Here is a 57,671-nt window from a genome sequence, read left to right on the forward strand (position 1 = left end):
ATCATCGGTCTTGGCAGCAGCGGTAGCACCGCAGCAGTTCCAGTCCTCGATCTCTTTCAATTCGATACCGAGATTCTTGAAGACCATCTTGCACTGTATATCATAAAGCTGCGATGATGCATGCAGAGAACATCCGGGATAATAGGCCATTTCCATGGTCATGCCCCCTTCCCCTGCTTAGCCTTACGGTACAGGGCTTTAACCTCTGCCACGTTCTTCACCTTGTCCACCTTGAAATGCATCCTCTTCTTCTTCACCATCTTCAGGCCGAGTTTTGCCTGGCCCATCATCTCTTCAATGACCGCCTGCAGATCGCCCTTCTTCAGTTCCTTGATCGCAGTCTTTGTCTCATAGATGCCCATACCCTCGATCTCATTGAAACGGCCCACATGTTCCGTAGCCGCCATAAAGGAGGTATGGAAATCTGCAACACGCGGCTTCAGAGGTTTGAGATGGGCCTCTTTTGACATCTGCTTGAGTGTCTCGGTGATACGGGCGGTCTGAATATTGTTGGGGCAGCGCGTTCCGCAGGTATAGCAGGCAACGCATTGCCAGACGAGCAGATTATTGAGCGCATCTTCCCTCTCTCCGAGGAGGACCATTCTGATAAGCCGGTCAGGGGTGACCCCCGTCTCCTCGCCCACAGGACAGCCTGCTGCACATCTGCGGCACTGATAGCAGGAAGTCAGGTTCTGGGATGATCTTTCCGAGACCTCCCTGAGAAGGGATTTAGCGTTTGTCGTATCATACTTCAACGTCTTCGTTGACATGGCCTGCTCCTTTAACCTCCATCGGTAATTCTTCAGAAAAAAAGAGAACTGCCCGCAATATCTTATTCAGAGGAACTACATTCAATTATAAATGCTGGATTTTCTTTTTTTCAATTAACGTTTCTTTATATATTTATAAGCGCCCGAAAGACTGAGGCGGGGCTTCGAAGAACCCCGCCCGACAAACACTATATCCCTGCTGCCAGTTTCGCAGATTTCACCGTGTTCTTCATAAGCATCGTGATTGTCATCGGTCCTACGCCGCCCGGCACAGGAGTGATGGCCCCGGCAATCTCCTTTGCCGCATCAAAATCAACGTCGCCCTTGAGGATAGGGATCATCTTGCCGGTCTTCTCGCTCATCTTCTCACCAACGCGGTTCACACCGACATCGATAACACATGCTCCGGGCTTGATCCACTCGGGCTTCACAAGACCAGGAACGCCAGCTGCAACGATAAGGATATCAGCACGTTTGCAATGCGCATCGAGGTTCTTGGTGCCGGTATGGACGATCGTGACGGTCGAGTTTGCGCCTCTGCCCTTCTGAAGCATAATGTTTGCAATCGGCTTGCCGACGATATTGGAACGTCCGACAACAACCACCTCGGCGCCTGATGTCTCAAAGCCTGAGCGAACGATCAGTTCCTGTATGCCTGCAGGTGTGCAGGGCAGGAATTTCACTTCGCTGCCGCCGATCATAAGGCGGCCGACATTGACCGGGTGGAAGGCATCGACATCCTTATCAGGATCTATGGCATTTAAGACCTTCTTCTCGTCAACCTGCTTTGGCAGCGGAAGCTGGACAAGGATGCCGTGGATCTTGGGATCGTTATTATATTTTGCGATCAGGTTCAGAAGGTCTGCTTCAGAGATGTCTTCAGGCTGGCTGTCCTGAATCGAATGAAAGCCGATCTCATGTGCAGCCTTCTGCTTTGCCGTAACATAGCTTACCGAGGCCGGATTGTGACCAACCAGTATTGTTACCAGGCCGGGGACCACTCCTGTCTTTGCCTGCATCTCAGCAACTTCTTTCTTCAGTTCTTCCCGTATCTGTGCGGCGACTTCAGTGCCGCTGATGATCTTTGCACTCATTTCAATTCCTCCTATGTAATGGGTTTAGGGATTAGGGTTTTGGGGTTAATCCCTTTTCTTGATGAGTTCAAGCAGTTCCTGCCGCGTGGATTCCTTTGATCTGAAAATGCCTCTTACTGCTGAAGTGACAGTCCGCGCCCCTGATTTCTTCAGCCCGCGCATCGAAAGACAGAGGTGCTCTGCATCAATAATGACCATCGCGCCCTTTGGCTTCAGCCGTTCCATGAGCAGATCAGCGAGCTGGGCAGTAAGCCGCTCCTGAACCGTGGGGCGTTTTGCAAAGACTTCAAGGGCTTTTGCAAGCTCTCCGATGCCGGCAATTCTTCCTGCACCGGGGATGTAGGCAATATGCGCCTTGCCGATAAAGGGAAGAAGATGGTGCTCGCAGACGGAGTAGAACGGGATATCTTTCAGAAGGACAAGCTCCTCATGACTTTCGCCCTCGATGGGAAGAAGGATCTCTTCGGTAGGCGTGGAAAGGCCGGAAAAGATCTCTTCGTACATTTTGGCAACCCTGCCGGGTGTGCCCTTCATGCCAGGCCTGTCAGGGTCTTCGCCGATACCTTCAATAATAAGTCTGACGCCCTTTTCTATTTTTTTGATATCCATTGAATTACACCCCTGTATCAATAAGCCTGAAGGCAGATGATTGTATCATTTGAGAGAAAAAGAAGTCAAAAGGTTTTCTTATAAGTTTATTTTATTATCTTATACGCTACTGCTTGTTCCCGAAGACCGGTCAGTGCTATCTTATTGCATGAAAGCCTCCTTTTTCCAGTTCAATCCGGTGTTCGGCAGAAAAAGCGATAATCTGATGAAAGTCAGGGCTGCGGTAAGCACCGCATCCGCAGACCTTCTTGTGCTTCCGGAGTTCTTTGCAACCGGTTATCAGTTCACCTCAAAGGAAGAGGTCTCTGAAGTTGCCGAGTCTGTTCCTTATGGTGAAACAACCGAATTTCTTATGACCCTCTCGCAGGAAAAGGGCATATATATTGTGGCAGGTCTGCCTGAAAGAGACGGCAGCAAAGTCTACAATTCAGCAGTACTGACCGGCCCTGAGGGTTTTATCGGCAGATACCGTAAGACCCATCTCTTTTACGAAGAGAACCTTTTCTTTACGCCGGGGGATACCGGCTTCCGGGTTTGGGATACCCCCATAGGCAAGATCGGCATCATGATCTGCTTTGACTGGTTCTTTCCGGAATCTGCACGGACTCTTGCCCTCAAAGGGGCAGAGGTGATCGCGCATCCGTCAAACCTTGTCCTGCCCTATTGCCCGCAGTCCATGCCAATCAGATGCCTTGAGAACAGGGTTTATGCGGTAACAGCCAACCGTATCGGCACTGAACAGAGAAAACAGGGCGAGGCGCTCACATTCATCGGCCAGAGCCAGATCACATCACCCAAGGCTGAAATCCTGTTACGTGCGGGTAATGATGAAGAAATCCTTATGACTGCAGATATTGACCTGTCCCTGAGCAGGGACAAGAAACTGAATCAGTTCAACGACCTATTCAAAGACAGAAGACCGGAATTTTATAATTCATAACTTCGACTCTAATCATTAGCACCGGTCCCTGTAAACAGATACCTGCCCTCTATTTTCTCAAATAGAAGAATTTCCTCACCGCAGAAAACGCTGTAGCTGCCTCTGTCCTGCTGCGGCTCGGGCAATGGCGCAGAGTGTTTCTTTGTGAGTTTGACTGCATCCAAATACCCCTGATAATCATTAACTGGTTTTTCTTTCGCAAGGCATCTCTGTAGCTTTCGGTCAAAGATCTTATTATATTTCCTGATAAAGGCATCTCTCGTCAGTTCTTCGCCCCGAAGAAATGGGAACTTCGTCATTGCAACGACCGCTTCTTTATCATTGTTCGCCACAGCAGTTTTGAACTGGGCCCAGAATGTGGCAAACGCTTGATTAGTTTGATCCTGTTGGCCTTGCACAGGAGAGGTAAAAGCACTCAGCATCAGGACCGTCGATAGTAATAGATATAACTTTTTCATGGTTTATTCTCCGCTTGAACGTCCTGTTATGCGATAGTTGTTATGAATGCTCCACCGCTTACCGTTGCTGCTTGCATTTTTTCTTGCCCGCGGCTTTTTTGCCAACCTCCTTCACCCTAAATGCAACTATTTTGCGAATCAGACTGTAAGGTATCGGCTGGTCGAGCGGAAATTGGACAGAGCCTTTTGCGCTTTTATAGACAGACAACTCGTCCTTGAATTCTTCAATTCCGGAGGGCGTCGGATAAAAGCCAATATGCTTCTGAAACCCGCCGAAGTGCACCAGATTGCCGTTAAGCACGAATGTCGGAATTCCATACTTAACCGCCTCTTCCGCGTCAGGAGCGGCACTCCTGATCGTGCTTTGTGTTTTCCGGAGAATCCCCTGGACATCTTCCGGAAAACCGGCTATGTATTCGTCAATGCTCTTGGGTGGTCCTTTGGGGCTTTTCATAATTGAATCTCCTGCGTCTGTTCGAAATGTTGGACAAACGGGACGGGAGTTGACCCGCCATCTTTTGGGCGTGCCTGACTTCCTGATTGGAACTCGTCCTTTTCATTTGTCATTGCTCTTTTGTCCCGTGTTAAAACTGACCGTTTGAGGCACGATCAGAAACTCCGCTGATATACGATAACCACGTGCGTAACGTGAAAGATGAGAAAAATAAACGCCGGCGCAAGATAAAAAACTGGGCGATAGCGCAAGCGCTCCGGGAAATAGAATCTTTCACCGAGCAAGCCAAGCCCGATAATCCAAAACAAATTGGTATAAGCTGTCGCCACGAAACCGGCCATACTGGTACTCCAGGCGCTGTTAGGGAATACAATCAGAGCGAGATAGGACAGGTAGTAAAGCGCTACTCCAGCCAGATACAAAGCCAACCCTCGCTTTTGAGTTTTTGTAGATATTCCAATGGAGAAAAACATCGGCAACGCAAACACCAATAACCGCCCAATATTTTCGCCATTTACCAATACATTCGGAATACCTTTGTTGAATAGGGCCTGCGTCAATGCAGCCGGCAGGTGGTTCATCAGGAGCAGGCTAAAGACCAGCGGTGGAAACGTCAGCCAAACACCGTTCTTTGTGATGTCAGTTATCGTAATCTTCATTATCTGTTTCCCCTCTTAAGCGTTTACCTGGAGAGGCTGAAGCAATCGATTCAGACCGTGTTTTACTTTTCTGGCATCCATTCCTTTATCCATTTTTCTGCAATCAACCCATGAACGATAAAAGGGTCTTTTTCAATTATCGCCGCAGCCTCTGCATTACCCGGAGCTTCAAAAGTTATTAAGCCACCACTTCTGTCTGCAAATGGCCCGCCGACGTAGTTTTGAAAGTTGCTGTTTTTCCAATATGCGATATGAGCGGGGACAACTTCTCGAATTTTGTCAGGATCATTTTTCATGAAATAAAAAAAGACAATGCGAATCGCCATGTTTTCCTCCTTATTGATATTACTTGCGCATAAAGCTACACAGTCAGTCAGGCCTGACATCACATAGAGAAGTGAGTCACCTGCACAACAGCTAAAAAGAGAAGAGCTTTTTCAGATCCTTAATAATTTCTTCTTAAATTTCATTCTCTTGTAAGGGTCTATTACTATTATCTCTTTTGTATGAGTGTCCCTCGTCACGAGTAGTGTTCTCGTTTCATCAAACTGTTTTTGTCAGGCATACGGTAGAACGTAATATAAAATGTGTAATATACATCAAAATTCTCGTCATTCTAGTGCAAAGAATAATCTTTTTGGGTGATTGCATTCTCCATGTATGCAGTAATAGGGATCGTATATGCTTCACCAGGCTCCATTTTCTTATTCTTTTCCAAATCTTTGACTGATCCGCCTACCTGCATTGGCATTGTGCCATTGCTGAGATTCACCAAACGAGTAAATGTCTCAATATTCAGATCATATATGGCATTTGGTCCTTCATTAATCAGCGTTAGAGAGTATATTCTCTTATCATTATCTATCTTAAACTCTGAACCTATAATGGGCTGAAGGTTTATTTGGAAAGCCTTATCTGCGGTGTTCCAGCTTATGTATGAAATCCATAGGCTAACACCTAAAATGAGAATTGCAATTACACTGAGCCAGATACTGACTATATTTTTGGTTTTCACTTTCATTTTAGGTTGTTATACATGTCTTTTTATTGTCATTGATTTTAATGAAAATGGGAACTGAATCCTGAACCGGATTTGATCTGCCTTTAACCGCCTTCGCAGTCTCATCGAACTCCCCAGCTGCTTCATGGCCATTACCAACTCCCTGAGGCTCCGCCGCCGCCCGACGACCCTCCTCCTCCGGAAAAACCGGAACTGCCGGAGCTGCCTGAGCTCCAGGAACCTCCCGAACTCCCCGATGAAAGCGAGAAGCCGCCGATGGTGGCATGGCCTTTGGTGCGCATATCCGCAGCGGCTTTCGCGTACCATGCGGTCTTGCTGAGCAGCAGTTTGGCAAGGGGATATACGATCAGATAGGTTATGAGCATATAGAGCGCGCCAGAAGTTCCGACAATGACGATCGGAAACATGGCCCAAAAAGGGATGAGAAAGAAGTAGAGAAACCATCCCATGCCAGGTGTCATGATACCGATAACAGTGAAAAGACCGATGATGCCGAAGATGAATGCGCCGAACAGTATTCTTTGGGTAAGCGGCATAGGGGGCGCTTCAAGGCCAGAGGTGGTTGATGTTTTCGTTTCACCTCCGAGGGAGCTTTCCAACTCAGGCGTCTTGCCGTTTTCGAGAAGCGTAATGATCGCCCCTACCCCAGCTTCCACGCCGCCGTCATAGTCCCCGGTCTTGAACTTAGGAGTAATAATGTTTTGAATGATCCTTCCTGCCATGAGATCAGTGAGCGTACCTTCGAGGCCGTATCCGACCTCGATCCGCATGCGACGGTCCTTCAGGGCCACGACGACCAGGATGCCGTTGTCTTTGCCCTTCTGCCCGAGCTTCCATTCCCTGAAAACCGCTTCTGCATATTCCTCGATGCTCTGACCTTCGAGCGACGATACCGTAAGGACCGCGATCTGGTTGCCGGTGCTCTCTTCGTGGGCCTTGAGCCGCTCGGTCAGCGATTTTCGCATGGGCTCAGACAGGGTTTCTGCATTGTCGGTTATACGACCGGTAAGAAAAGGGACGTTCGTTGCAGCTGCGATATTCGCTACGAGGATTATCGAGGCAAGGAGTGTCAGCAGATTGAGTATATTTCTAAAAGTCCTTGTCGTCTCCCCATTCATTTCGGCCCCTTCCAAAAAAAGTGAGAATGATCTATCAAGCGGATAATTTCTGTTTCAATGCAAACGCGAAAACGAATTAATATCGGGCTTATATTTTGCCCCCAAGCCCTGCCAAAACTTCCTTCACCGACTCTGACAGCGCAGCGCTCAAGCCCTTTGCAAGCCCTGCAGAATCCTTTGTATCGAGCTGCACTTTCTTCCGCTCTTCAAAACGCAGCATCTCTTTTCCCTCGGCCGACAATAACACTGCATCTAAAGCCAGTTCAGCATATGAGTCATCCACTCTTTCAAATCGTTTCAGATTGATGTTCAGAACATAAGAGCCTTCAGCCACAGAATTCGATGTCCTTACATCCTCGTACACGGCTGACAGTGAATCCCTGAATATTTCCCTGACCATCTCAACAGGGGCTGAATCCCATTTTGCATAACGGGATATGTCAAGCTGATACGCAGACAGTCTGTGTGCAATATAGGGTTGTGCCAGATACCTCGGCGACTGGACTCTGAGGATAATCGTTGCCTGCTTTCTGACCTGGGCCCTGTTATTGTCAGCAGGCATATGCAGGCTGTAAATCCTTGTCTCGGGCATGGAGCATGCAGCCACTAAGAGAATACCAAGCAGAACAATACCTTTCCGTAGCATATTACTCACCCTTGCCCTCCTTATAGATCACGCTCCAGGGCTTACTCTTTACGTCATGAATCAGCTCCTGGAGTTCATCGGTCGTCCTGGTCATGGTATTAAGCAGCGCATCAAGATTCTGGGACTGAAGGTCAACTGCCCGATCCACGGTCTTTGCAGTCTTTTCAATACCCTTGAGCATCACCTCTGCCTTGTCAAGAGCCTCACGCGCCTTTTTCAGGACCTGCGTAAACTCACCCTTATTGTTGCTCACCAGGCCTTCAAGCTCATCAAGCACCCTTGAAAGTTTGTCGGCCGTCATCCTGATGTCAGCGGTCATTTTGTCGATATTAGAGGTTGCCGAAACAATCGCCTTATTGGTATTGCCTAATAGGGATTCGACCTGCTTAATATTTTGGGGGCTGAAAACCTTGTTCACATCCTGAATGAGGGAATCAAGTGACTTTGACAGACCTTCGACCTTTGACATGATGACCCCAAAATCAACGACCTCTTCGGAAGGTATCACATCGCCTACCTTGATCCGCTCATTCACCGTTTCGTTGACAGACAGGAGCAGGTAAATGTCACCCACAAATCCTACCTGCGTGACAGACGCCTTGGTACCCTTATAGATCGGCTTGCCCCTCTTGATACCGATCTCGACAACGACCGATTCCCCGGCCTGCTGCGGCTCTTTTACGCTGACCACGCGTCCGACTCTTACGCCGCCCAGTTTGACCTGAGCACCCGGTTCAAGACCGGCAGCATTTTTCACCTTGATATAATAAGGGTCGAATTTATCGAGAAACTGCGCACCGCCGATAAGAATTATCAGCGCCGTAAGCAGGACCATGGACACGCCAATTATCAGACCAGCCTTAATCTCTTCTCTCAAAGCGCCTCCTCACCTATTCTCATGAGATATCAATCCCCGGCAATCATCTTAAAGTAATCGTCCGGCGAGTATTGCTCCTCTTCCCATCTTCTCTCAAGAAACTGCCTGATGCGGGGATGGTCCGACGCCTTCAGCCCCTCAAGAGGGCCAAAAAACAGGACCTGTCCCTTGTCGAGCATGATAACATAATCGGCAATTGCAAAAACACTGGGCAGTTCATGGGTCACCACAACGATTGTCATCCTGAAGGCCTTCTGCAGTTTCAAGATCAGATCGTCAAGTCCGGCAGCAGTGACCGGGTCGAGTCCTGCAGAGGGCTCGTCAAAAAAGAGCATCTCCGGGTCGAGCGCCAGGGCCCGTGCGAGGCCAGCCCTCTTCTTCATGCCGCCCGAGAGCTGGGACGGATAAAAATGATCAAATCCTGAAAGCCCGACCAGGTCAAGCTTCATGCGTACCATGATCTGGACCGTAGCGTCATTTATCTTGGTATGCTCCTTAATCGGCAGGGCGACATTTTCGGCGATGGTGAGTGAATTAAGCAGGGCAGATCCCTGAAACAGCACTCCCATCTTCCTCCTCACATCGTCCATCTCAGGGTCTGTCAAGGCCGTAATCTCCCTATTGCCGATGCTGATGGTTCCTTCAGAAGGCTTAAGCAGGCCGATGAGATGTTTCAGGAGTGTGCTCTTGCCGCAGCCGCTGCCGCCTAAAATGACCGTAGTCTTTCCCTTCGGGATGGCAAAGGTGAGGCCTTTCAGCACTTCCCGGTCGCCGTACCGCGTCCTGAGCCCGGTTACTTCAATAGCAGCTTCATTCATTGGCAGAATTATACCTTATAACGAATTTGCGAAGATAGATAGCCTGACTGCTGCCATCTGAAGGAGAACGCACGCAGACCTGACTGCAATGGCTGCTTACGAATACATCAGCTTGCGCTCCAGATCAGTAGATCGGGAAATGCGCTTGGCCTCTTCAAGAGAGATAACATCATCCTTGCAGAGCTGAACAAGATGCTGGTCCAGGCTCTGCATGTGATACTCATCCCTTCCCTTTTCAATATGATGCTCGATCTCATCAAGATGGTTATCCCGTATGCATGCCTTGATGGTATTGGTGGCAGACATTATCTCAAGAACCGGTATGAGACCTTCATCATTCTTGCCCCTTACAAGACGTAGTGATATGGTGGCAACAAGGATTTCAGCAAGCCGGTGGCGGACATTCTCCTGCATATCGGAGGGGAAATACCCGACGATCCGGTTGATAGTTGAGGCTGCGTTAAGGGTATGAAGCGTTGAAAAGACAAGATGACCGGTCTCTGCCGCCTTGATGCAGGAGTCGATGGTGTCCAGATCGCGCATCTCTCCCACCATGATTACATCGGGGTTCATGCGCATTGCCGCCCGCACCGCACCGCTGAAGGTGTCGGTATCGATGCCGACCTCCCTCTGAATAATACAGCTCCTGCTTGAGGTAAACAGGAACTCAATGGGGTCCTCAATGGTGATGATATTGTATTGAAAATTGTCATTGATGAATTTGATCATGGAGGCCAGGGTCGTTGATTTACCGTTACCCGTCGGCCCTGTCACCAGGACCAGCCCGTTTGGAGACTGCGATATCCTGCCGAGCACAGGAGGGAGTCTCAGCTCTTCAAACGAGGCGATACTATGCGGAATCGTTCTCATGACAACGCCGATATTGCCGCGCTGGCGGAAGATGCTGACCCTGAACCTTCCGACATTGGCAAGAGTATAGGAGGTATCAAATTCCTTCATATCCTCCGGAAGCTTTCTGTTGTGCTGCTCCATGACGGCGGATGCCACAAACTCGGTGTCTGCGGCTGCAAGATTATTGAGCTTTGACCGTATCAGGTGTCCGCGGGCCCTGAACATCGGCGGGTCGCCTACCTCGAAATGGATATCCGACACCTTCTTGTCAAAAGCAATCTGCAGTATCTGCGCAAATGTTGAACTGTCCATTCTTCATCCCTCACTGAATTCTGCCGGCATGCGACGGCAGATCTGATTTATATTGTCGTCTTTAAAATCTGCCTGCGATAAAGTGCATTTTCCAAAACCGTGCCGGCCTCGATGGCAAGCAGTTCAAAAACATCCGTATATACCGAAGACAGATCTTTCTGCCCGAAATCGGCATAGACCAAAGCCTTGACCTGGCCGCTGACCTTCAGCGGCAGGATAAAGACCGTCGGCTTGAGGGGCTCTCCGATTTTTTGGAAGAGATGGCCATGCAGCACTTCATCGTCAGTTTCACCATAAAAGATCTGACCGGATTCGACGACATCGTCAAAAACGGAGTATTTGCCCAAAGGCACGGCAAGGAACTGATCCAGGTTCTGTTGCGATGTTTTTTCGAGTGCCGGGAGCAGGGCTTTTTTCACAACAAGACCAGGACCTTCAACCGAATACAGGATAGAACGCTCAAATGAAGATGAAATCGCCGCCAAAAGAAAAGAAGAGACCTCATCGGGATCCTCCAGCAGCCGAAGAGCAGCAGTCTTCGCTTTCAGCTCGCTCAGTATTTCTGCGGCTGAAGAACCACTGGGCTCGATGAGAATACATCTCGCTGCATTACGGAAGGATTCGAGAAAGATAATCATATCCCCCACAAAGGTATCTCTGGAAGCAGTACAATCCGGCTTGGGAAATACTGTCCTCACCCCTTCGTTCAGACACTGCAGGGAATACCGGTACGAGCAGGGCAATATGAATTGAATAAATGGAATAAGTGGATGCATCGTTTTTATATGAAGTCTGAGTGCTGTCGTGTCCTTTTCAGACAGCCCGGCACCTGACTCATCAGGGGTGTCAAATACCAGAACCGGCTGAATGCTCATCTTGTGGCATTGATCGATAACACGCTCAATCTCCGCCTTCTGGCTTACCCCAAATATGCTGATACCGTCATTCTTGCAGACCGTCATCAACGCATGCGTAAGCAGCTCATCTCCGCTAAACAGTATTATGGCCATGGCATGACGCTTTTGCCGGCCTGTCTCCTCAAAAAAGGAGCCGCTGTCCATGGCATCTTTCAGAAAGGAAACAAGATCTTCCTGCTCCTGCGCAGGGAAATCGGCCAAAACCCTTTGAATAATCTTTCGATGAATCGTGACCGGATCGAACCCTTCCGAAACAACCTTGACCGGGGTCCTGTTTTCCAGCTGTTCAAGATCGGCAAGGCCGAGGATATCTGCCGTGATCACCTTTCCTTTTGGAGCAGACTCGGAAGAATTAGCAGGAAGCGCCTCTGCATAAAGATCCTCATCAGACAGGACCGCCTTGCCGGACAAGCGGTCTCTCTCCTTCTCATCGTAGACACGCAGGGCGTCCATCAATACCATCTGGGCGTCAAATCTCTGTTCCTGCTCCATTTCACCCGGGTGATAGGTGCATTCAGAGGAAACCGCAATGGCGTCGGCATCAAAGGTAAATCTTCCTTCCTTCCAGCTGATCAGTTCGACCACGGTAATCTCGATCAGTTTCTTGAGCGCACGGAAAGCAGCCTCGTCCTTCAGTCTTCCAATCTGTTTCAGCGTAATTACCAGGGGTTGACGGTTACTGCCTGACTTCTTTTGTGTTTCAAGGGCGAATTTCAGGTCTTCGGTAGTAATATATTTCATGGCCACAAGAACCGAGCCAATGCGAACGCGGCTGCTCAGGTGATTTGCACTGACAATATATCCGTTGCTGAATATGATCCGGCTTTCCCCCTTGCTTCCTTCAACGGAAAGAGTGCCGGACTGTCTTGTCGTGTGAATCAGCTGAATGATGTCCGTGATATGTAACTGTGACAGATCTCCCGTCAGTGCCATACAAGTCTCTCATTCATGTTCATAGAATATCAGATTTATGCTCCTTTAAGAATAGCATATGAGCGATTCAACGGCCAATTCCCGGGACAGGTCTGACCCGGGGCCGGACCGGATACGGCAGCAGGATAAAGCCGCTTGCGCCCAAGCCCTCATATCGTTTCTGCTTAATTTTCAGGTAAAGTAGTAAAAGAGTGTGGTAAAGAAGAGGTCGAAGATAATTACCAGAAAGATGGAGACAACGACTGAAGAGGTTGTACGCCGGCCTACTTCTTCCGCACCGCCCTCAACCTTGAAGCCCTGGTATGCGCCCACAATGGTTATGACAATGCCAAACGCCCAGGCCTTGATCAGACCGGTAAAGACATCCTTTACCAGAAGGGCATTAAGGGTCTGCTGATAGTAGTTATACGCATTGATTTCCAAAACAGAGACCGACAGAAGGAACCCGCCCAGGATACCGATAACATCGGACAGGATGGTCAGTGCCGGGACCATGACCATAAGAGCAAGAAGCTTCGGGCTTACCAGGAACCGCACAGGGTTTATGCCCATCGTAACGAGGGCGTCCACCTCTTCCGCTGCCTTCATCGAGCCAATCTCGGCAGCAAAGGCGGAACCGCTCCTGCCCGAAACAATGATCGCCGTAAGGATTGGGCTCAGTTCCCTCGTAAGAGAGACTCCGACAAGATTGGCAACATAGATCAGGGCGCCGACACGCTTCAGCTGGTACGCTGCCTGGAGGGCAAGGATGATCCCGACAAAAAAGGAGATGACTGCAACGATCGGCACGGAGTTGTACCCCGCCTTGACCATCTCGGAGATTGTGGCCCTGACGCGGACAGGCTTACCCCGAAGCGGTGAGACAAAGGTCCAGTAGAAGGATTTATTGATAATGCGCGAGGCATCAGTGATATCTTTCAGGAGCGTAAAGGCCATTTAGGCTGTCATGGCAATCATGGTATCAGCGGCTGACCGCATCATCCAGATTTCCGCAGATCTCAAAGACCTTGTCGAGCTTTGAAAAACTGAATATATCCATGATGGATTGAGGGAGTTCAGAGAACTGCAGCCTCCCCTTATATGCCTTCACATGCTTGAGGCCTTCGACAAAGGTGGCTATGCCTGAGCTGTCAATATAGGATACGCCCCTGAAATTGACGATAAGACGCGGAGGCTTGTTCTTGATGACGCCGAGCAGTTTGTCCCTCAGAGCCGGCGATGAATGCATATCGACATCACCGCTCAGCGAGATGACCATATTCCCTTTGTAGTCGCCAATATCACAATGCATCGTTCCCCCCTGCCTGCTTCACAAGAAGCAGCCTGTTTCCCTTCACCTTTTTGGCATCGAACTCTACCCGGTCAAATACCCTTCTGATAAAATGCATGCCGAGACCGCCGGGCCTCACGTCATCAAGATCCCTTCCGCGGATCTTTTCGGGGTCAGCCTTTTCCCCGCTGTCTTCAATAATGATAGAGATCTGCTTTTGCGAAGAGCCGTATTTTACAACAATTCTCCTGGACGTGTCTCCATGATAGGCATATTTGATCACATTGGAGCAGGCTTCATCCACAGCAAGCTTGATCTTGCCGGTCAGGTCCTCGTCAAGACCGCAGGACTGGCAGAAGCGGTTGGTCACCTCGCGGATCAGGCTGAGATAGCGCGGATGAGACAGGACATTTATGGTCGCAACAGTCTTCATGTCATGCGCCTCAGTTCTACAATAGTAAGATCATCTGCCCTGTCTGCATCTCCCGTAAAGCTGCCCACAAAATCGACGATACGTTCAGTCAATCGGTCATCCTGCCGGTTGCGGATTGCAAACGCCACGATCTCTTCAAAACCGAGCCGTTTGCCCTCGCTGTTTTTCGCATCGAAAACGCCGTCAGTCACCATGATAAGCCTGTCTCCCGGAGCAAGGGTCAACTGACTGGTCGGATAGTCGATCTCCATAATGCCGACCGGTGGTCCACCTTCAAGGTCCATAACCTTCACCTCAGTTGCGGTTATCCAGAGAAAAGGAGGGTGACCCGCAACAGAGACTTTCACACTCCCTGTCTGCATATCGGCAACAGCGTACATGGCGGTCAGGAACATGCCTCTTGGCGTATCGGACATCTGCCGGTTCAGACTGCTCATAACCACACCGGGGTCATCAACACCATGCATCTGATATCGGAAATCGCTGATCACCTTTGCCATAAAAAGCGCGGCCGAAACACCCTTGCCCGAGATATCACCGATCAAAACGCCGATCTTGCCCGGGACTGGCTCAGCAAAGTCATAGAGATCGCCGCCCACATGCTTGGCGGGAAGGGTAAATCCTGAAACCCTCATTATCCCTTTTTCGTATACAGGCAGCGGGGGCAGGAAGCTCCTCTGAATCGTGGCTGCAAGTTCGAGTTCCTGTTTGAGCCTCTCTTTTTCGAGCGACTCCAGATGGAAAACTGCATTTTCCATCGCAACCGCTATCTGCCTGCAGAGGGCCTGGAATATCTCAAGGTCATAGACAGAAAACGTATCCCTGCCGATGGGATTCAGTATCTCGGCAACACCGATCAGCCCTGATCTGCCTACAAGAGGCACCGCGATCATACTTTTCGTCGTGAACCCTGTCATGGTATCTGCATGATTGGAGTGCCGGTCGTCCTTTGCTGCCTGTCCGACAACAATCGGTTCAAGGGTCTGGGCAACCCAGCCGGCAATGCCTTCTCCAAGCCCGAGGGTTACATGCTTTTTAAGCAGCTCACCGCTCGATTCATCACTGCTGAGCGCAACCTCGAACTCAAGACGCCCGGTCTTTTTATTATAGACAAGGATCGAGCAGGCATCGGCATGCATAACTTCCTTCGCCTTTTCCATCACGAGGCCGATCAATTCATTAAAATCAAGCGTAGAGGAGATGAGAGAGGAGACATCCATAAGCAGCCGCAGGTCTTCGACCTTTTTCTCCAGGCTTTGCAGATGCTCCTCTGCCGCGTTCAAAGGGGGCTTTTCTTCCATAGTTCCTATTGAATACCAGTTCACCTCAGGTTTTCAAGGGAAAAACGTCTCTAACCTGTTGTAAACAGCAACGGAGAGGTTGTAAAATCCCTGTACCACATAGGGGGCATTAATGATAAAGCTGTTCGGATGGGCACTAGACAAGGAAAAAGAACGCAGGGTCGCGATCCTGCAGAAGGTCCACCTCTTCAAAGGGCTGCGCCGGAACCTTCTCATGAAACTTCTGGTGGATCTCGTCGAAAAGGAATATGAAGCAGGCGAGCTTATCTTTTCAGAGGGCGAGATCGGCAAAGCCTTGTATATTATCCTCGAAGGTTCCGTCGCCCTGACCAAGAAAGGCAAGGAAGCGCCCCTTGTCCTGGCAGAGCTGCAGGCAGGCTCCTATTTTGGAGAACTGGCCCTGATCGATCAGATGCCCAGATTTGCGACGGCCTCTGCACAGGAAAAGACAATCCTGCTTATCATGTATAAGTCGTATTTCGATGATCTCATCAAGGGGAGCGCGGCTATCTCATCGCGCGTACTGCTGAACCTCGTTGAGCTCCTCTCTGTTTATGTGAGAAAGAACCATGATGCAAGAACCTGACAGGGAATTGCTGAAAGAGATACAGAAAGCACATCATCAGATGCCGCGATGGGTAATTGTCCTGCTTCTTTCAGGGCTGGTTATCGTCACGGCATACTTTACGGCAACCCTCCTCATATTGCTGCTCATATCCGGCATTGTCGCCTATCTGCTCAGTTCGATCATCAAGCGGATCGAATACCTCGGCATAAAAAGAGCCGTGGCAGTCGCAGCGGTTTATGTCACGGCAGGCCTTCTGCTCATAGGCGTTGACATTCTGATTGTTCCCTGCCTCCAGCAGGAAACAAGGAACATTACCGAAAAACTGCCTGAGATCACGCAGCAGGCAGAGGGCGCATTCAGAGATCTGAGAGACTATCCCGTTGCCGGGGAGGTGATCGACAAGATCATCGGCGGCATAGCACAGCCAGGCCATATGATCTCAAAGATGCTGAACATGTCCGACCTGTTCAGTCAGGCTGCTTCGGTAGCCTTTGCCATGATCCTCATTCCCTTCTTTGTTTTTTTTCTGCTCAAGGACTGGCCCGAGGTGCGTAACAGAATCATGCGCTGGATCCCCTCTCCCTATGTGGAGACATCGATTGCAGCCTTTTCAGAGATAGATATACTTGCCGGCAGTTACCTCAGAGGACTTGCCATAGAGTGTTCGTCCGTAGGGGCAATGGCCTCTGTCGGTCTTGCCCTGCTCGGCGTTGACTACCCCGTGACCTTAGGCATTGTGACTGCTGCGGCAAATGTCATCCCCTACATCGGTCCGATCATTTCCTGCGTGATCGCCTGTCTCATTGCCTTTATCCAGTTCAAAAGCATAGGTATAGTAATCAACGTGGCGCTGCTTTACACCGGAATCAAGCTCCTTGACGACTTTCTGGTCCAGCCGCTGACCATAGGCAGAAGCGTAAAGCTGCACCCCATGCTCCTTGTCATCACGATCATTGCAGGGCAGAAGCTCTTCGGTATTATGGGCATGGTCCTGGCAGTTCCGGCAGTCACCATTGCCCAGAAAGTCGTGGTCATATTCCTCGAACACGGAAGAAACAGGACAGGGCGTTCCGAGGCACTGAAGCATTCACATGAAATAATCGTTTAATATAGCAGATGCATCTATTCAGGGATATACAGAATAAGTTTGACGAACTCCGTCAACAATTTATCATAGCACTTGGCCTGGTAATCCTTGTAGCCTCATTTGGGACTGCAGGGTATATGCTGATCGAAGGCTGGAACTTTATCGATTCTCTGTACATGACGGTCATAACCCTCGCCAGCGTGGGGTTCAAGGAGATCCATGACCTTTCCCTTTTCGGCAGGCTTTTTACGATCGTCCTTATCATTGGCGGGGTCGGCACCGTGGCCTATGCGATCAGTGCAGGGGCGAAGATTATCCTCGAAGGGGAATTACAGGAAGTATACGGGAGGCGAAGATTGGAAAAGAAGATTAAGGAGCTGAAGAACCATTACATTGTCTGCGGATACGGCAGGATGGGAAAGATCATCTGCCGGGAGCTTCGTGAAAAGAATATCAAGTTCGTGATCGTCGAAAAACAGCCTGATATTCACAAAGACAGTGATGACCTTCTGATCTTTCCCGGTGATGCCACAAAAGATGAGGTATTGAAGGAACTCGGTATAGAAAAGGCAAAGGGCCTTGTTTCCGTGCTCCCGACTGATGCGGAGAACCTCTTTGTCGTTCTGAGCGCAAGGGGTCTCAACCCGGACCTTTTCATTGTCGCCAGGGCCGGAGAGGAAGGCTCCGAAAAGAAGCTTGTGCGGGCCGGTGCGGACAAGGTGGTATCGCCCTATCATATCGGCGGCCTCAGGATCGCCCATACGGTACTCAAACCTGCGGTAGTAGACTTTATTGAATTTGCAACAAAAAGCGGCAACATCGACCTCCAGATGGAGGAAGTATATATTAATGAGACCTCAGAACTTATCGGGAAATCACTTGACGAATGCGGCATCGGAAGGGAGCTTGGGATTATTATCGTAGCTATCAAGAAGCCCAACGGCGAGATGAAGTTCAACCCAACGTTCAAAAGTGCGATAAAAACAGGCGACACGCTCATCGCCCTTGGCGAGAGTTCAAAACTCAAGAATCTTGAAGTGATGGCATCATAGGTTCATCACACCGTAAAACGGAGGACACAATGAAAAAAGCGATATTTCTGATTTTGATCACGCTCATGTTGTCAGGGCTGTCAGGCTGCGGGTACAACACCATGCAGGCCAATGAAGAGGCGGTCAAGGCGGCCTGGGGAGATGTAGAGGCATCATACCAGCGGAGGAACGATCTTATACCGAACCTCGTGGAAGTGGTGAAAGGTTACGCAAAACATGAGAAGGATACACTTCAGGCAGTAACCGAGGCGCGTGCAAAGGTCGGGACTATTCAGGCATCCAAAGATATTCTCAACGACCCCAAGGCCCTGTCACAGTTTCAGGCGGCTCAAGGCGCCATGTCCAGTGCACTCTCGCGCTTAATGGTCGTTGTTGAAAAGTATCCGGACCTGAAGGCGAACCAGAACTTCATGGATCTTCAGCACCAGTTGGAAGGAACAGAAAACAGGATCAATGTTGCCCGCACCCGTTTCAACAAGTCTGTGGAGACCTTTAATGTCTCGATCAGGATATTCCCCAACAGTCTCACAAACTCCATGCTTCTGCACCTGAAACCGCGGGAGGCCTTCAAGGCCGAGGCAGGGGCTGAAAAGGCGCCAAAAGTGGAGTTTAGCAAATAGCAAGAGAGTACAAAAAAATGATGGCTTTATTCCTTAACACCTCCCGTCCTCCCCTTACATTAAGGGGAGGTGGAGGTGGAGTTACCCGCCAAAGGGCAATAATGTGCACTATCGGCTTTACGCTGATAATGTTAGCGCTTGTCATTATTATAGCTCCATCTGCCCATGCCCTTGAAGTCCCGAAGCTGCTGGGACGCGTCAATGACTACGCAGGCATGCTCTCCCCTCAGACTAAGAGCACCCTTGAACAGCAGCTTAAGACAGTTGAGCAGTCTGACTCTACTCAGATCGTTATCGTCACAATCCCTTCTCTGCAGGGAGAGGTGCTGGAACAGTTCAGTATCAAAGTGGCGGAGAAATGGAAGATCGGGCAGAAGGGAAAGGACAATGGCGTCATCCTCCTTGTATCGAAAAACGACAGGAAGATGCGCATCGAGGTCGGCAGAGGGCTCGAAGAAAAGATAACAGACCTGAGGGCCGGCAGGATCATCGATGAGGTGATAAAACCTAGGTTCAAGGCAGGCGATTATGACGGGGGCATCACAGAGGGTATCGCCTCGATCATAGCTGCGTCCAGGGGTGAGTTCAGGGCAGTTCCTCCACCTCAACCTCAGCAGAAACCTCCCGTGCCAGGATCATTTTCAACCATAACTGGTATCCCATGGGGATTTTATGTCCTGGTAATTGTAATATACATCGGCATATTCTTCTTCGGAAAGATATCGGAAATTCTCGGCTCAGGCCTCGGTGCTTTCTTCACACCTCTGGCTGCCGGAATGCTTTCCCTCAATCCATTGGCGAATTTGACCAAGCTCCTGTTTGCGATTCTCGGGCTTGGCATAGGTTATGGCCTCTCGGTAATGGGAACTTCAAAACTCAGAATAGCTCAAGAATACCTGTCCTCTAGATTGATCAGGGAGTCTGGCTCGGGCTCAGGCAGCAGCGGCGACAGCAGTAGCGGCAGCAGCGGAGGTGATTCTGGCGGAGGTGGCGGAGATTTTGGCGGCGGTGGGGCGTCAGGGAGTTGGTAATGAGGGGAAAAATGAAAATATCTTTAATTGTCACAAGCTTTTTGGCCGCTGCACTTCTGTGCCTCGGCCCATATGCCCATGCCCTTGAGGTCCCCAAACTGACCGGGTATATAAATGACTATGGCAGTATGATCTCGCCCCAGGCAAAGGCAACACTTGAACAGGAACTGCGCGCGTTCGAGCAGTCAGACTCAACCCAGATCGTAATCGTCACCATTCCTTCTCTGCAGGGAGAAGTGCTGGAACAGTTCAGTCTCAAGATTGCAGAGGCATGGAAGATCGGCCAGAAGGGAAAGGACAATGGCATCATTTTCCTTGTTTCAAAGGAAGACAGAAAATTACGCATTGAGGTTGGCCGGGGGCTTGAAGGCAAGCTCACAGACCTTATGGCAGGAAGAATCATAGACCTTGTAGTAAAGCCTCGCTTCAAAAGAGGCGACTTTGACGGCGGCTTTCTTACCGGCGTCCATTCCCTGATCGATGCAACAAGGGGCGAGTTCAAGGCAGAACCAGGAGCAACAAAGCGCTCGTCAAAAAAATCAGGGGCTCTTCCTCAACTAGTCACTTTTATCATCTTCGGGGCTATTGCACTTCTTGTTTTGGGAAATTTTTCCCGCCCTCTTTCAGGAGCAGCAGGCGCAGTCGGACTACCGGCGTTAGTCGCAATGCTCCTGACGCCAATAGGGCTGATAGCTGCGTTGATTCTCGCGATCATAGGTCTTCTTATAGGACTGATACTGCCCTCCCTTTTTTCTACAGGGGGCCGTGGTGGTGGGTTTGGCGGCGGATTTTATGGAGGAGGCTTTGGCGGCGGTGGGGGCTTTGGCAGCAGCAGCGGAGGTGATTTTGGTGGTGGTGGCGGCGGTGACTTTGGCGGCGGCGGGAGTTCGGGAGATTGGTGATCTTTACCGGGAGGGTGTGATGAAAATAAAGTCGGAGGCATTTTTTTCAGAGGAAGAGAAAAAGAAGATCGAGGAGACTGTGCAGAGTGTCGAATGCTGCACCATCGGCGAGGTGGCGGTCATGGTCGTTAACAGCAGCGATGAATACCGCGAGGCAACCGTGCTCGGCAGTGTGCTTCTCGGCTCCGGTATCAGCCTGCTTGTATCAGAAGCCTTCCTCCATGCATCGCTCAACTATTTCATCCTCCTCAGTTTTCTCTTCTTCCCTCTCATCTGGGCGCTGTTGAAGTATCTGCCCGTATTAAAGACATCCTTTGTCGGCAGACTCAGACTGGAGGAGGCCGTACGAGAACGGGCATTGAGGGCCTTTTACGAAAAAGGTCTGTACAAAACAAAGGCGAACACAGGCGTACTCTTCTTTATTTCTCTGCTGGAGCACAAAGTATGGGTGCTGGCAGATAAAGGTATTTACGAAAAGATCGATCAGCAGACACTTAATACCTATGCGTTGACGGTTTCCCGTGGCATAAAAGAAGGCAGAGCCTGCGATGCTTTGTGTCAGGCTATCAATGAAGCAGGCAAGATACTCGCTCAGCATTTTCCGCTCACAGCCGGAGATACAAACGAGCTGCCAGATCAAGTTATAACAGAGTAATGATTACACAGAACAGGCAAATCACGGTCAGCTCTGCAGCTAATCCGTCTCGTCACGCAGTCCAAGGCAGTCACGTTCGCAGCGTTGAATGATTTCGAGCATCTCATCCTGAGTAAGGTTATCGATCATGATCTTGCCGTCGTCATCGCGTTTCACATCAGTTATGCCCGGGAAAAACTTCTCGATGCTTTTCATCTCAAGTGTCCGCCTTTTGACCGTTTCAAGAAGCCTTCGGTTCTCCTCCTCCAGGTCAGAGCGTTCAAATGCAGACCGTATTGCAAAAATCAGCTGGAGATCATCCCAAGGTTTGGTAAAGAAACGGTAGATCTCTCCCTCGTTGATCGCCTTCATCGCGGCTTCAATGCTTGCCTGGCCGGTGAGCATAAACCGGATAGTATGAGGATAGAGCCTTTTCGCCTCTGACAGGAATTCCGCGCCAGACATCCCTGGCATCTTCTCGTCTGAAATGATAACCTGAACAGGTTCTTTTGCCAACAACTCAAGCCCTGCCAATCCGCTGATGGCAGAGAATACCTCAAACTCCTCATTTATAAAGGCCCTCTTGAGGGAAGAGATCACGTTTGCCTCATCATCCACTATGAGCAGCTTATGCGCCATATATGCCCCCTTATGGTTTCTTATCATTTGACAGCACCGACTCTGTATTAATGAAGCTCAACCGCTAAGATCATTTTGGCTTCCCGCTTACGCCTTTTACGTAAATACCCGTTTTGGACGGGTCCATGCGATAGTATCTCTGAAGTGCATCGATGATCTTCTGGTTCATTACCACACCGCGGGCAAGGATCAGCAGTCCGGTGCCGCTACGTACGTCCCGCGTAAGCACCATGCCGATGGAGAGTTTTGAAGGATGAATTTCGAGTTCTTCGGAGTGCGCAGCGCCTTGCTTTTCGAGCTCTCCAATCCGCTGTCTAATGATCGGGGCAAGATACTGATAGACCTGTCTGTCATATCGCGTATCCAGATAAAACTCAACATGGTTCATGGCCTTCTGATAATCCTCTGCAGCGATGAAGCCGCTGTTCGCCATCCGGTCAACTGCATCCGCGACTGAGATGATCCGGCTCCCGAGGGGAATTGAAGAACGCTTCAGTCCTTCCGGATAACCTGTCCCGTCCACGCACTCATGGTGGTGACGGATCAGGAGACCGATATCGTGAAAACCCTCAATCGCCTCGACCGCAACCTGCCCACGCACAGGGTGGCGCCGGTACTCAGCAAACTCGATCTCGTTCATCTCTTCTTCCTGCTTCTGGAGAACGACATCGGGGACACCGATCTTGCCGATATCATGCAGCAGTGAAGCTACAAGCACATTGCTCACTTCTTCGCCTGAGAGCTGCATTGATACGGCAATCTGGCGGGCAAGCGATGCCACATTTCTCGAATGGTTTGATACCGACTTCTCACGCATCTCGATCAGTCCCGAGAATGCCTCGATCGACTTCCGGAAGTTCTTTTCGAGTTTCAGGTTCAGCGCCTCAAGGTCCCTGTTCTTGTTCTGGATATCAAGGGTCTGCTCCTGCACCATTACCTCAAGTTGTGTATTCCAGCGCTTCAGTTCATCGTTCTGTTTGGCCGTGAGGTCTGTGAGATACTTGTTCTCCTGCTTCAGACGATAGGTCTCGGCAGCGTCCCTGATCAGCAGGACAAGATCAGCGTCATTCCACGGCTTCGTAATATACCGGTATGCACCTCCCTGGTTAATCGCATTGATTGCGGCATTCACGTCGGCATATCCGGTAAGAACGAGCCTTATGGCCTCCGGCTGAATCTCTCTGGCCAATCCGAGAAATTCAGACCCGCTCATCTCAGGCATACGCTGGTCTGATACGATAACCGCAAAACCATGCTCTTTCATCACCGCAAGCGCCTCTCTTCCCGACAAGGCTGTATAGAACTCATACGGCTCATCAAGAAAAAGACGCTTCAAGGCACGCAGCACATTCTCCTCATCATCGACAAAAAGTATCTTCGGCTTCTCATTACGAAGTGCCTTGTTCGGTTCATCTTCCATAGTTCATGCCTTTCACGCTCTCCACGAATATAATCAGTATCTCCGGATTACCATACAAACAGAATGGTTCCGTTCATGCACAATCTTCCGCAGCCACAAAGATTACGATCACACCTCTTTCTGCAACATCCGTTCCGATCATTCTCATCCTGTCGCCGTTTTGGATATGATATTCCGCAGCGCGGCCGCTGCTCTTCACCGTATCGATAAACTGCAGAATATCCTGAGGGAGGACACTTCTGGCATCGCTGCCGATTATCCCCGTATTCTCCTTGCGGAACGGAGGACATGACGTATTACACATCACAACCATGTCCGTGTTATCGACACCCAAAATGCCGACCGGCATCGCATCGAGAAGAGACTGATGGACAGCCAGCGACTTGCTTCTGAATTCCAGACTCCTCCTCTGTTCCTCAAAGAGCTGCTGGAGCTGCTCGTTCAGCCCGAGAAGTTCTGTATTCTTCTTCGTTAATTCCGCAGAGAGTTCGCTATTTTGTTTGAGCAGGAAGTATCGCTCTATCGAATTGGAAATGGTAATTTTCAACTCATCATCATTCCATGGTTTTGGAATAAATTTATAGATATGACCCTCATTAATCGCAGCGACAATTGAAGAAGCATCAGCGTATCCTGACAGTACAATCCTGACCGTATCGGGCCATCGTTTATACACCTCTCGGAGAAACTCCACACCGTTCATGGAAGGCATACGGTAGTCGGATATGACGAGCTGAACATGCTCCCTTTCAAGAATACTGATGCCCTCTGGCGCAGACAACGCAGTGAAAATCAGGTAATCGTTATCGAGGAAAAGACGTTTGAGCGCATTGAGCACATTCGGTTCGTCATCAACGCAGAGTATCCTTATCTCTTCTTCCATCCTTATCCCTCCACTACAGGTATGCTGACCACAAAGGTGGTCCCTTTGCCGACTTCACTCTCCACTTTGATTTCTCCTTTGTGCTTCTTTACAATATCGTACGTTATGCTTAGTCCCAGCCCTGTTCCCTTGCCCACTTCCTTGGTCGTAAAAAACGGCTCAAAAATACGGTTCAGCATGTCTGCCGGTATCCCGCTTCCGGTGTCAGCTATCGATACGTTGATATACCCGTCTTCTTCCCATGTCCTTATCCGTATCTCTCCCTGTTTTTCTATCGCATGCGCAGCATTAACCAGTATGTTCATGAAGACCTGGTTCATCTGCCCGGGATTGCATTTTGTCTGCGGTATAGATCCATATTCTTTCACTACGGTAGCCTTGTACTTCAGCTCGTTCCAGACGATATTGATGGTGCTCTCAATGCCGGCAGTAATGTCAGCCATCATCAGCTCTGCCTCATCTACCCGCGAAAAATTTTTCAGGTCCCGCACAATTTTTGAGATCCTATTGGCCCCCTCCAATGATTCTGATACCAGACTCCTTATGTCATCCGTGATAAAGTCCACCTTCAGGGTCTTCTTTCGCGCCTCCAGATCTTTCATTACGGTTTCCCTGTCCCTGATGACACACACTTCCCGCGTATCGTCCCCGCCTATCAAAGGAAGGCTGAGGGGGGTTGCAAGTTCTCTAACCGCCTCTCCCTGAACTCGTATAAACTCAGTCAGCCTGTCCACATATTTCTGAAAGGACCCCAGGTTGCTCATGATAAAGCCGGTCGGATTATTTATCTCATGCGCAACTCCTGCAGCAAGCTGCCCAATTGATGCCATCTTCTCCTGCTGGGTGATCTGGGACTGGGCGATCTTCAGCTCATTATAGGCCCGCTCTAGTTCAGCGTGCTGCAGTTCGAGTATATGCATCATGTTATTAAAACTTTCACCGATCTGATAGATAGGATCGGCCGTAGCAAATTTATAGGTAGGGCATTCGGCGCAGTTATCAAACTTATCGGTAAATTCACCCTGGACCCTGCCTCCGCAGAATGTGCCGGCAATCTGCCAGCAGCGCTCTGCAACAGTGCCATGGCACGGACAGTCAGCTTTTCTGCAGTTCATAACCTCATGGCATTTCTTGAGATGAGGATTTGCAAAACGAACGCTAAAATCCTTTTTTAGGGTCACCTGCTGGATCAGCGTTGAAATCTCGTCCAGTGCATTCTGCAGTTTCACCCTGTTTTCTTCAATCTGCGTGTTCGTGATTTCGAGGGCAGCGGTAATATTCTTCATCTCGGTTGTATCGTGAACAGTCACGATACTGCCCTCAAGATTTTCTGCGTCCATGAAGGGATGAGAGTTAAGCTGAAACCAGCGGCCGCTCGTTTCATGGAACAGTTCAGCGCTGCCCTGATACGTGGCATGGCGTGAAAAACCCATCTCGTCAAGCACAGAATCCAGATCTTTCAGGAGTACGCTTTCATAGGTTTTCCGGGAAAACTCCATAAAAACCCTATTGCACCGTTTGATCAGGCCACTACTATCGACAATGACAATCATGTCGCCAGTTGCATCGAAAGAGCTTTCCCATTCCTTTTTTATCGACTCGACTTTCCTGAAGAGTTCGTTCAGCTCCTCGTGTTTCAGCTGAAGCTCTTCTTTCTGCCTCTGCATCTGGCGCTCCCGGATATTCCTCTCGGTAACGTCCCTGATAATACCCTCGATGCCTGCAAAGTTTCCCTGCTCGTCCTCTATGATACGACTTGTTGCCTCCAGATCGATCAAGGTTCCATCGGCCTTCTTAGCAGGAATAGGATATGTCTTAACGATCCCTTCTCTCCTGATCGTTTCAACCATACGTGCCCGGTCTTCGGGGTTTCGCCAATAGTCTGCAGCCTTTCCTCCAAGAATTTCAGAGATGGATCGATAGCCCAGTATATCGGCGCCGGCCTGGTTCATCATGGTAAAAGTCCCAGCTTTGTCTGTTCGGAAGACCATGTCCTGACTGCTGTCAATGAAGCTCTTGAACTGCTCCTCGGTCCTTCTCATTTCCCTGAGTGCCCTGTTCTCTGAAAAGAGTAACGCATAATGGCCCAGCAAGAGCAGGTTTTTAACCCGCAGGACCAGCTCGTGAGGATCAACAGGCTTACCAAGAAAATCATTCGCACCAGACTGCAGGCAGTCTGCTTTAACATTCCCTTCAGTCATTCCGGTCATCATCATGACCGGAATATGCTGGGTCAGCGGATTGCCCTTGAGCATACTGCAGATTTTTATGCCGTTAATGTCCGGCAGAAAGACATCCAGAAGTATAACATCAGGAAGTTCGACTGTGGCCATGGTGAGGCCATCAGATCCGGTAGATGCGGTCAGCACTTCGTAGCCTCTGCTTTTTATGATTCCCGTCAGATAGCCGAGGTTCTGGAGCTCGTCATCTATCACCAGTATCCTGGCTTTATCTTCAATAGAATTTGCCACTCTTCCTCCGATTAAAATCTTATCACAACATACCCAGTTCAGGAATGTATTTAGCCATTTATTCTATTTTCGGAGGTTGCTATTGACTGATTACGAGGCAATCAGCAGTATTTCTTTCGACATTGCTTCTTTTTATCGAACCTATACCTGAAAACAGGTTCGTGTGATTATGCGTCCAGGGCATCTCTCACTGCCCTGAGCAGTTCGTGGGGAGAAATAGGCTTTTTCAGAAGCGGAACTGACACATCCTTAAAACCTCTGTCTGAAAGAATATCGGCAGTGTACCCGCTCATAAGAATCACCTTTGTTTCAGGTGACTGTTCTTTAATGAGCCCGAGCGCATCATGTCCGCTCATGTCTGGCATAATAACATCAAGCAGCATCAAGGCAATATCCTGAGACTGTTTCTTGAATATTTCGATCACTTCAATGCCATTAACAGCCTCGATAACCCGGTAGCCCTGATGCTCCAGAACGACTTTGACAAGCCGTCTGCCTGACTCATCATCTTCGCCGACAAGAATCAGTTCTCCCCTGCCCTTTGCAACAAAATTTCTAATCTCTTTCTCTTCACCAGCAGATTCTGCCGGCACCGCAAGAGGAAGATACACACTGAATGTCGTACCCTGGCCAGGGCTGCTTTGACACTCCAGAAATCCATTATGCTGGGTAACGATTCCATAGATGATCGACAGTCCAAGGCCCGTGCCTTTCCCTACAGCTTTGGTGGTGAAAAATGGCTCAAATATCCGTTCCTGTGTCTCTGCCTCCATCCCCATTCCGGTATCGGTCAGAAGCATCGCCGCATATTTGCCGGGATTGCCAAATCCCTTGAGCGCAATGAATTGTTCATCCATCTTAACGATTTCTGTTTTGAGGGAGAGCGAACCTCCCTTTGGCATGGCATCACGGGCATTGGTGGCAAGGTTCACCACGATCTGTTCGACCTGTCCGGAATCACAGATAATTACCATATTGTCCTGAGATAATTCGATATTCATTCTTATGTCCTCACCGATAATACGGTGAAGCATGGCTGTAATGCTGCGAATAATGTCATTGAGATTTGCAGGTTTCAGTTCAAGATGCTGCTTGCGGCTGAAGGCTAACAGGCCGCGGGTCAGGTATGCCGCCCGGTTTGCCGCACTGGTGATTTCGGAAAGAAACTGCTTTGCTTTTCCGGTCATGGCGGGCATCGTTTCCAGGAGGCCGCCGTAACCGATGATCACGTTCAGGATATTATTAAAATCATGCGCAATGCCGCCGGCAAGAGTTCCAACAGCCTCCATCTTCTGGGATTGAAGCAGCTGCTCACGGAGATGTTCCTTCTCCTGATTAAGCCGTTCATGCTCGGATTCGGCCTTTTTCCTCTCGGTGATGTCCCTGACAATATGGATCAACCCGATAAGCGTACCGCTGCTGTCAAGACGGGGAATCGCCCGGATCTCAACGAACATATTAAGGTGCGGCTCAAACATCTCAAACAATGCCGGTTCCGCGCTCTGAAGACATCCGCAGCTCGGGCATCCATAGGGAGCGTAATCGGTCCCATGATAATAGGAAAAGCATTTCCGGTCGTGCATCTTCTCAAGGAGCGGCAGTCCAAGGATTCTTTCCGCTGCCTTATTGGCCAAAATAATATTGTAGTCCTTGTCATGGACGGTAACCATGTCCGTGATGCTGTTAAACGTATGTTCCCAATCCTGCTGACTCCGGTAAAGCGTTTCTTCAAGCCTTTTCCTCTCGGTTATGTCATGGAGGAGACACTGCATCGACTGCACCTTGCCCTCGACCAAATTGACTGAAGCGCTGCCCTCAACATCGATCACCCTGCCGTCACTGGCTAAAAACTGGCTTTCGAAATGCTCAACAGATGTCCCTAAACTCAGGCGGCTGAAAACGCCCGAACATTTCGACTGACAGTTCGGATGAATGATCTCAAATATCGTCTTGTCCGAGAGATCCTCCATCGTATATCCCATGGTCCGAAGCCAGGCAGGATTTGCATAGATAAAACGTCCATCCGGCGTAATGCTATGGATCATATCAAAGGCGTTCTCGACAACGCTGCGGTATCTCTCTTCGCTCTCCCTGATAGCCTCCTCCGAACGCTTATGATCTGTTATGTCCTGCAGCGTCTCTATGGCAGCAATAATGGCTCCTCTGCCATCGCGAATCGGGGCTGCATCAAAGACAAGATAGCAGTCGTCGCCGTTCAGATGATACCATCCCTCTGCATGAAGTCCATCCGGAGCATGCAAAGATTGAGAGACAGAAGAATACAAAGGAGCAAGGTCTGCCGGAAGGCCTTCAAGAACGATATCCGCCAGGACAGGCCGTGCGTGATCATAAAATGGTTTCCACTGCTTCATGGTTCCAACCATTTCTGCCGCAGGTATCATTGTCAATTCCTCGCATGCCCGGTTCCATATCAGCACCCGGTGCTCTGCATTAAGCACAAATGTGGCAACAGCTGAATTCTGCAGCAAGCTCTCCGTAAACAGCTTCTGCTGTTTGACAATATCCTCGACAGACTTGCGCTCGGTGATATCCCTGATCACGCTCAGGACCATCTTTTGACCGGCATAATCGATTACAATCGCATTTATCTCAACCGGAATGACTCTGCCATCTTTTGCAATATGTGCTGACTCAAATACGGCCTTGCCGGACTCAGTTATCAGTGCCATCCGCTGAGGCACTTGTGCTGCGAATTCCGGAGTGTCAAACTTGGTGACAGATTTTCCGAGCATTTCCTCCCGGCAATATCCAAGGCGCTCATAGGCGGTCCTGTTTACATCCATCAATGTTCCATTCATATCGACGATGAACAGTGAATCATTGGCCGATTCGAAGAAATACCGGAACTTTTCTTCGCTCTTCCTGAGCGCATTTTCGAACTGCTTATGCTCCGTAATATCTTTAAGGATATGCACGGTTCCCTGCAATTGCCCGGCTTTGTCAACAATAGGGTCTGCGGACACCTCAAACCATAGATCACCACTCCTGAGTACGGAACTCTCCCGCTTCAAGGTCTCTCTGCAGATGACAGTCGGACAGGCCTCCCTGTGGCCGCCAAGGCAGATGCAGAGCTCTTTGCATGCATGCCCGATGATCTCCGAAAAGGACTTTTGGGTAAGCACTGCCATTGCCGAATTGCACCGCATAATTCTGCCTTCTGCGTCCAGAAGCGCCACAGCCTCTTTCATGGCATCAAACGTACTACGCCATTCATCATTGGCATTCTGAATTTCCAGCAATGTCTGATCCGGGTCTTTCATGGTATTTCCCCATACAGGCTTTCTCATCATTTTCGGCTCCAGCGCCGGACGGAATTAATAAGCCGGTCTGATTCTAGATAACAGCTTTGCTGACAGCACAAAGCCCGCTGCCGCCTCCCGCTTCACTGATATGCTTCCTGCTTTAGCGTAACAGGAGGAGCAACTGCTTTCCTATCAGGGTAAACCCCTATAGAGCTTCGGCAGCAGAAATAAAGGAATGTGAGCAGGCCTTATTCCGGCTGAACAATACCTGACCTGATGGCATAGCGGACAAGGCTGGCGAGGTCTCGTATGTTAAGCCGGTCCATGATCTGGGAGCGATAGGTCTCTATGGTCTTTATGCTCAGGTTGAGCTTTGCGGCTATTTCTTTGGTGGTATGGCCCTCTGCTATGAGCTGCAGGATTTCCCTCTGACGCGGCGTAAGTGTTTCAAAATGTTTTTCATCTTTTCCTGTTTTTTTCCATGCAGTTTCGATTCTCTCAGGATAATGCTGCGCGAAGTGGTCTGCCACTGTGGTACAAAGATAGATCTTTCCCTTGCAGACAGTCTGTATTGCTCCTTCTAGCTCAGAGATTTTGGCATCCTTCAGAATATATCCCAGGGCACCTGACCTGAGGGCCTGAAGTACATATTCATCATCAGCATGCATGGAAAGGATGATAATGCGTGTGCCAGGACATTCCTTCACTGCACGGGCAGTCACCTCAAGCCCGTTTATGCCCGGCATGGATATATCGACAAACGCGATATCCGGCAGCAGTTCACGGATAAGCCGCAGGGCCTCATGGCCGTCAGCAGCTTCTGCAATGACTTCAACTCCTTCGATCTTCTGAATGAGGGCCCGGAAGCCGGCCCGTACAAGCGCATGATCGTCGGCAAGAAGAATGCGCATCTTTTGCTTACACCGGCGGAAGCGGGAAGTATGCGGAGACCGTTGTCCCCCTTCCCGGCTCCGATTCTATGGACAATCTGCCTCCGGCCAAAACAGCACGTTCGTGCATACCCAAAAGGCCGAAGCTCTGCCCTTTCACCGACCGGTCAAAGGAGGGTTGCAGGTCAAACCCGAGTCCGTTATCCTGCACCGACAGTTCGACCGCATCATCACTGCGCCTCAGACGTATGGTAATCTTTTTTGGCTGAGCATACCTTACCGCATTGCTCAGCGCTTCCTGGGCTATGCGGAAGCAGGCTGTTTCCAGTTCAGCAGGAAGGCGGTCAGTATGAGCATCTGAAACCAGCTCTGAAGAGATGCCGGCAGGCCGGGCTGTCCGATCAAGCAGCCATCCCAGGGCAGCAGCAAGTCCCAGGTCATCCAGAAGCGACGGCCTGAGATTAAGGGAGAGATTTCTCACTCTCTGTATGGCGTGGTCTACACTGACGATGCTCTGCTGCAGCATCCGGGCAGACTCTCTTTCATCAGGCGACAGTTCAAGAGACTGAAGGCTGAGCTTAACGGCAGTAAGGGCCTGGCCGATATCATCATGCAGCTCGCGAGCAATATGCCTGCGCTCAAGTTCAAATTTTTCGAGCAGACCATGGGAAAGGGTCTGCAGTTTATGTTCTGCCTCCCGGCGCTGCAGGATTTCCTGCTCAAGCTCGCGAATTTTTTCATCGAGCTTGCTCGCAACAACCTTGCCGTAGAGCCGCAGATTCTCGTCCGCCACCTTCTCCTCATACTGCCCTTCGTCTACTGACTTCTTCACCCGGAATTTAGTATGGATCTCATGCCAGAGCTGCCACGGCTGCATCGGCTTCAGCAGATAGGCGTCAGCTCCAAGAGAGAGGGCCAGATCAGCATCCTGTTCACCAATATAGTTGCCGGAATAAAAGAGAAACGGGATATCCTTAGTGCCTGCATTGCGCTTTATCTCCATGAGCATCTGAAAGCCGTCCATGGTGGGCATAAGCGAATCAGAGATGATCATATCAAAACTGTCAGCCAGCGCTCTTTCGATACCTTCCCTGCCATCAGCAGCCTCTGTCACCACGCAGTCGTGGCTCTGCAGCAGATGCCTGAGATAGGTGCGTGACTCTTCATGATCATCAACGATAAGAATGTTCATTGGATAGTCACACAAGGAACGCAGACCAGAAGAAAAAGGAAAAATCGCAAACGCGGGGCAGGCCGAATCTCCACAAACCGTTTTGCAGATGTTATCACCATCTCATTTTGTACCGTAGGCGGACATAAAAGCAATCATCGCAGCGGCGGATAAGAGAGGCCGGAGGCTTATCTGCCCCCGGCCCGGTCAGGCAGAACTATTTGCCGCCGGCAACAAGCTTCAGTTTTTCCTCGATAGCTGAGGGCGCACCGGAGATCTTCATGAATGTCCCCATGGTAAGGTCAGGGAAGTCGAGCGCAATGCGGAACTTGCCATGCAGCATGTACACCTTTCCGCCAGAGACCACCATTTCGTAGGGAAGATGCGCAGTATGTTTCGGTTCGCTGATATCGATGACCGGCATGATCGTTCTGTCCGCGCCTTCGCCTTCTGTTATACCAAGGCCAAAGACCGTTTCCTTCTTGTCAGCAAGGTCCACCCGATAGACCTTTGAAGAGCCGCCTTTACGGGCAGCGAGGTTCGCCTCCACTGCCTTGAGCGCCTCCTCCTGTGAATTATGAGAAGCAAGCAGAACCTGGTCCTCAAAGTATGGCATCATCACCATGTAATGATAAGAACGAAGCTTTGCCGCGCTCAACCCTTTTTTAGACCCGAAAGCAGATTTCTTGCCAAGCGCTTTTTCCAAAGAGACGGCTACGTCAGCAAGCGAGTCCTTCATCTGATACGCCTGGGCAAAATAAAGCGGGTTCGTATAGGAGACCTCGATATCGCCGCCCTTCTCGGTCAGAGCGACACGGGAGATTGCACCATAAGCGCCAAATTCTGATTTGGCCGCGTTCTTTCGTAGTGAGTCACTGGTCACCACGATGACATGAGCGCCTTTATAGGGTGAATATTCACCGACGGTCTGAAAGCCCTGCTGGAGAAGGCTGGACTTCACCTCATCCTTCTTCTTCTCAAGAGTACCCGATCCTGATGATGCGAGCACGTAGGGCTTCAGCATCTCATCTGCACAGGCAATACCAAAAAACATGACCATTCCCACAACAGATGCCAGAATCATTGCAACAGTCTTTTTATTCATGATTACCTTCCTTTTCTTGCCAGTTACAGGCAACTAACGCAGATTTTCGATCTCGCTCAGCTGAAATACTTCTTGATCTCGCCCTCGATCATGCTGTACGGCACGACAAACGGCTTGTCCTTAATCGTAATGTGTATCTCGCTCCCCGAAACGGCGAAATATTCTCCCTTGATCGGGCCCATGACAGAGTTGCCCTGAAAAACCCCTTTTTCAGCGTCACCGACAAACGTGCCGCCGCTGCCGGTTATCGCAGATTCGACCCTTGCAAGCACTGAAGAAATGTCATTATTGATTGCCACGGCAAATTTATGTGCCATTGTCTCCCTCCATATTTATAGTATACCATGCAATCTGAAAGAGCCTTGCTTTGACCTGCGGCTGAAAACTGATAAACTGGAAGAAATACGAGCATTCTCCCCGGGAGGTTGGGCATGACGCGAAAGATAAAGAAGATCTGGAAGAGCAGGCCTACGATCGAAGGCGCAGGGGTGCACCTGAAGCGTGCATTTGGATACTCCCAGGTCCCTCAACTCGACCCATTTCTGCTTCTCGACAATTTCCATTCAGACATCCCTGGCCAGTATCTTGCGGGCTTTCCGTGGCACCCTCACCGCGGCATCGAGACGATCACCTATGTTCTGCATGGCCGGGTCGAACATGGAGACAGTATGGGAAACAGAGGCATGATTTCTCCGGGAGACGTGCAGTGGATGACCGCTGGAAGCGGTATCGTCCATCAGGAAATGCCGAAGGGCGGCAAGGATGACCTCCTCTGGGGCTTCCAGCTCTGGGCAAACCTTCCGGCAAAAGAAAAGATGATGGACCCGCGTTACCGCGAGGTGAAAAGGAGTGAGATACCCGAGATAACGCTGGCCTCAGGTACAGCGGTCAAGGTTATCTGCGGAACAGTGGGCAGCGTCACTGGCCCGGTAAGGGACATTGTGACCGACCCGGAATACCTGGATGTTTCTGTCCCCGCCAACACGACCTTCACCCATCGCGTATCATCAGGGCATACGGTCTTAGCCTATATTGCAGAAGGGAGCGCCTATTTTGACGAGGAGCGCAACGCCTTTTCCCGTGAGGTGATAGGCAGCAACTATTTCGATTACAAGCGCGGCTGCAAAGGCGTGCCTGAAGACCTGATCCTCTTTGAACACAAGGGGGATCAGATTACCGTCACGACAGAAGGCTCAGCAGTTCGCTTTCTCCTGATCTCAGGCAGGCCGATAGGTGAACCGATCGCCTGGTATGGCCCAATTGTGATGAATACGCAGGAGGAACTTCAGATAGCCTTTGAAGAATACGAAAAAGGAACGTTTATTAAACACCGGTGAGACTGATAAACAGGAAGAAGTTACGAATTCACTTCGAAGATAAACTCTATTTCAACCGGTGAATTCATCGGCAGAATATGCACGCCGACCGCAGCGCGGGCATGCAATCCTGCTTCCCCGAATACCTCGCGCAGAAGATCAGATGCGCCGTTGATAACCTTGGGTTGATCAGTAAAATCCTGAGCTGAGGCAACAAAACCGGTCACCTTGACGCATCTCTTCAGGGAATCAAGACTGCCGCTTGCCGCTTTCAGGACAGCGATGGCATTGATCGCAGCCCTGCGCGCAGCCTGTACCGCTTCATCGAGAGAAACCGTTTCACCAACCCTGCCGGAATAAAGAAGCTTCCCCCTTTCAAGCGGCAGCATGCCGCTGAGATAGATCAGATTTCCTGTCCTTACAAAGGGAACATATGAGCCAAGCGGCTGCGGCAGATCAGGAAGGTCGATGCCAAGACCCTTAAGTCTTTCTTCCGGTGACATCCTAATACTTGGCATCCGCAAACCCAACCCAGCCGTCTGCCTCGATAAGTGCCCTGTCGAACTCAGCGATCTGATAGGATATCGTTTTATTACCCTTGCCCGAGCTGACCGTTAACGTGTTATGCTGGAAATCAAAAGTGATCTCGGCGCTGCTGTCATTGTGTTTAAAGAGCGCATCTATCGTCTCTTCGGACAGTTCAATAGCCAGCATGCCGCAGTTGAACATATTCTGCCTGAATATTCTGGCAAAGCTTGAGGCAATCACAACATTAATGTCGTTGACCTCAAATACCCAGGGAGCATGCTCACGCGATGAACCGCATCCGAAATTCCCCCGCGTCACAATAACCCCGGCCTCAAGGGTCTGGCGGGACTGAGGATCAAATCCCTCAAGCTTCAGGTCCTCCAGCATATGAGGTTTTAATGCCTCCTTCGATATCTCGGTAAGGTACTTTGCCGGTATGATCTCGTCGGTATTAATGTCAGACCTGTCTAAGAAGAGGACCTTGCCTCCGAATCGTTTCATTTCAATCGCTCCTTCGAAAATTTCCTTGGATCAGCGACCCTGCCTTCAAGCGCCGTCACTGCTGCCACTGCCGGGCTCATGAGATGCACCATACCGCCCTTGCCCATTCTGCCGTTAAAATTACGGTTCGTTGTCGATGCACAGACCTCGCCCGGTGCAAGCACACCGCTGCTCATGCCCAGGCATGCGCCACAGGTGGGATTCGTGACGCAGAACCCTGCGTCCATGAATATCCTGATATAACCCAGTTTATCAGCATCCCTGAAGACCTTGGGTGTGGCCGGAGATACAATTCCCCTGATTGTCGGGGCGATAGTCTTTCCCTTAAGATACTGAGCTGCAATGCGCAGGTCCTCAAGCCTGCCGTTTGTGCAGGAACCGATATAAACCTGATCTACCTGCGTGCCCGCAACTTCCGAGACATTTTTCACTTCATCCGGCTTAAACCCGACCGTCACCTGCGGCTCCAGTCCGCTCACATCAAGATCGATGACCTTTTCATATCTGCAGCCCTTGTCAGACCACCATTTTTTGAAATCAGCAACTGCAGCTTTTTTGTCAGCGTATTCAGTCGAAATAAAGGGCCAGAGGTAATCAACGGTCACCTTGTCCGGCATGCAGATGCCTGACGTGCCTCCTGCCTCGATCGCCATATTGCAGAGCGTCATCCTGCTCTCCATGGACATCTTCTTTACCACACTGCCCTGGAACTCTATCACACAGTCCGTCGCACCTTTAACCGTAAGTTCCTTAATGATCCTCAAAATGACGTCCTTTGCATAGACCGCCTCGGGCAGGGTACCGTTCACATTGACCCTGATTGTCTTCGGCTCACGGAACGCGCAAACGCCTTTCAGGATGCCGACCTCCAGGTCCGTAGTTCCGACACCTGCTGCAAATGCCCCGAAGGCACCGTGCGTGCAGGTATGTGAATCTCCCATAATGACCGTATACCCAGGACGGATAAAGCCCTTTTCAGGGAATATCGCATGGCATACGCCATTGCTGCCGATATCGAAAAAATCCCTGATCTTCTGCCTTCGGGTCCAGTCTCTCAGGATCTTGCCCTGCAGCGCAGTCTTGGTGTCTTTGGCCGGTGTGACATGATCAATAACGACCTTTATCTTGTCAGGATTAAAGACCCTGTCCATTCCCCGCGCCACGAGATCGTTGATCGCAATCGGCGTCGTGATCTCGTGACACATCACCACGTCGATATCGAGGACCTTTGTTCCCGGAAATGGTTCATCCCTCAAATGGGATCTGAATATCTTTTCTGCCAATGTCTGTGCCATCGTAGTTCCTTTCAAAAACTGCGCAAATAGTTCCGACTGATGCTTTCTAAAATATCATATTGTGCGCACTTTTATAAAGAAGCCTCACCGTCATGCCTGAGTCCAAAAGGCATGTAAAATATGCTAAACTTTTTCCTATGAACACTCCTGATGCCGGGTCTCAGCCGCCAAGCGTCACACGAATATTTCTTGTTTTCCTCAAGATCGGCACCTTTGCCTTTGGCGGTGTGTACTCCATGCTCTCCTTTTTTGAAAGAGAACTTGTTGCAAAGCGCCAATGGCTGACACACGACGATTATATTGAGAGCATCGCGATCGGCCAGATGACACCGGGAGCACCTATCGTCAATACCGGTATCTGCATCGGATACCGGCTACAAAAAATGAGGGGGGCACTGGCATCTACCGCGGGGCAGATCTTTACCGGCACGGTCGTAGCAATCCTTCTTGCGGTCTTTTATATGAAGATAAAGGAACATCCCCTGCTCAGGCCGGTCATGAAAGGTATTGGAGCTGCAGTCGTTGGTCTGCTCCTTTCGATCATTTTCACCATGTCCGGGAAGACCATCAAAGATTATAAAACGCTGCTCATTGCAGTTGCAGCATTCTTCCTGCTGGCGCTGTTCAAACTCAGTCCCATCATGATCATCCTGACGGCAGGTGCGGCCGGATATCTCATCTTCAGGAACAAACCTGCATGAGCCTGCTCACCTTCTGCTGGATTCTTTTTTATATCAGCTCCCTGACTATTGGCGGAGGATATGCCATGCTCCCTCTTCTGCAGCGTGAATTCGTGGACAAGCACCACTGGCTCACCAACCAGGAGTTTCTCGACGCAATTGCGATAGGGCAGCTATCTCCCGGCCCTCTTACCGTTATGAACGCATTTATCGGATTCAAGCTTCATGGTGTCGCAGGCTCCCTTTTGGCAGTCATATGTTCCTATCTGCCGAGTCTGGTAATCGTTACGCTTGCCGTCAAATACTATTACGCGTACAAAAACTCTGCGTTCATCGCTTCAAGCTTTACCGGTGTAAAAAGTGCTGTTATCGGACTGCTTGCCGCAGTTGCTCTTTCCCTGGGAGCTACCTCTCTGGTTGATCCCGAAACCTTTGCAATAGCGCTCTGCAGCTTTGCGCTTATTACGTTTACTAAGATCGACCCGTCTTTTATTATCCTCGGCGCCGGCCTTATCGGCGCATTCATATTTTGATCAGGAGAAAATACCATGCTCATAGGGATCATTTCAGACACCCACGATAATATGCCGGTAATCCACAGGGCCGTAGAGATCTTGAACAAACGGAACGTGGCACACGTAATCCATGCAGGGGATTTCTGTTCTCCATTCACCTTCATGGCATTAAAGCACCTGCAATGCGATTTTACCGGCATTTACGGCAACAACGACGGCGAACGCGTGCTGCTTCAGAAGCTGTCAAACGGCAGAATCTTCACGCAGCCCTACATTTTTGAACTGGCGGGGAAAAAGATCGTGATCATGCATGAACAGCATGTGGTGGATGCGCTTGCGGTCAGTGCTCAGTTCGACCTTATCGCCTACGGCCATACGCATACCTCTGATATTCGGAAACAGGGGAACACCCTCATCGCAAACCCGGGAGAATTGAGCGGATGGCTCTACGGCAAATCCACGATGGCGATAGCAGATCTTTCTTCGCTTTCAGCAGAACTGATCGAACTTTAACAGCCCAAACTTCTCAGATTTCGAAGACCTCTCCTGACTTTGGTACATGCGTCGGGCAGGCAAATCTTGCCCCAATGGCATCGCGGAACGCCAGTGATGACTGCTCTTCACCGTGCACGATAAATATCTCTGGTCTGTTCCTGAACTGAGCTATCCAGTCCAGAAGTTCGCGCTGGTCTGCATGTGCCGAGAACCCGCCAAGCGTATGGATACCTGCACGGACAACGATATTTTCTCCAAGCACCTCGACGACCTTTGCGCCGTCTACGATCTGCCGGCCAAGAGTCCCTTCGGCCTGATATCCGACAAACACGATGCTGCTCTCTCTCCGCCAGAGGTTATGTTTCAGGTGATGCCTCACCCTTCCTCCTTCGCACATACCAGAGCTCGAAATGATAATCGCCTCTTTTTTGATCTTATTCAGGGCCATGGACTCCTCCGGCTTTTTTGTAAAATGGAGCCTCAGGGCGTCTCTGCTTTCAAGCGTAAAAAGTTGTTTTGCCTCTTCGTCAAAATATTCGGGATGTGCGGCATAGACTTTCGTAATGCGTTCACCCAAAGGACTGTCGATATACACGTTAATCCTGAAAAGCCTGTCCTGCTTGACCAGTCTGTTCAGAATGAAGAGCAGATCCTGCGTCCTGCCGAGGGCAAAGGACGGGATGATCACATTGCCACCCTTCCTGAACGTGGTCCTGATCACATTCACCAGTTCATCGACCGAAGCATCCATGTCCTTATGGTTGCGGTTGCCGTAGGTGGATTCTATCGTAAGATAGTCCGTCTCTTCGACAAAGACCGGATCATTTACAATAGGATTGTCCTTCCTGCCGATATCCCCCGAAAAAGAGATCTTTTTTTCCCTGCCGTCTTCCTCATACCAAAGCTCAAGGGTTGAGGAGCCCAGGATATGGCCGGCGTTTACAAAACGATAGCGAACTCCTTCACGGAGCTGCTCTATCCTGTTATACTGTTTTCGCTGTATGAGTGGCAGCACCATATCCACATCCCGGGACAGATAAAGCGGCTCCTTAAGCGCATGCCCTGTTCTCATCGCCTTTCGATTGTGCCACTCGGTATCGTATTCCTGTATATGAGCAGAGTCTCTCAGAATCAGCTCGGCAATATCTGCCGTTGCCGATGTGGCAAGGATCTTTCCCCTGAAGCCCTCCTTTACCAGCCTTGGCACAAGGCCAATATGGTCAAGATGGGAATGGGTCAGGAAGAGGCAGTCAATCTCAGAAGGGTCAAACGGGAATGGACGGCGGTTCACCGCCTCAGCGTCATGGCCCTGGTACATGCCGCACTCAATCAGTATCTTGTAATTCTTTCCCTGCAGCAGGTAGCATGAGCCTGTCACCGTCCGAACGCCGCCTAAAAAAACAAGTTTCATTCTATCACCCCGTCAGTTCATCTTTCAAACGCAGTGTTCCCGTCGCTTTAGAGCGCAGGCACCCTTTCTCCGCAATATTTTATCAGAACGTGGCCTGCAATGACTTCTCTTGCAATCAAAACCCTGCTTCTTTATAATGAGAGAGCAAAATGGGGGACGAAACAAAATATTGTTTATGCTGCGGGGACCAGGTGCCTTTCAATACCTTCAAAAGAAATGAAAGGCTTGAAGTAACGTGCGCCTATTGCGGCTTCACACTCGATATTCAAAACCTCTGGGAGGCAAAAAAACAGGAGGCAGCGCAGAAACAGCCAGCACCTGCTGAAAGCTACGCGCTGGTAACCGATGATTCTCATTCCACCCGCAAAATCATCGAAGACCTGCTTCGTGCCCGAAAGTTCTCTACCCAGGTCATGGCATTCCAGAACGGTCTTGAACTTATATCCGCATATTCGAAGCTCATCAGCGAAAAGAAGATAATTGATATCGCGATCATTGACCTCAACATGCCGATCATGGATGGTCTCACCGCAGCCCGTCTTATGCGGTCCCTTGAATCGCAAAACGATATAAAGAAAACGCCGATTATGTTCTTTTCGGCTGAAAAGGCTGACGAAAATCTGAGAAGGCAGATGCAAAATCTGGATCCTGCCAATTACGTAAACAAAGGCTCTGAGCCAGATCCTGACAAACTGATATCAAGAGTAGAATCCCTCATCAGCTATCTTATGGAAAAGTATAAACAGAAGAAGTAGCTGCTCTCCCGTTTCTTGACGTTCATCCGCACAAATCATTATAATCCTTAAATATTTTCGAAAGAGGTCATTATGGACGATACAAATGAACTGATAGAGCAGCGCATCAAAAAAGTTGGAGAACTCAAAGAGCTCGGCATAAAACCCTATGGCGGCTCCTATGAAGCAAATGACCATGCTGCTGAGCTGAGGGCACTGTACGGCGCTACGCCAAAGGAAAATCTGGAAACGGAAAAGATCTCCTGTTCCCTGGCAGGCAGGATAGTAGCCATGAGGGATTTCGGCAAGGCTGCATTTGGACATATCCAGGATGCAACCGGCAGACTTCAGATCTATTTCAAGAAAGATCTGCTGGGCGAACAGTATAAACTTCTCCGGAAACTTGATATCGGTGACATTATCGGCATCAGGGGGTCCCTCTTCAGAACAAGAACGGACGAACTTACCGTTGAGGTTGAGTCATACACCCTGCTCACAAAATCGATCAGACCTCTTCCGGAAAAATGGCATGGTCTCAAGGATATCGAAATACGGTACAGGCAGCGCTACATTGACCTTATCGTAAATCCCGAAGTAAGGGAGAACTTTGCAAAACGGGGCAAGATTATCAAAGGCGTGAGGGATTTTCTGGAATCAAAGGGTTTTATTGAAGTTGAGACTCCCATGATGCACCAGATACCGGGCGGCGCAACAGCGCGCCCCTTTAAAACACATCACAATGCGCTGGACATTGATCTTTATCTCAGAATCGCTCCGGAACTGTATCTGAAGAGACTGCTGGTCGGCGGATATGAACGCGTCTACGAACTGAACAAGAACTTCAGAAACGAAGGAATCTCAACACGGCACAACCCAGAGTTCTCAATGCTCGAATTCTACATTGCCTATAAGGATTACCATTTTCTCATGTCACTGACCGAGGAGCTCTTTGCTGAAGTTGCGATGAAGGCCGTCGGCTCACTCCAGATTCCTTATGGTGACCAGATGATAGACCTCACCCCACCCTGGCCGCGTATACCAATGCTTGAAGCACTTGAAAAGGCGGGAGTTCCAACCGAAGTTTTCAATGATCAGGAGAAGGCGAAACAGTGGGGAAGAGCTCATAAGATAGATATTCCAAACGGCTCTTCCATGGGCAAGATTCTCGATGAAATTTTCAAGGAGATGGTCGAGCCGGGACTGCTTCAGCCGACCTTTATTATTGATCACCCGGTTGAGCTTTCGCCTCTGGCTAAAAGGAAGACCGATAATCCGGGGCTGGTGGAACGTTTCGAGCTCCTCATCTGCGGCCGGGAGATTGCCAATGCCTTTTCTGAACTGAACGACCCCTTTGACCAGCGCGACCGCTTCGAAACACAGGTTGCTGCCAAACAGGCAGGCGATGATGAGGCGCATGAGATGGATGAGGACTTCATCAGGGCTCTCGAATACGGCATGCCGCCTGCTGCAGGTGAAGGCATAGGCATTGACAGACTCGTCATGCTCCTTACGAACTCGGCGTCGATCCGTGACGTAATCCTTTTCCCCCAGCTCAAGCCCGAACAATAAGTCCTGAGGATGAAACTCCCCTATCAGATATTTATCGCCTTCAGATATCTCAAATCAAAGAAAAAGCACAAAGGGGTATCGGTAAATACGGCCATCTCTATCGGGGGCGTTGCCGTTGGTGTTATGGCGCTCCTCGTGGTACTTTCCGTCATGTCGGGCTTTCACCAGGATCTTCAGAAAAAGATATTGGGGGCAAATGCCCATATCATTATCCGGGACTACAAGGGCGCGATGACTGACACGCTCCAGATAACGGAAAAACTCGCCTCCAACAAGGAGGTCCTTTCCCATGCTCCCTTTGTGATCGGCCAGGTCATGGTCTCGTTTAACAACAGGGCTCACGGAGTCTTCATCCGCGGCATTGAACCGGAGGTGGAAGCAAAGACAACCGAGATCCTTTCACATATCAGGGAAGGTGATTTCAGAAGACTCGCTGAAGATGAGAAGATTCCCGGTATCCTTATAGGCAGTGAACTTGCGTCTAACCTCGGCGTTCTCCTTAATGACATGATCAATGTGGTCTCTCCTGTTGGCGAGATCGGACCGATGGGTATGCTGCCGAAGGTGAAACAGTTCCGGGTCGTGGGCATATTCGAAATCGGCATGTTCGAATATGACGCAAACCTGGTGCTGACAGCCATGAAGCCGGCACAGGATTTTTTTGGATTTAAAGACAGCATTTCCGGAATCGAACTGAGACTCAAAGATATTTATCGGGCGCCTGAGGTGAAGAAGCAACTCCAGGAGACTCTCGGTATGCGCTATCTCGTACTCGACTGGATGCAGATGAACAAGAACCTGTTCTCTGCACTGAAACTTGAGAAATTTGCGATGTTTGTAATCCTCGTATTGATCATTCTTGTTGCATCATTCAACATCATCAGCAACCTGATCATGAACGTCATGGAAAAAAGCCGGGAAATCGCGATATTAAAGGCTATCGGGGCAACCAATACGAGTATCATGACTATCTTTATGCTCCAGGGGCTTTTCATCGGGCTTATCGGAACCTCCAGCGGCATGACCGGAGGATATCTGCTCGGTCTTGTCCTAAACAAATACCAGCTCATCAGGCTGCCTGCTGACGTCTATTATCTAAGCCATTTGCCGGTAAATATGAGTCTTTTTGACTTTGTTACCGTCTCGCTCTCTGCGATCATTATCAGCTTCGCCGCCACACTTTATCCTGCATGGCAGGCTGCAAAGCTGAATCCTGTGGAACCGTTGCGCTATGAGTGAACTCATAGCAGCCGTTGATATCCAGAAGTCTTTCAGGACTGAGGCAGGGGAACTGCAGGTGCTGAAAGATATCAACCTTTCGATCAATGAAGGTGAAATGGTCAGCATTACCGGAGCGTCGGGAGCAGGTAAAAGCACGCTCATGCATATTCTCGGAGGCCTGGACAGACCGACCGCCGGCAAGATCCTCTTCAGAGGCACCGACGTCTTTTCGATGGAAGAGTCGGCCCTCGCTCTGTTCAGAAACAGGAGTATCGGTTTTGTCTTTCAGTTCCACCACCTGCTTCCGGAATTCAATGCACTTGAAAACACTATGCTGCCGGGCCTGATCGGCAAAAAACCCTATGCAGATGTGCAGAAAAAGGCGCAGGACCTGCTGGGCGATCTCGGCCTGTCCAGGAGACTGCACCACCGTCCCGGTGAGCTTTCTGGCGGTGAACAGCAGCGTGTTGCTGTGGCACGCGCACTCATGCAGGACTCAGGTCTTGTACTCGCTGACGAACCTACCGGCAATCTCGACACCTCAACAGGCGAAAGTCTTTTTGAGCTTTTCCTCGATCTCAACAAAAAAAAGAATATTACTTTTATTATCGTCACTCACAATATGAACCTCTCTGATCGCTGCCACAGGATCCTCCGCATGGCAGACGGCATGCTCGTCTGAACTGATTGACTCAATTACTCCTTTCTGTTTAACTAAATATGCAACAATAATTTTTATCAAGGTTCAGGCATAAACATAGCCCGGGAGCAGGATGATGACGAAATTCAGATTACTTATTTTTACACTTATACTCTGCGGTGCCTTCACCGTTCCGTCCTATGCCGCAGAAGTAAAGGCGGTTACGGTAAAGAAAGACGATAAATGCCCTGTCTGCGGCATGTTTGTCGCAAAGTACACGCACTGGCTCGCAGAGGTCGTCTTTAAAGATGGGACCTATGCGGTATTTGACGGCCCCAAAGACATGTTCAAGTATTATCTGAACCTGCAGAAATATGCATCCTCAAAGAGATCAGATGACATCACGGGGATCTATGTTACCGAGTATTATTCAACAAAGCTTCAGGATGCCAGAAAACTGTTTTATGTTATCGGCAGTGACGTGTACGGCCCTATGGGAGATGAGCTGGTTCCTCTTTCTACAGAGGCGGACGCCCGGGAGTTTATGAGAGATCATAAAGGCACCAGAATAGTGAAGTTTCAGGAAGTAACGATCGAGCTTCTGCACTGATACCATGAGGCCTCATACAATCTTTGCTTTCTTCCTGTTTCTCCTCATGCTGACCGGCTGCGGCAGGCAACCCGCCCTGTATAAGGATGCCCCGGCAAGAGACGGCAGTATTGTCATACCGCTTAGTGATGTCAGTGATGGAAAGGCGCATTTTTACACGTACCGGAAGACCGGCAAGCATATAAACTTCTTTGTCAGAGCTGATGGAAAAGGGACTGTTTCTTCATACTATGATGCCTGCTTCACCTGCTACAAGAAGAAAAAAGGATACCGTCAGGAGGGCATTGACCTGATCTGCAACGAATGCAGCATGAAGTTCGGACTTGCAGAAGAGAAATGGGATGAAAAAGACGGGTGCAATCCCATCCACCTCAAGAGCACTATTGTGGCCAACAACCTCGTGATTGATACTGCCGTGATCGAAAAAGGAGCAAAACTGTTCTGATCTTCATACCCCGGCAAGGATGCCGCGGGTCATCCGCAGCTGCCGTGATGCCATGCCTGCAAGCTCCAGATTGTGCGTTATAAAAATAAAGGTCATCATCTTTTCCCTGTTCAGCTTCTTGAATAGTTCAACAATATCAGCCTCTGTCTCTTCATCCAGATCGCCTGTGGGTTCATCAGCAAGGATGACGGGAGGATCGTACATCAGTGCCCGGGCAATAGCAACACGGCGCTGCTGACCTCCTGAGAGCTGTGACGGATAGGCATCTGCCTTCTCCCCAATACCAACAAGATCAAGGTATTCCTCTGCCCTTTTAACCGCATGCACATCCTTCCGTTGACTGAAGAGGCCCGGCAGAAGAACATTTTCCGTTGAGGTAAGCATGGGGAGAAGACTGGCGAATTGAAACATGAACCCGATATTCATATTTCTGTATGCAGAGAGATCGTCATCATTAAGGCTGCAGATGTCCTTGCCCTCAAAGAGCACCTTTCCTGATGTAGGCTTCATGATACCGCCGATTATCGATATAAGCGTAGTCTTTCCTGACCCCGAATGACCGACAATCGACACAAACTCACCCTTCTCAATGTGCAGCGATACCTTGCTGACTGCAGTGATCTCCTGATTGCCCACCGGATAGATCTTCGTCAGCTCTGAAACTTCAATCTGGGCCACAAGCTAATCCTTTTTTATCGCCATGAGAGGTTCCATCTTTTTTATCTTCCAGATGGGCGCAAGCGCTCCGGCAATACATATTGAATTTCCGATGAGAAAACCTATACACGCAATAAGTATGCGATTCAGGACCGTAAGATGCATCGGAAGGCTCTTCATAATCGAAAAACTCTTTGCAAGAACTATTGAAAGCGTCGTCCCGCCGAAAATACCGATGAGACTGCCGATGCTGCCGACGATAATAACCTCGGCAAGAAATACCGTAACGATATGCGACTCCCGTGCGCCAACCGCCCGCATGATCCCCACCTCACGGGCACGCTCATTCGCAATGGCAGAAAATATGGCCCAGGTCAGAAATCCCGACAATAAGGCAATAAGTATCATGGTGAAGATGAATATCTGATTAATGTCCCGGAGTGTGGTAATAATGCTCTTGCCGATATCTTTCCGCGCCATAGTGTCAAGCTCCACAAAGGCATCCTCGATCTCACCGGCAACCTTATAGGGATCAAGTCCTTTTCTTACCTTTATGAAAACAATAGAGACCTGACCCGGCTTCAGATCTGTCTGCCCCTTTACCATGATATCCTCAAGGTTCTCGTCATTGATGAACAGCGCATTGTCAAGACCGGTGCCTGTCTTGTCAAGGACACCGACCATCTTAAAGATATTACCGAAAAGGACCTTGTCAACATCAACAAGCCCTACTCTGATATTGAACGCAGACTCGTTGCCAACGAGGGCCTCGCCCTTCTGCAGCTTCCTGTTGAATTTTTCGCTCAGCCAGGGCTTTACAACGAAATCAGTCTCCTGATTAAAGGCAACCACAACGGTTTCAGGCACATCGCAGCATTTACCCTGCATGGTAGTAAGATATGTCTGATAGGTCATCTGATCAATGCCTTTTATCGTCTTCAGCTTATCGATCTCGGCCTTGTCCATGTAAAAGGACTTTGCCTTGTTCTCAAGCAGCACATCCTCGGCTGCTCCCCGGGAGCCCGCAGGAACGACCAGAATATCAGCGCCAAGCCGCTCCGAAGCCAGCTTGATGCTCGAAGACACCCTGCTGACAAAAGAAAGGGCGAAGACCAGAGCAGAGACAAGGATTGCAATAGCCGCAATTAGAATTACCGTACGTACCGGTTTTCTCTTGAGATTGCGCAGGGCAAAAGTAGAAATAGTAAATTCGGTCTGCATAAGGTAAGTATTATAGCGGATTTAAAGATATTCTATCTATGCGGCCGAAGCCGCATAGATAGAATTAAGAGAGAAGATAGATTCTATTTCTTGAAGTTCGCGTCTATACCGCAGAGAACAGCACTCTTGTCGCCAAGGCCCATGCCCTTATGGCAGGCCTGGCAGGTAGAAGCTGACTTACCAACAATCTTCTTGGCATCTACATCATAGAGCTGGAGAGTACCGTCTGTGATGGTCTTGCCGGGAAGCGGCTTGCCATCAACATCACAACCCTCTGTGGAGGTCCTGAGCGTAAGGAGTGCATACTTGCCGTCCAGAGTAGGTATTGCATCATGATTCTGCCCTGCAGTGGACATCTTCTCATCAACCATCTTCAGATTGCTGCCGTCAAGAAGCCAGAACCTGTCAGCTGCTGATTGGAAAATTAACTTGTCATCCTTGCTGAAATACATTCTGAATGTGATGGTCTTTCCTGGCTCGCCTTTATGGGTTGCCTTTGCAAGAACCTTCCATTCACCCTTTTCCATTGCAGGCAGATCAACAAGAATGGAATCAACTGCGCCGTTGGCCTTGCCGTCATCACCCTTCATCGTTATGGATATAAGGAACTTCTTCATATCGTTTGAGTTTGTTCCATGGACAAAGACATAGGAACCTGACTTGTAACCAAGACCGTCAACGAACATTCTCTTCTTGTGCTCCATGGTCTTCTTGTCGAATACATCTACATAGCCTTCATTACCCATGAAAATCGGAAGATAGCTGGCCTTTGACTGGCCTGATGCACAATACAGGGGGGGCTTTTCGCCAGGGGATCTCTTGTCAGGATCCATCGCAACATCCTTGAGAACCTTTCCGGTCTTCAGATCAGTCTTTCCGACGTGCTGCTTCTTGTTGGCATCAAGCACATAAGTCGACCAGAACATGATGTTCGAATCTTCAGAGTCGATTCTTGCATCGTGGGTCGGGTGTGAGGTCTTGTCACCGATTACAACTCTGTCAAGATTAGCCACCTTGATCGGATCGTCTGCATTGTTCGGGTCGATTGTAACATCAGCCTTTGCGAAATGTCCGCCCATGCCTGCTACGTAAACTGTTGCCGAGTATGTCTTCTTCGCTGCTGTCGCAACAGATACCTTGGTATCGACTGTCGTAAAGGCAAGATAGCCGCCCACTACCACTGTAAGAACTAAAGCCACAAGCAATACTTTCTTCATAGTTTCTCCCCGTTATATTTGGTTTATACAGCTGTGCAACTCCAGAGAACATACATCATTTGCACCGTTTGTTCATTGCTCGCTTCCGGGATCACCACCTTTCGCCTAAGCATTTATGAGATGTATAATAATCTCATGCTGTCTTACCTTAGCATCTCATTCATAGAGTTATCAACTTGAATTTCTAACTTTAGAAGACCTATGTCATTGATTTATCATGAAAAACAAACAATTTCACATGATCATGAAGAATTGTGAAAAGTAACGGCAGCTTGCTGCCAGGAAAGTCTTTAATAGGATATGACAGAATCGAAATGGACAAGCTCGCGGGCAATGGCATCCGTGTCCATCACTTCAAAAGAATTGTCAGGGCGGTTGGAGACAATGCGCATGCCAAGGTCATTCAACACCTCGAGGGTTGCGGCAATACCCTGCTCCTTACAGTCCAGTAAGCAGTCCATCAGATAGACATGGACCTCATCATCTTCGAGCGACAGGCCTATTGCCATACGCAGGGCCTCTGCATGCCTGTCTCTGACTACCACACCTATTTTTTTTGCCATATTTGAGATATCAGGGAAGTATTTTACGCTGAAGCGGATTCAGCCCATAGAAAGCCGCTGCTATAAAAAACCGCTGCCATACCGATCTATTGACGGTAAAATAAACGGCGATTGCCCTTCTCTGCCTGGAACTGAACAAAAGCTTTTGCGAATTTACCATTTCGCACAGTACCTCCCGGCCTTGTCGAGATCACTTCAGAGCCTTCAAAATTCTGAAGCAGGTCAATCATCTTGTCAAGCGACTCCTGGTGCAACAGTTCGATGGCATCACGGTCGGGGATAGACGTGACCAGCCTGCGATCAATAAAATCACCAATCTTCTGCTGATTCATAAAGGAAAAGAAGACCATGCCCTTGAAGATTCTTTTATTGGTCTTAAAAGAAAAGAGAAAGCGCTCAAGCGAGTTTTCAAGGAAGAGATCATTGCGCACTTGTGTTTTTCTGTCGATAAGCATTGCCTGGAACCAGTATTTCTTGTCAATAATACTGTCTGCCTTCATCTCAAGGAGCGTATGACCGATATTCTTCTTGTCTGCAGTGTAGGAATTGTGGGCAACCGTATCAGATGCAAGGTGGCAAAGATAACCGTAGACAAACGCCTTCTGCTGCGATGTCTTAGCCGCCTTGAGAAGATCAAATCCAACTTCCCAGCTGTGAGAGCTCTTGCCCTCAGGCAGATATTTCTTGCCGATGATGATATCTGCCATGATGTTTCCGTAAAGAAAATCTTTTCGGTATCTCCTCATAAGCTCAAGAACGCCTGCAGGGATAAGGGCGCTGAGAGAGAAAAGCTCATTCCCGAGATAGATATGCGTCAAAGGCCCCCAGGCATAGCTGAGGCTCGGAACAAGAAGAAAGGATATAATCCAGAAAAGCTTGGATATTTTCATTGCCACCTCTCGATCAGATTCAACATAAGCCGCACCCCGATGCCTGAAGCGCCCTTCGGTATATAGGGCCGGTCCTTTTCTACCCACGCAGTCCCAGCGATATCAATATGAACCCAGGGCGACTGACCTGCAAATTCATGGAGAAAATACGCAGAGGCCATAAGTGAGCCTATCCTGTTGCCAATATTTCTTATATCAGCGATATCACTCTTGAGATAGTCCCTGTACTCGTCAAAGAGCGGAAGCTCCCATACCCGCTCATAGGTTTCCTCACCAGCCTTTCTGAGGGCGTCAAGAAGAGATCTATCATTGCCCATCATTGCCGCAACCTCGCCGCCAAAGGCGATAGCACAGGCGCCGGTAAGGGTGGCGATATCGATGATGGCCCTCGGCTTGAAACGCCTGGCATATTCGATAGCGTCAGCGACTGCCAGCCTGCCCTCAGCGTCAGTGTTTGCAATCTCAATAGTCTTGCCGCTGACAGACCGGACAACATCACCCGGCTTTACCGCGGAACCCCCAGGCAAATTCTCCGTGGCAGGAAGCAGGCCGATGAGATGCACAGGCAGTTTCAGCTCTGCGGCAGCCTTCATTGTGCCCAGAACTGCAGCACCTCCGGCCATATCATATTTCATCTTTTCCATGCCGTCAGAAGGCTTGAGTGACAAACCTCCGCTATCAAACGTAATCGACTTGCCTACGAGGACTATGGGCGGCTTTGCACTTCCCCGGTATTCTGCCACGATGAATTTCGGCAGCTCCTTTGATCCGCGCGATACCGCCAGAAATGCTCCCATGCCGATCTTTTGAATATCCTTTTTTTCAAGGACCCGGACAGAAATAAGCTTCTGCTTAAGGGAACAGGCAGCACCTGCGAGGTCATTCGGCGTCATATCATTGGCCGGAGCATTGACAAGGTCTTTTGCAAAGGCAACAGCAGACGCGATCACCTCTTTTTTCCTGATGCCGAGAGAAAGTTCCTTTGAAGGCTTTGTGATCAGCACAAGTGAAGATATCGTCTTTGCGTGATCCTCATTTTTGTACTTTTTATACGTATAAAGGCCCAGAAGCGCTCCCTCGATAAAATGGACAGGAGACTGCTTCAGTTGATCCAGGACCAGGGTCGAGAGAGCCGTTTTCCTCATCTCCATATCGCGGAGATAGGAAAGTGCCTTACCGCCCGACTGCCTGACCTTCTCCGCAGTCACCGCAGCCTTTTTACCCAGGCCCAGGAAAAGGATTCTTTCCGCTTTACTATCTTCCGGGGCAGGCACAAGCAGGAGTTCATTAAGAGTGCCCTTGAATTCCTTTTTTCGGATTTTCTCGATGAGCCTGCCGACCGAAGGCTTAAGCCCTCGATAGGAACTCGGCCCATCCTCCACAAAAGGAAGTATTAATACATCACAGGCACAGTCTTCTTCCTTTAAGTTCTTTACGGCAATCTGCATGTAGGGATTACTCCGTCCAGTTTTTCAATTAATTACTCTTTTTAGTCTAACCAATCGAGAAGTAATTATCCACAAAACATATCATTAAGTTTTCTTCATTATTACAATTGACAGCCTCAGGACCTTTCGGTAATCATCTATCTATGAAAAACAGTGCAACTCCGTCTCCCTTCTCGAAAAAAGGCATTCAGAAGATCTTCGGCTCGTCCTTTACGGATGCTAATCAGGTGGACCTTGTCTGGAAAGACAGAGAGTCCTTCCAGGGCATATTCGAGGCCGTCAGCGAAGCAAAGGAACTGATATGTCTGCAGTTCTATATATTCCGCAATGACGAAACGGGCAGGGAGCTGGCGGATATCCTTAAGCGTAAAGTAAAAGAAGGGGTGACTGTCTGCCTTATTTACGATCATTTCGGCTCCCTTTGCACACCAGGCTCATTCTGGAAGGAACTGCGGCTTGCCGGCGTTCATATTCGTGCATCCCGGCCTTTTGCCTGGACTACACCGTTTCATTATATACACAGAGATCACCGGAAACTCATCATAATTGACAGTTCCAAAGCCTTTACCGGCGGCCTTAACATTGCCAACGAATATCGTGGCTACCACAGGTTGAGGAAAGGAAGAGGCTGGCGCGACACAGGGATATTTCTGCAGGGTCCGATCGTAAAAAGGCTTCTGGAGGAGTTCATAAAAAGCTGGGAGATATGGAAAGGTGATCCCATTGAACCCCGCCTGGATGTCGTGATGCCCCAACAAGGTGTCCCCGTGCTTCCTATCTTTGCAAGCTCGGCAAAGGGCAGAAGAAAAATGCGCAAGATACTTTATTACAGCATCAATACTGCGCAGAAGAGCATTTATCTAACAACGGCATACTTCACGCCAAGCAGGCGCATGGTTCATATTCTTGAGGCCGCTGTCGTTCGGGGTGTTGACGTGAAACTGTTATTGCCAGGAGTCTCGGACATCTCGGCAGCTCACTTTGCGGCAAGGGCCTTCTTCTCAAGACTCCTGAGGGCAGGCATTGAAATATACACGTATAATGGTGTAATCCTCCATGCAAAGACCTCCGTTTTTGACGAGATCTGGTCCATCATAGGCTCTGCAAACCTCGATTTTCGTTCGTTGCGGCGAAACGATGAGGGGAACGTCGGGATCATGGACAGTGATTTCGGAAAGCAGATGGCCGAAGTATTCTATGCCGATATTGCCCGCTCAGAGAAGATAACCCTTGTACAGTGGAATAAGCGGCCATTCCATGAAAAACTCAGAGAATACTTTTTTGCCTTCTTCAGAAGAAAGCTGTAAACAGTTCAATAAAAGGACACGATATACAGACAAGACGGCGCGCAGGAGTGGGGGCCAGCTCAAAACGTGCTGCCGAATGATAAAATCTTTTGGGACAGGATATTGTGGAATCCAAGAAACAGAATGTTTGCCACAAAATGGAAAATGACAGACGGCAGAATATTGGAAGTCTTCAGATACATAAATCCCATCACCAGCGAAGGGAAGAACGTCAACACTGAATACCAGTCACCATAAACGACCAGTTGCGGCAGGTGCATAATGGCAAATAGGAGGCTGGTTAATATAACCCCTCGCGCGTTATTGCCAAGATTTTGCTGAAAATACCCCCTGAAATAGGCCTCTTCGGGCAGGGAGACACCAAAGAGTTGAAACGCCATGATATGCAATGGCACCGCCGGAAGACGGCCGGCAGAGGGCACCAATAAAAACCAGAAGGGCAGCAGAACTATTGCTGATGTTAAAACGCCAAAGGCAATGTCACGCACTTTCAACTGCATAGTGATGCTGCCGGCCACAAGGAATGGAACAGCAATAAGATAAAGAGGAATCAGATACTTTAGTATGCCAAAAGAAAAGGCATGATATACAAATACCATTAAAAAAAGAATCAGGTATGTATATAATGCCTTTCTCTTATTGGCAATTACGGTGCTTTTCAGCTTGTTACTTCTTTTTCCGCCTCATTAAAATCACGACAACCAGAGGTATCAGCATGACCGCCACATTTCCAGAAGCTGAGGCAGCGTTCTGCCTTGCACCGATTGAACAGCCTCCTCCGCCTCCACCATTGCCGCTGCTCGCCGGGACGAATTCAGGCGCAAGGGTTGTTGTAGATGCTTCATTGGACATAAGCGGTGACTCTCCAATGTTATTAAACGCCCTTACCCGATAGGTATACCTGGTAGAAGGCTGCAGGCCCGAATCAGTAAACGATGCATTGGCTGAGCTGTTCGGTCCTATTGGACCTATTTCAACATAGGGTCCTCCCGCAGTAGACCTTTCGATCCTGTAGCCGTCCTCTCCCGTTGCATTATCCGACCATGAAAGAGATATCGTGGTTGGAGACGTCGATATCGCCGTAAGGGCAGTTGGCGAGAGCAGGGATGAGACAGCCTTATATGCATTGACTCTGCCGCCTGTAAGAATCCATCCCTGAAGAGTCGGCAGCACATCGACATACCTTAACAGCGTTGCGCGTATCTGTGCATGAGTAAAGTTCGTATAGTAACTGTAGAGCAGCCCCGTAATTCCCGACACCTGAGGGGCAGCCATTGATGTGCCTTCACAGAAGTCGTATCCCGGGTAAGGAGACCCTGTACACATGCCAAACGAGGTGCCCTGAGGGATCGTACTCAGGATATATACTCCCGGGGCGGCGACATGAACAGAAGTCGTTCCATAATTACTGAATGTTGCCCTCCTGTCATTCTGATCAGTTGCCGCAACAGAAACGATATTAGGGAGTGCATAACTTGCGGGATATTCAGGGGTATGGTCATTGTTGTCACCCAACCCATCATTGCCACCGTTGCCGGCAGCAGCGATCAAGAGAGCCCCCGAAGAGTTCGCCGCATTTATCGCATCGAACTCGGGAGAAGAAAAATCGCTCCCTCCATAGCTAGCGTTTATTATTCTTACTCCCTTTGATACCGCATATTGAATAGCCGAAATTGAATCAGATACCGTTCCTTCACCATTTGCATCCAGGATCTTCAAGGGCATAATCTTAACTCTCCAGATTACGCCGCTGACGCCAATGCCGTTATCGCCGGCTGCGCCAATAATGCCGGAAACATGCGTGCCGTGACCATTATCGTCCATCGGGTCATTGGTATTGCTGACAAAATTCCATCCCCTCCAATCATCTATCTTTCCGTTGCCGTCATCGTCAATGGAATTATTGGAGTTCTCGGAAGGGTTGGTATAGATATTGCCAACGAGATCGACATGATTATAGTCTATGCCGGTATCCACCACGGCGATAACAGAACCGGTTGTTCTGCTTATGTCCCACGCATCTGCAACCCTCATGTCTGCGCCGGAGGTCCCGCTTGCAAACGAACCGGTATTCCTTAAAGCCCACTGCTGGCCGAAATACAGATCACTCGCGATCGTAGTGGCAGAACGCCTTATGTAGTTCGGCTCGGCATACTCGACATCAGGACGAGACATGTAATTTATAATGGCATCCCTGACAGAAAGGCCCTTGGGAAGTTTTACATGCTCAAGGTTGGGTACAAGCCCATAGGTCTTCAGCACTGATGCACCGATTGACTGATGCGCTCGTACCGAAGATGCTCCAACGATACCCGATTTGAACTTTACAAGCAGTTCGCCTTCCTTAAATCTGCCGGTCTCCATGTTTGTAAGAACCGACTGCACCGAAAGCCTGGGGCTGCTCACCTCTATGGTTGAATTCGTCGAGTTGCTAGCGGTCTTGTCGCTACCGCAGGACGCCAGAAACAGAACCAGAAACATATACAGTAACTTCTTCATAACTGATCTTCCCTCCCGTGCAAGAATTTAATTAAACTGGGTATAATTTAAGCACCGCACTATACTGCAACCGGGCTCAAACAACATGAAATTTCTGAAAAAAGTATAGTTGATATTACCCGGTGAGTCAAGGGAAATTAGTTATCGCGACAGGGGATAATTCCTCCGGCAAATATACGAAGAAGTCTTTGTGTGACCAAGATTTTTTTTACGATAGGAATGCACTCACTTTTTTATTTGTCAGGCTATAGAACTTCTGTTATAGTCATATCAAAAATCAGCATTCCGGAGGGACTATGGTTGCAATCGCTGGATTGGTATTAATGCTGTTTCTGGTCATTGCCGTATTGGTCGTCGTAGCGGTGGTTGTCATCTACAACAGGCTTGTCCGTCTCAGGACTACGGTTAAGTCGTCCTGGTCCGACATTGATGTAAACCTCAAGAAGCGCTATGATCTTGTGCCGAACCTCGTTGAGACCGTGAAGGGTTACGCCGGTCATGAAAAATCAGTTTTTGAGAATGTGGCTCTGGCCCGTTCAGCAGCGATGAAGGCATCTTCGACTGCTGACAAGGCGAAATCGGAAAATATGTTCACCGAGACCCTGAAGAGCCTCTTTGCCGTTGCTGAGGCCTATCCTCAGCTCAGAGCAAATGAAAATTTCATGCAGCTTCAGCAGCAACTGAAAGAGCTTGAGGACAATATCGAATCTGCCCGCCGCTATTATAATGCAGTGGTCCGTGACTATAACATCATGACTGAAACCTTTCCTTCAAACGTCATTGCCGGCCAGTTCAGGTTCGAAAAGTCAGAGTTTTTCGAACTTGAGGAAGCAGGGGTAGAGAGAAAACCGACAAAAGTAAGTTTTTCCTGAGGCATTCTTGAAGAGGCCGGCTGGGTATACCCTATTTTCACTCTGCCTTTTCCTCTGCCTGAACCTCTTCATGCCTGAGGCTTCCTTTGCGCAGGACTTCACGATCAATGATTTCAATGTCTTTATCGCCATAAATCAGGACTCGTCTTTTACCGTCAAAGAGACTCTAACCGTAGAGTTCCATCGGCAGAGACACGGCATATATCGCGACCTCCCCTATCGCTACACCGACAGCACCGGCGCGACATTAATGACACCGACCGATATCCTTTCGGTCACTGACGGCAATGGAGCACCCATATCATACCGCATAATCAGACAGGGGAATATCCTGAGAGTGCGGATCGGTGATGCAAAAACATATGTATCCGGCATACAGAAATACGAGATTTTCTACAGAGTCGAAAACGCCATTCTCTTCTTTGACGATCATGACGAACTCTACTGGAACGTCACCGGAAACGAATGGAACGCAGCCATCATAAAGGCCCGATGCACGGTGTCCCTGGCCGGGGCCAGGACAAAGGAATACTGGGCCTCCTGCTACACGGGCAGGCAGGGTTCCCGCGAATCTGCATGCAGGAATATCCCCGGCGATAACGTTATCGAATTCGTCGCGCAGAGACCACTCCAGACAGGAGAAGGACTCACCGCTGCATACGGATGGGACAAGGGCATTGTTTCCCCGCCCACTTCTTTTAAGAAAATCCTCTGGGTCTTCAATCTGGTACAGAACTGGGTATTCATTCTGCCCGTGTTATCCTTCCTGTTCATGCTTTTTCTCTGGATAGAGACAGGCAGAGATCCCCGCGTAAGGGAAGCAATTATGGTCATGTATAGCCCGCCTGAACATTCCGGGGCTCCGCTCACACCTGCTGAAGTCGGCGCCATGGTCGATGAAAAGCTCGATCCGCGCGATATCACCGCAAGCATTGTCGGACTTGCCGTAAAGGGGTACATCACGATCGAGGAGACAAAAGATGACGGTCTCATCTTTGACCGAACTGACTATTACCTGAAGAAGATGAAGGATGCAGACGGATCTCTCAGCAGTTTTGAGCAGCAGTTAATGCTCGATGTCTTTGGATCAATGCCGGGCAGGATGATCTCGGAACTCAAGAACAGCTTCTACCAGAATATCCCTGCACTGAAAAAAATACTCTATAATGAACTCCTCAGAAAGAAATACTTCCTCACCAACCCCGAGAGTGTCAGGATCACGTACAGCGTCATCGCTGCAGCCCTTGGATTCGGAACGTTTTTTGCACTTCAGACACTGCTGGGCGATACCATTGGAGAGGTCCGGGCTGTATCTGCAGGAGTCCTGACAGGACTGTCAGTGCTTGGCTTCGCCAAATTCATGCCTGCAAAAACCCGGGAAGGATCTGCGGTATACATGCAGATCCTGGGATTTCAGGAGTTCATGAACAGGGCGGAAAAAGATCAGCTCGAAAGGATGAAGGACCAGAACCTCTTTTCGAAGTTCTTCCCCTATGCCCTTGCCCTTGAAGTGTCGGACAACTGGGCAAAGGCGTTTGAGGGCATGTACCAGGAGCCGCCGGACTGGTATGTCTCGCCCGGCGGGGTCAGGACCTTTAGCCCCACAGGGTTTACTCATTCATTCCGTTCGGCCATGTCAGACATGTCATCAGCTATCTACTCCGCACCACGGGGAAGCGGGGCAGGAGGCAGCGGCAGCTTTGGCAGCGGTTCTTCAGGAGGCGGGTTCGGAGGAGGAGGAGGAGGCAGCTGGTGATTTGATTCACTCCGGACTTGCGTATTCATGGGATTTGTCTGCTGAGCACCCCTTTGTGCTCTG

General features: G+C 49.5%; 61 protein-coding genes. 21 read left to right on the forward strand and 40 right to left on the reverse strand.

What is annotated here, in order from left to right:
* From HZB31_13460 to folE, 4 genes are all read right to left on the reverse strand, one after another.
* Positions 1-156: CoB--CoM heterodisulfide reductase (locus tag HZB31_13460; GenBank protein MBI5848926.1), on the reverse strand; the 156-nt coding region annotated here is incomplete at its 3' end.
* A 2-nt stretch (positions 157-158) separates the two neighbouring features.
* Positions 159-770 (reverse strand): 4Fe-4S dicluster domain-containing protein, encoded by a 612-nt coding sequence (locus tag HZB31_13465; GenBank protein ID MBI5848927.1) that lies wholly within the window; start codon positions 768-770, stop codon positions 159-161.
* 188 nt (positions 771-958) lie between these two features.
* Positions 959-1,864, reverse strand: coding sequence for a bifunctional methylenetetrahydrofolate dehydrogenase/methenyltetrahydrofolate cyclohydrolase FolD (gene folD / locus HZB31_13470; protein MBI5848928.1), 906 nt, complete (start codon positions 1,862-1,864; stop codon positions 959-961).
* 45 nt (positions 1,865-1,909) lie between these two features.
* Positions 1,910-2,473 carry a GTP cyclohydrolase I FolE gene (gene folE / locus HZB31_13475; GenBank protein MBI5848929.1) on the reverse strand — a complete coding sequence of 188 codons (564 nt, stop codon included), beginning with the start codon at positions 2,471-2,473 and terminating at the stop codon, positions 1,910-1,912.
* 148 nt (positions 2,474-2,621) lie between these two features.
* Between folE and HZB31_13480 the strand changes: the two genes are divergently transcribed.
* On the forward strand, positions 2,622-3,413 hold the full coding sequence (locus tag HZB31_13480) for an acyltransferase (protein MBI5848930.1): 792 nt from the start codon (positions 2,622-2,624) through the stop codon (positions 3,411-3,413).
* An 8-nt stretch (positions 3,414-3,421) separates the two neighbouring features.
* Here the strand turns inward: HZB31_13480 and HZB31_13485 are convergent, their stop codons facing one another.
* The 15 genes from HZB31_13485 to HZB31_13555 all read right to left on the reverse strand — a co-directional run bounded on the left by HZB31_13485 (position 3,422) and on the right by HZB31_13555 (position 15,482).
* The gene (locus HZB31_13485) at positions 3,422-3,871 is read right to left on the reverse strand and encodes a hypothetical protein (protein MBI5848931.1); all 450 of its coding nucleotides are present in this window, start codon (positions 3,869-3,871) and stop codon (positions 3,422-3,424) included.
* A gap of 58 nt (positions 3,872-3,929) precedes the next feature.
* The gene (locus HZB31_13490) at positions 3,930-4,325 is read right to left on the reverse strand and encodes a DUF1801 domain-containing protein (protein ID MBI5848932.1); all 396 of its coding nucleotides are present in this window, start codon (positions 4,323-4,325) and stop codon (positions 3,930-3,932) included.
* Positions 4,326-4,480: 155 nt separating this feature from the next.
* The gene (locus tag HZB31_13495; protein ID MBI5848933.1) at positions 4,481-4,984 is read right to left on the reverse strand and encodes a hypothetical protein; all 504 of its coding nucleotides are present in this window, start codon (positions 4,982-4,984) and stop codon (positions 4,481-4,483) included.
* Between the two features lie 62 nt (positions 4,985-5,046).
* Positions 5,047-5,310, reverse strand: a complete 264-nt coding sequence (locus HZB31_13500; GenBank protein MBI5848934.1) for a hypothetical protein — start codon at positions 5,308-5,310, stop codon at positions 5,047-5,049.
* Between the two features lie 290 nt (positions 5,311-5,600).
* Entirely contained in the window at positions 5,601-6,005 is a 405-nt protein-coding gene (locus tag HZB31_13505; protein ID MBI5848935.1) for a hypothetical protein, read from the reverse strand.
* A 131-nt stretch (positions 6,006-6,136) separates the two neighbouring features.
* On the reverse strand, positions 6,137-7,123 hold the full coding sequence (locus HZB31_13510) for a TPM domain-containing protein (GenBank protein ID MBI5848936.1): 987 nt from the start codon (positions 7,121-7,123) through the stop codon (positions 6,137-6,139).
* A gap of 88 nt (positions 7,124-7,211) precedes the next feature.
* Entirely contained in the window at positions 7,212-7,778 is a 567-nt protein-coding gene (locus tag HZB31_13515; protein ID MBI5848937.1) for a membrane integrity-associated transporter subunit PqiC, read from the reverse strand.
* Entirely contained in the window at positions 7,771-8,646 is an 876-nt protein-coding gene (locus HZB31_13520; GenBank protein MBI5848938.1) for an MCE family protein, read from the reverse strand. Before HZB31_13520 ends, HZB31_13515 begins: the two co-directional genes overlap by 8 nt.
* 29 nt (positions 8,647-8,675) lie before the next feature.
* A complete protein-coding gene (locus tag HZB31_13525) occupies positions 8,676-9,464 on the reverse strand; it encodes an ABC transporter ATP-binding protein (protein MBI5848939.1) in 789 nt (262 codons plus the stop codon).
* A 96-nt stretch (positions 9,465-9,560) separates the two neighbouring features.
* A complete protein-coding gene (locus HZB31_13530; GenBank protein MBI5848940.1) occupies positions 9,561-10,628 on the reverse strand; it encodes a PilT/PilU family type 4a pilus ATPase in 1,068 nt (355 codons plus the stop codon).
* A gap of 47 nt (positions 10,629-10,675) precedes the next feature.
* Positions 10,676-12,478 (reverse strand): DUF4388 domain-containing protein, encoded by a 1,803-nt coding sequence (locus HZB31_13535; protein ID MBI5848941.1) that lies wholly within the window; start codon positions 12,476-12,478, stop codon positions 10,676-10,678.
* Between the two features lie 171 nt (positions 12,479-12,649).
* Positions 12,650-13,414 (reverse strand): ABC transporter permease, encoded by a 765-nt coding sequence (locus HZB31_13540; protein ID MBI5848942.1) that lies wholly within the window; start codon positions 13,412-13,414, stop codon positions 12,650-12,652.
* A 25-nt stretch (positions 13,415-13,439) separates the two neighbouring features.
* Complete coding sequence (locus HZB31_13545; protein MBI5848943.1) at positions 13,440-13,769, reverse strand: STAS domain-containing protein; 330 nt, start codon at positions 13,767-13,769, stop codon at positions 13,440-13,442.
* Entirely contained in the window at positions 13,759-14,181 is a 423-nt protein-coding gene (locus tag HZB31_13550) for an ATP-binding protein (protein ID MBI5848944.1), read from the reverse strand. The genes HZB31_13545 and HZB31_13550 overlap by 11 nt, the downstream gene beginning before the upstream one ends.
* Positions 14,178-15,482: a SpoIIE family protein phosphatase gene (locus tag HZB31_13555; protein MBI5848945.1), complete on the reverse strand. Its 1,305-nt coding sequence runs from the start codon at positions 15,480-15,482 to the stop codon at positions 14,178-14,180. Before HZB31_13555 ends, HZB31_13550 begins: the two co-directional genes overlap by 4 nt.
* Before the next feature lie 112 nt (positions 15,483-15,594).
* Between HZB31_13555 and HZB31_13560 the strand changes: the two genes are divergently transcribed.
* From HZB31_13560 to HZB31_13590, 7 genes are all read left to right on the forward strand, one after another.
* Positions 15,595-16,068: a cyclic nucleotide-binding domain-containing protein gene (locus tag HZB31_13560; GenBank protein MBI5848946.1), complete on the forward strand. Its 474-nt coding sequence runs from the start codon at positions 15,595-15,597 to the stop codon at positions 16,066-16,068.
* Positions 16,052-17,158: an AI-2E family transporter gene (locus HZB31_13565; GenBank protein MBI5848947.1), complete on the forward strand. Its 1,107-nt coding sequence runs from the start codon at positions 16,052-16,054 to the stop codon at positions 17,156-17,158. Before HZB31_13560 ends, HZB31_13565 begins: the two co-directional genes overlap by 17 nt.
* Positions 17,159-17,166: 8 nt before the next feature.
* Positions 17,167-18,189 (forward strand): NAD-binding protein, encoded by a 1,023-nt coding sequence (locus HZB31_13570; GenBank protein MBI5848948.1) that lies wholly within the window; start codon positions 17,167-17,169, stop codon positions 18,187-18,189.
* Positions 18,190-18,218: 29 nt separating this feature from the next.
* Positions 18,219-18,809 carry a LemA family protein gene (locus HZB31_13575; GenBank protein ID MBI5848949.1) on the forward strand — a complete coding sequence of 197 codons (591 nt, stop codon included), beginning with the start codon at positions 18,219-18,221 and terminating at the stop codon, positions 18,807-18,809.
* Between the two features lie 101 nt (positions 18,810-18,910).
* The gene (locus HZB31_13580; protein ID MBI5848950.1) at positions 18,911-19,840 is read left to right on the forward strand and encodes a TPM domain-containing protein; all 930 of its coding nucleotides are present in this window, start codon (positions 18,911-18,913) and stop codon (positions 19,838-19,840) included.
* A gap of 11 nt (positions 19,841-19,851) precedes the next feature.
* A complete protein-coding gene (locus HZB31_13585; GenBank protein MBI5848951.1) occupies positions 19,852-20,742 on the forward strand; it encodes a TPM domain-containing protein in 891 nt (296 codons plus the stop codon).
* Positions 20,743-20,761: 19 nt separating this feature from the next.
* Positions 20,762-21,397, forward strand: a complete 636-nt coding sequence (locus HZB31_13590; protein MBI5848952.1) for a hypothetical protein — start codon at positions 20,762-20,764, stop codon at positions 21,395-21,397.
* Positions 21,398-21,436: 39 nt separating this feature from the next.
* Here the strand turns inward: HZB31_13590 and HZB31_13595 are convergent, their stop codons facing one another.
* The 9 genes from HZB31_13595 to HZB31_13635 form a co-directional block, all read right to left on the reverse strand.
* Positions 21,437-22,015 (reverse strand): response regulator, encoded by a 579-nt coding sequence (locus tag HZB31_13595; protein MBI5848953.1) that lies wholly within the window; start codon positions 22,013-22,015, stop codon positions 21,437-21,439.
* A gap of 70 nt (positions 22,016-22,085) precedes the next feature.
* A complete protein-coding gene (locus HZB31_13600; GenBank protein MBI5848954.1) occupies positions 22,086-23,435 on the reverse strand; it encodes an HD domain-containing protein in 1,350 nt (449 codons plus the stop codon).
* 73 nt (positions 23,436-23,508) lie between these two features.
* Entirely contained in the window at positions 23,509-24,318 is an 810-nt protein-coding gene (locus HZB31_13605) for a response regulator (protein ID MBI5848955.1), read from the reverse strand.
* Between the two features lie 2 nt (positions 24,319-24,320).
* Entirely contained in the window at positions 24,321-26,789 is a 2,469-nt protein-coding gene (locus tag HZB31_13610; GenBank protein MBI5848956.1) for a response regulator, read from the reverse strand.
* Positions 26,790-26,956: 167 nt separating this feature from the next.
* Positions 26,957-30,100 carry a PAS domain S-box protein gene (locus HZB31_13615; protein MBI5848957.1) on the reverse strand — a complete coding sequence of 1,048 codons (3,144 nt, stop codon included), beginning with the start codon at positions 30,098-30,100 and terminating at the stop codon, positions 26,957-26,959.
* Positions 30,101-30,300: 200 nt separating this feature from the next.
* Complete coding sequence (locus HZB31_13620) at positions 30,301-30,963, reverse strand: response regulator transcription factor (protein MBI5848958.1); 663 nt, start codon at positions 30,961-30,963, stop codon at positions 30,301-30,303.
* A gap of 7 nt (positions 30,964-30,970) precedes the next feature.
* Positions 30,971-32,134, reverse strand: a complete 1,164-nt coding sequence (locus tag HZB31_13625; GenBank protein MBI5848959.1) for a response regulator — start codon at positions 32,132-32,134, stop codon at positions 30,971-30,973.
* Positions 32,135-32,330: 196 nt separating this feature from the next.
* Positions 32,331-33,218, reverse strand: a complete 888-nt coding sequence (locus HZB31_13630) for a hypothetical protein (GenBank protein ID MBI5848960.1) — start codon at positions 33,216-33,218, stop codon at positions 32,331-32,333.
* Positions 33,219-33,274: 56 nt separating this feature from the next.
* Complete coding sequence (locus tag HZB31_13635) at positions 33,275-33,535, reverse strand: hypothetical protein (protein MBI5848961.1); 261 nt, start codon at positions 33,533-33,535, stop codon at positions 33,275-33,277.
* 114 nt (positions 33,536-33,649) lie between these two features.
* Here HZB31_13635 and HZB31_13640 point away from each other — a divergent pair, with 114 nt between their 5' ends.
* On the forward strand, positions 33,650-34,555 hold the full coding sequence (locus HZB31_13640) for a pirin family protein (protein MBI5848962.1): 906 nt from the start codon (positions 33,650-33,652) through the stop codon (positions 34,553-34,555).
* 20 nt (positions 34,556-34,575) lie between these two features.
* Here HZB31_13640 and HZB31_13645 read toward each other — a convergent pair whose 3' ends face one another.
* From HZB31_13645 to HZB31_13655, 3 genes are read right to left on the reverse strand one after another with little or no spacing between them, the layout of a single operon-like run.
* Positions 34,576-35,037 carry a RidA family protein gene (locus HZB31_13645; GenBank protein MBI5848963.1) on the reverse strand — a complete coding sequence of 154 codons (462 nt, stop codon included), beginning with the start codon at positions 35,035-35,037 and terminating at the stop codon, positions 34,576-34,578.
* A 1-nt stretch (position 35,038) separates the two neighbouring features.
* Positions 35,039-35,563 (reverse strand): 3-isopropylmalate dehydratase small subunit, encoded by a 525-nt coding sequence (locus HZB31_13650; protein ID MBI5848964.1) that lies wholly within the window; start codon positions 35,561-35,563, stop codon positions 35,039-35,041.
* Positions 35,560-36,858 carry a 3-isopropylmalate dehydratase large subunit gene (locus HZB31_13655; protein MBI5848965.1) on the reverse strand — a complete coding sequence of 433 codons (1,299 nt, stop codon included), beginning with the start codon at positions 36,856-36,858 and terminating at the stop codon, positions 35,560-35,562. Before HZB31_13655 ends, HZB31_13650 begins: the two co-directional genes overlap by 4 nt.
* 92 nt (positions 36,859-36,950) lie before the next feature.
* Between HZB31_13655 and HZB31_13660 the strand changes: the two genes are divergently transcribed.
* Genes HZB31_13660 through HZB31_13670 form a run of 3 tightly spaced genes read left to right on the forward strand, consistent with a single transcriptional unit; the run spans position 36,951 to position 38,566 of the window.
* A complete protein-coding gene (locus HZB31_13660; protein ID MBI5848966.1) occupies positions 36,951-37,559 on the forward strand; it encodes a chromate transporter in 609 nt (202 codons plus the stop codon).
* Positions 37,556-38,071, forward strand: a complete 516-nt coding sequence (locus tag HZB31_13665; GenBank protein ID MBI5848967.1) for a chromate transporter — start codon at positions 37,556-37,558, stop codon at positions 38,069-38,071. Before HZB31_13660 ends, HZB31_13665 begins: the two co-directional genes overlap by 4 nt.
* Before the next feature lie 15 nt (positions 38,072-38,086).
* Positions 38,087-38,566: a metallophosphoesterase gene (locus HZB31_13670; GenBank protein ID MBI5848968.1), complete on the forward strand. Its 480-nt coding sequence runs from the start codon at positions 38,087-38,089 to the stop codon at positions 38,564-38,566.
* 13 nt (positions 38,567-38,579) lie between these two features.
* On the opposite strand, the gene HZB31_13675 is transcribed toward HZB31_13670, so the two are convergent.
* Positions 38,580-39,959 carry an MBL fold metallo-hydrolase gene (locus HZB31_13675; protein ID MBI5848969.1) on the reverse strand — a complete coding sequence of 460 codons (1,380 nt, stop codon included), beginning with the start codon at positions 39,957-39,959 and terminating at the stop codon, positions 38,580-38,582.
* Positions 39,960-40,108: 149 nt separating this feature from the next.
* Between HZB31_13675 and HZB31_13680 the strand changes: the two genes are divergently transcribed.
* From HZB31_13680 to HZB31_13705, 6 genes are all read left to right on the forward strand, one after another.
* The gene (locus HZB31_13680) at positions 40,109-40,714 is read left to right on the forward strand and encodes a response regulator (protein MBI5848970.1); all 606 of its coding nucleotides are present in this window, start codon (positions 40,109-40,111) and stop codon (positions 40,712-40,714) included.
* Between the two features lie 72 nt (positions 40,715-40,786).
* Positions 40,787-42,262: a lysine--tRNA ligase gene (lysS, locus tag HZB31_13685; GenBank protein ID MBI5848971.1), complete on the forward strand. Its 1,476-nt coding sequence runs from the start codon at positions 40,787-40,789 to the stop codon at positions 42,260-42,262.
* Between the two features lie 9 nt (positions 42,263-42,271).
* On the forward strand, positions 42,272-43,501 hold the full coding sequence (locus HZB31_13690; protein ID MBI5848972.1) for a lipoprotein-releasing ABC transporter permease subunit: 1,230 nt from the start codon (positions 42,272-42,274) through the stop codon (positions 43,499-43,501).
* On the forward strand, positions 43,494-44,165 hold the full coding sequence (locus HZB31_13695; protein ID MBI5848973.1) for an ABC transporter ATP-binding protein: 672 nt from the start codon (positions 43,494-43,496) through the stop codon (positions 44,163-44,165). Before HZB31_13690 ends, HZB31_13695 begins: the two co-directional genes overlap by 8 nt.
* A 94-nt stretch (positions 44,166-44,259) precedes the next feature.
* The gene (locus HZB31_13700; protein ID MBI5848974.1) at positions 44,260-44,733 is read left to right on the forward strand and encodes a nitrous oxide reductase accessory protein NosL; all 474 of its coding nucleotides are present in this window, start codon (positions 44,260-44,262) and stop codon (positions 44,731-44,733) included.
* Positions 44,734-44,737: 4 nt separating this feature from the next.
* Positions 44,738-45,178: a DUF2318 domain-containing protein gene (locus tag HZB31_13705; protein ID MBI5848975.1), complete on the forward strand. Its 441-nt coding sequence runs from the start codon at positions 44,738-44,740 to the stop codon at positions 45,176-45,178.
* A gap of 3 nt (positions 45,179-45,181) precedes the next feature.
* Here HZB31_13705 and HZB31_13710 read toward each other — a convergent pair whose 3' ends face one another.
* The 6 genes from HZB31_13710 to HZB31_13735 all read right to left on the reverse strand — a co-directional run bounded on the left by HZB31_13710 (position 45,182) and on the right by HZB31_13735 (position 51,174).
* The gene (locus tag HZB31_13710; protein MBI5848976.1) at positions 45,182-45,856 is read right to left on the reverse strand and encodes an ABC transporter ATP-binding protein; all 675 of its coding nucleotides are present in this window, start codon (positions 45,854-45,856) and stop codon (positions 45,182-45,184) included.
* A 3-nt stretch (positions 45,857-45,859) separates the two neighbouring features.
* Entirely contained in the window at positions 45,860-47,056 is a 1,197-nt protein-coding gene (locus HZB31_13715) for an ABC transporter permease (GenBank protein ID MBI5848977.1), read from the reverse strand.
* 83 nt (positions 47,057-47,139) lie between these two features.
* Positions 47,140-48,273 carry a hypothetical protein gene (locus HZB31_13720; GenBank protein MBI5848978.1) on the reverse strand — a complete coding sequence of 378 codons (1,134 nt, stop codon included), beginning with the start codon at positions 48,271-48,273 and terminating at the stop codon, positions 47,140-47,142.
* A gap of 290 nt (positions 48,274-48,563) precedes the next feature.
* Positions 48,564-48,836, reverse strand: a complete 273-nt coding sequence (locus HZB31_13725) for a hypothetical protein (GenBank protein MBI5848979.1) — start codon at positions 48,834-48,836, stop codon at positions 48,564-48,566.
* A gap of 86 nt (positions 48,837-48,922) precedes the next feature.
* Positions 48,923-49,726: a zinc dependent phospholipase C family protein gene (locus HZB31_13730; protein MBI5848980.1), complete on the reverse strand. Its 804-nt coding sequence runs from the start codon at positions 49,724-49,726 to the stop codon at positions 48,923-48,925.
* Positions 49,723-51,174 (reverse strand): leucyl aminopeptidase, encoded by a 1,452-nt coding sequence (locus tag HZB31_13735; GenBank protein MBI5848981.1) that lies wholly within the window; start codon positions 51,172-51,174, stop codon positions 49,723-49,725. Before HZB31_13735 ends, HZB31_13730 begins: the two co-directional genes overlap by 4 nt.
* 143 nt (positions 51,175-51,317) lie before the next feature.
* Here HZB31_13735 and HZB31_13740 point away from each other — a divergent pair, with 143 nt between their 5' ends.
* A complete protein-coding gene (locus tag HZB31_13740) occupies positions 51,318-52,481 on the forward strand; it encodes a hypothetical protein (GenBank protein ID MBI5848982.1) in 1,164 nt (387 codons plus the stop codon).
* Positions 52,482-52,540: 59 nt separating this feature from the next.
* On the opposite strand, the gene HZB31_13745 is transcribed toward HZB31_13740, so the two are convergent.
* Both HZB31_13745 and HZB31_13750 read right to left on the reverse strand, forming a co-directional pair.
* On the reverse strand, positions 52,541-52,999 hold the full coding sequence (locus HZB31_13745) for a CPBP family intramembrane metalloprotease (protein MBI5848983.1): 459 nt from the start codon (positions 52,997-52,999) through the stop codon (positions 52,541-52,543).
* Between the two features lie 148 nt (positions 53,000-53,147).
* On the reverse strand, positions 53,148-54,980 hold the full coding sequence (locus tag HZB31_13750; GenBank protein MBI5848984.1) for a S8 family serine peptidase: 1,833 nt from the start codon (positions 54,978-54,980) through the stop codon (positions 53,148-53,150).
* A gap of 296 nt (positions 54,981-55,276) precedes the next feature.
* Here HZB31_13750 and HZB31_13755 point away from each other — a divergent pair, with 296 nt between their 5' ends.
* Together HZB31_13755 and HZB31_13760 are read left to right on the forward strand one after the other, a co-directional pair.
* Positions 55,277-55,852 (forward strand): LemA family protein, encoded by a 576-nt coding sequence (locus HZB31_13755; GenBank protein MBI5848985.1) that lies wholly within the window; start codon positions 55,277-55,279, stop codon positions 55,850-55,852.
* A gap of 7 nt (positions 55,853-55,859) precedes the next feature.
* Positions 55,860-57,608, forward strand: coding sequence for a DUF2207 domain-containing protein (locus HZB31_13760; protein MBI5848986.1), 1,749 nt, complete (start codon positions 55,860-55,862; stop codon positions 57,606-57,608).
* The last annotated feature ends 63 nt before the right edge of the window (positions 57,609-57,671 follow it).

Source organism: Nitrospirota bacterium, from assembly GCA_016235245.1.
In the GTDB taxonomy this organism is placed as follows: Bacteria; Nitrospirota; Thermodesulfovibrionia; order Thermodesulfovibrionales; family UBA6898; genus UBA6898.

Coding starts and splice junctions, on each gene's coding strand:
- HZB31_13620 (MBI5848958.1), bottom strand. CDS start 30,963: ATGCGCATTCTTCTTGCCGACGATCATGCGCTTGTACGGGCCGGCTTC.
- HZB31_13495 (MBI5848933.1), bottom strand. CDS start 4,984: ATGAAGATTACGATAACTGACATCACAAAGAACGGTGTTTGGCTGACG.
- HZB31_13640 (MBI5848962.1), top strand. CDS start 33,650: ATGACGCGAAAGATAAAGAAGATCTGGAAGAGCAGGCCTACGATCGAA.
- HZB31_13650 (MBI5848964.1), bottom strand. CDS start 35,563: ATGAAACGATTCGGAGGCAAGGTCCTCTTCTTAGACAGGTCTGACATT.
- HZB31_13490 (MBI5848932.1), bottom strand. CDS start 4,325: ATGAAAAGCCCCAAAGGACCACCCAAGAGCATTGACGAATACATAGCC.
- HZB31_13575 (MBI5848949.1), top strand. CDS start 18,219: ATGAAAAAAGCGATATTTCTGATTTTGATCACGCTCATGTTGTCAGGG.
- HZB31_13730 (MBI5848980.1), bottom strand. CDS start 49,726: ATGAAAATATCCAAGCTTTTCTGGATTATATCCTTTCTTCTTGTTCCG.
- HZB31_13560 (MBI5848946.1), top strand. CDS start 15,595: ATGATAAAGCTGTTCGGATGGGCACTAGACAAGGAAAAAGAACGCAGG.
- HZB31_13480 (MBI5848930.1), top strand. CDS start 2,622: ATGAAAGCCTCCTTTTTCCAGTTCAATCCGGTGTTCGGCAGAAAAAGC.
- HZB31_13680 (MBI5848970.1), top strand. CDS start 40,109: ATGGGGGACGAAACAAAATATTGTTTATGCTGCGGGGACCAGGTGCCT.
- folE (MBI5848929.1), bottom strand. CDS start 2,473: ATGGATATCAAAAAAATAGAAAAGGGCGTCAGACTTATTATTGAAGGT.
- HZB31_13675 (MBI5848969.1), bottom strand. CDS start 39,959: ATGAAACTTGTTTTTTTAGGCGGCGTTCGGACGGTGACAGGCTCATGC.
- HZB31_13720 (MBI5848978.1), bottom strand. CDS start 48,273: ATGAAGAAAGTATTGCTTGTGGCTTTAGTTCTTACAGTGGTAGTGGGC.
- HZB31_13700 (MBI5848974.1), top strand. CDS start 44,260: ATGACGAAATTCAGATTACTTATTTTTACACTTATACTCTGCGGTGCC.
- HZB31_13585 (MBI5848951.1), top strand. CDS start 19,852: ATGAAAATATCTTTAATTGTCACAAGCTTTTTGGCCGCTGCACTTCTG.
- HZB31_13725 (MBI5848979.1), bottom strand. CDS start 48,836: ATGGCAAAAAAAATAGGTGTGGTAGTCAGAGACAGGCATGCAGAGGCC.
- HZB31_13735 (MBI5848981.1), bottom strand. CDS start 51,174: ATGCAGATTGCCGTAAAGAACTTAAAGGAAGAAGACTGTGCCTGTGAT.
- HZB31_13635 (MBI5848961.1), bottom strand. CDS start 33,535: ATGGCACATAAATTTGCCGTGGCAATCAATAATGACATTTCTTCAGTG.
- HZB31_13525 (MBI5848939.1), bottom strand. CDS start 9,464: ATGAATGAAGCTGCTATTGAAGTAACCGGGCTCAGGACGCGGTACGGC.
- HZB31_13625 (MBI5848959.1), bottom strand. CDS start 32,134: ATGAACATTCTTATCGTTGATGATCATGAAGAGTCACGCACCTATCTC.
- HZB31_13505 (MBI5848935.1), bottom strand. CDS start 6,005: ATGAAAGTGAAAACCAAAAATATAGTCAGTATCTGGCTCAGTGTAATT.
- HZB31_13665 (MBI5848967.1), top strand. CDS start 37,556: ATGAGCCTGCTCACCTTCTGCTGGATTCTTTTTTATATCAGCTCCCTG.
- HZB31_13755 (MBI5848985.1), top strand. CDS start 55,277: ATGGTTGCAATCGCTGGATTGGTATTAATGCTGTTTCTGGTCATTGCC.
- HZB31_13535 (MBI5848941.1), bottom strand. CDS start 12,478: ATGGCACTGACGGGAGATCTGTCACAGTTACATATCACGGACATCATT.
- HZB31_13545 (MBI5848943.1), bottom strand. CDS start 13,769: ATGCATTGTGATATTGGCGACTACAAAGGGAATATGGTCATCTCGCTG.
- HZB31_13540 (MBI5848942.1), bottom strand. CDS start 13,414: ATGGCCTTTACGCTCCTGAAAGATATCACTGATGCCTCGCGCATTATC.
- HZB31_13695 (MBI5848973.1), top strand. CDS start 43,494: ATGAGTGAACTCATAGCAGCCGTTGATATCCAGAAGTCTTTCAGGACT.
- HZB31_13570 (MBI5848948.1), top strand. CDS start 17,167: ATGCATCTATTCAGGGATATACAGAATAAGTTTGACGAACTCCGTCAA.
- HZB31_13670 (MBI5848968.1), top strand. CDS start 38,087: ATGCTCATAGGGATCATTTCAGACACCCACGATAATATGCCGGTAATC.
- HZB31_13705 (MBI5848975.1), top strand. CDS start 44,738: ATGAGGCCTCATACAATCTTTGCTTTCTTCCTGTTTCTCCTCATGCTG.
- HZB31_13605 (MBI5848955.1), bottom strand. CDS start 24,318: ATGGAAGAAGAGATAAGGATACTCTGCGTTGATGACGAACCGAATGTG.
- HZB31_13580 (MBI5848950.1), top strand. CDS start 18,911: ATGTGCACTATCGGCTTTACGCTGATAATGTTAGCGCTTGTCATTATT.
- HZB31_13750 (MBI5848984.1), bottom strand. CDS start 54,980: ATGAAGAAGTTACTGTATATGTTTCTGGTTCTGTTTCTGGCGTCCTGC.
- HZB31_13485 (MBI5848931.1), bottom strand. CDS start 3,871: ATGAAAAAGTTATATCTATTACTATCGACGGTCCTGATGCTGAGTGCT.
- HZB31_13715 (MBI5848977.1), bottom strand. CDS start 47,056: ATGCAGACCGAATTTACTATTTCTACTTTTGCCCTGCGCAATCTCAAG.
- folD (MBI5848928.1), bottom strand. CDS start 1,864: ATGAGTGCAAAGATCATCAGCGGCACTGAAGTCGCCGCACAGATACGG.
- lysS (MBI5848971.1), top strand. CDS start 40,787: ATGGACGATACAAATGAACTGATAGAGCAGCGCATCAAAAAAGTTGGA.
- HZB31_13690 (MBI5848972.1), top strand. CDS start 42,272: ATGAAACTCCCCTATCAGATATTTATCGCCTTCAGATATCTCAAATCA.
- HZB31_13550 (MBI5848944.1), bottom strand. CDS start 14,181: ATGAAGACTGTTGCGACCATAAATGTCCTGTCTCATCCGCGCTATCTC.
- HZB31_13590 (MBI5848952.1), top strand. CDS start 20,762: ATGAAAATAAAGTCGGAGGCATTTTTTTCAGAGGAAGAGAAAAAGAAG.
- HZB31_13740 (MBI5848982.1), top strand. CDS start 51,318: ATGAAAAACAGTGCAACTCCGTCTCCCTTCTCGAAAAAAGGCATTCAG.
- HZB31_13565 (MBI5848947.1), top strand. CDS start 16,052: ATGATGCAAGAACCTGACAGGGAATTGCTGAAAGAGATACAGAAAGCA.
- HZB31_13465 (MBI5848927.1), bottom strand. CDS start 770: ATGTCAACGAAGACGTTGAAGTATGATACGACAAACGCTAAATCCCTT.
- HZB31_13510 (MBI5848936.1), bottom strand. CDS start 7,123: ATGAATGGGGAGACGACAAGGACTTTTAGAAATATACTCAATCTGCTG.
- HZB31_13500 (MBI5848934.1), bottom strand. CDS start 5,310: ATGGCGATTCGCATTGTCTTTTTTTATTTCATGAAAAATGATCCTGAC.
- HZB31_13615 (MBI5848957.1), bottom strand. CDS start 30,100: ATGATGAGAAAGCCTGTATGGGGAAATACCATGAAAGACCCGGATCAG.
- HZB31_13660 (MBI5848966.1), top strand. CDS start 36,951: ATGCCTGAGTCCAAAAGGCATGTAAAATATGCTAAACTTTTTCCTATG.
- HZB31_13630 (MBI5848960.1), bottom strand. CDS start 33,218: ATGAATAAAAAGACTGTTGCAATGATTCTGGCATCTGTTGTGGGAATG.
- HZB31_13600 (MBI5848954.1), bottom strand. CDS start 23,435: ATGGAAGATGAACCGAACAAGGCACTTCGTAATGAGAAGCCGAAGATA.
- HZB31_13530 (MBI5848940.1), bottom strand. CDS start 10,628: ATGGACAGTTCAACATTTGCGCAGATACTGCAGATTGCTTTTGACAAG.
- HZB31_13645 (MBI5848963.1), bottom strand. CDS start 35,037: ATGTCACCGGAAGAAAGACTTAAGGGTCTTGGCATCGACCTTCCTGAT.
- HZB31_13595 (MBI5848953.1), bottom strand. CDS start 22,015: ATGGCGCATAAGCTGCTCATAGTGGATGATGAGGCAAACGTGATCTCT.
- HZB31_13555 (MBI5848945.1), bottom strand. CDS start 15,482: ATGGAAGAAAAGCCCCCTTTGAACGCGGCAGAGGAGCATCTGCAAAGC.
- HZB31_13655 (MBI5848965.1), bottom strand. CDS start 36,858: ATGGCACAGACATTGGCAGAAAAGATATTCAGATCCCATTTGAGGGAT.